The sequence below is a fragment of the Streptomyces sulphureus DSM 40104 genome, assembly GCF_000381025.1.
GTDB classification, from domain to species: Bacteria; Actinomycetota; Actinomycetes; order Streptomycetales; family Streptomycetaceae; genus Streptomyces; species Streptomyces sulphureus.
Window position 1 is genome coordinate 57,672 of the sequence record NZ_KB905817.1, and the last position, 56,745, is coordinate 114,416.

Sequence of the window (56,745 nt, forward strand, 5' to 3'; positions counted from 1 at the left end):
CGGGTGTGCGGCCGTACGCCTCGGCGCAGGCGGCGTTCTCGGCCGGCTGCTCGGACAGGTGCACGTGGAGCGGGGCCGAGGAGCGGTGCGCCCACTCGGCGACCGTCGCCAACTCCCGTGCGGGCACGGCCCGCACGGAGTGCACGGCGGCGCCGCAGCGGACCGTGGCGGAGGTCGCGAGAGCCCCGGCCATCGCCTCGGCGCGCTCGGCCCACGCGGCGGCCGAACCGTCGGAGAACCGGAGTTGGACGCCCTCGGGCGGGATGCCCGCGCCGTCGGGCGACGGGCCCGACGAGAGGTAGGCCGTGTCGAGCAGCGTGAGCCGGACCCCGGCCTCCGCCGCCGCCTCGACGAGCGCGGCGCCCATGGCGTTCGGGTCCGAGTAGCGGCGCCCCTCGGGAGCGTGGTGGAGATAGTGGAACTCGCCGACGCAGGTGACGCCAGCGAGGGCCATCTCGGCGTAGGCGGCGCGGGCGAGCGCCAGGTAGGTGTCGGGGTCGAGCGCCGCCGCGACCTCGTACATCGTCTCGCGCCACGTCCAGAAGGTGCCGCGGTCGCGCTGGACGGTGCCGCGCAAAGCCCGGTGGAAGGCGTGCGAGTGGGCGTCGGCGAATCCGGGGAGGGTGAGCCCGCCGAGGACCTCGGCGCCCCGCGGCGGCGAGGGGGCACGGGCCACGGAGGTGAGGACGCCGCCCTCGCACTCCAGCAGGACGCCCGTGGCGACTGCCCCGCCGATCCAGGCGTGTTGGCACCAGTACCTCAGCACGCCAGCTCCTCCAGGACGTCGGCGAGTGCGGTGACGCCGGCGAGGCAGTCCTCCTCCGTGGCGTACTCCGCCGGCGCGTGGGAGACGCCGGTGGGGTTGCGCACATAGAGCATCGCGGTGGGGACGGACCCGGCGAGGATGCCGGCGTCGTGGCCGGCCCCGGTGGGGAGGACGGGGACGGGGCCCGCGCGGTCGGCGAGGCGCCGGGCGAGGCGGTCGCGGAGCGCGTCGGCGAAGACCACGCGCGAGGTGAACGACTCGCGGACCACGGCGACTTGGACACCGTCCCGGCCGCCCCGCTCCACCGCGGCACGCTCGATACCGGCGACGACGCGGTCGAGGGTCTCCTCGTCCGCAGCGCGCGAGTCGAGCCAGCCGCTGACGCGGGACGCGATCGCGTTGACGGCCCCCGGCTCGACGTCGACTCTGCCGAAGGTGGCGAGGGCTTCGGCGAGGCGCGCCTCCTCGCGGGCGGCGAGGACGGTTCCCGCGTAGGTGAGCATGGGGTCGCGGCGGTCGGCGAGACGCGTCGTGCCCGCGTGGTTGCCCTCTCCCGAGAAGTCGAACCGCCACCGGCCGTGCGGCCAGATCGCGGAGGCGACGCCGACGGGGTGCGCGGTGTCGGCGAGGGCCCTGCCCTGCTCGACGTGGAGCTCGACGAACGCGCTGAGCGCCGCGAGGCGTTCGGGGTCGGGCCCCACGAACTCAGGGTCGTGGCCCGCGCGTTCCATCGCGTGCAGGAGCCCGGTGCCCTTCGCGTCGCGGAGTTCGGCGGCCTGTGCCCGGTCGAGCAGCCCTGTGGCGAGGCGGGAGCCGACGCAGGAGAGGCCGAAGCGGGCGCCCTCCTCGTCGGTGAAGTTGACGACGACCAGCGGGTGTTGAGGCCGTGCGCCGCGCCGGTGGAGCTCGTCGAGGGCGGCGAAGGCCGAGACGACGCCGAGGGGGCCGTCGAAGGCGCCGCCGTCGGGAACGGAGTCGAGGTGGGAGCCGGTGGCGACGGCGCCGCCCGCGCTGCGGTCCCCCAGCCACGCCCACTGGTTGCCGTTGCCGTCGATCTCGTGGTGCAGCCCCCTCGCCACGGCCTGGGCGCGGAACCAGGCGCGGCAGTCGGCGTCCTGGGGCGTCCAGGCGAAGCGCCGGTAGCCGCTCGTCTCCCGGCAGCGGCCGAGCGGCTCCAACTCCCGCCACATGGCGTTGAATCCGGGGCCCTCCGCGTATCCGGCCCCGGCGAAGGTGGGGTCGCTCATGCGCCGTGCTCCCCCGCCCGCTCCTCGGCCGACATCGGGACGTGGACGCCGCGCTCGGAGGCGACCTCGGCGGCCCGCCCGTACCCCGCGTCGACGTGCCGGACGACGCCCATGCCGGGGTCGTTGGTGAGGACGCGGAGGAGCTTCTCGCCGGCGAGCGTGGTGCCGTCGGCGACGGTGACCTGGCCGGCGTGGAGCGAGCGGCCCATGCCGACACCGCCGCCGTGGTGGAAGGAGACCCAGGAGGCGCCGGAGGCAACGTTGACCATCGCGTTGAGGAGCGGCCAGTCCGCGATCGCGTCGGAGCCGTCGAGCATGCCCTCCGTCTCCCGGTAGGGGGAGGCGACCGAGCCGCAGTCGAGATGGTCCCTGCCGAGGACGACGGGGGCATGCAACTCGCCGTTGGAGACCATGTCGTTGAAGCGTTCCCCGGCCTCGGCGCGCTCCCCGTACCCGAGCCAGCAGATGCGCGCCGGAAGCCCCTGGAAGCGGACGCGTTCGCCGGCGAGCTTCAGCCAGCGGGCCAACGAGGCGTTCTCCGGGAAGAGTTCGAGAAGGGCGCGGTCGGTCGCCGCGATGTCGGCGGGGTCGCCGGAGAGCGCCGCCCAGCGGAACGGGCCCTTGCCCTCGCAGAAGAGCGGGCGGATGTACGCGGGCACGAAGCCGGGGTAGGCGAAGGCGCGGTCGTAACCGGCGAGTTGGGCCTCACCGCGCAGGGAGTTGCCGTAGTCGAAGACTTCGGCCCCCGCGTCCTGGAAGCCGACCATCGCCTCGACGTGGCGTGCCATGGACTCGCGCGCCCGCCGCGTGAAGCCCTCGGGGTCGGCCGCCGCGTACTCCTCCCTTTCCGCCTGCTCGACGCCGAGCGGCAGGTAGCTGAGCGGGTCGTGCGCCGACGTCTGGTCGGTGACGATGTCCACGGGGGCGCCCTCGGCGAGGTACCGCGGCACCAACTCTGCCGCGTTGCCGAGGACTCCGACGGAAAGCGGCCGGCGCTCCCGCCGCGCCTCCTCGGCGAGGCGGAGTGCGTGCGCCGGGTCGTCGGCCGAGACGTCGAGGTAGCCGTGGGCGATGCGGCGGTCGATGGCGCGCTGGTCGCAGTCGACGCAGAGGGCCACGCCGTCGTTCATGGTGACGGCGAGCGGCTGGGCCCCGCCCATGCCGCCGAGCCCCGCGGTGAGGGTGAGGGTGCCCGCGAGGGTTCCGCCGAACCGCTTCGCCGCGACGGCGGCGAAGGTCTCGTAGGTGCCCTGGAGGATGCCCTGCGTCCCGATGTAGATCCACGAACCGGCCGTCATCTGCCCGTACATGGTGAGCCCGAGGTGCTCCAGCCGGCGGAACTCCTCCCAATTGGCCCAATCACCCACGAGGTTGGAGTTGGCGATCAGCACCCTCGGCGCCCACTCGTGCGTCTGCATCACGCCGACGGGTCGGCCCGACTGGACCAACATCGTCTCGTCGCCCTTGAGTTCGGTGAGGGTGCGCACCATGGCGTCGTAGGAACGCCAGTCGCGCGCCGCCTTTCCCGTGCCGCCGTAGACGACGAGCTGGTCGGGGTGCTCGGCCACCTCGGGATCGAGGTTGTTCTGGAGCATCCGCAGGGCGGCCTCCTGCGGCCAGCCGTGCGCACTCAACCGTGTGCCGCGCGGCGCCCGTACGGTCCGCGGTGCTGCCATGGCGCCCTGCCTCTCTGAGAACGACGAGGGGTATTCAGTAACTGTATGGGCTGAATAGGTTCAGTCAACAGCCCCCGCGGCGCGGCACTCGGGCGGTGTCGGCCCGCTCGATCCCGGGTGCCGGAGCCGTAGCAACGCCGGTGCTGTACACGGGATTTGGCCGCTCACTTCGGTGGAAAGCGGCCGCCTTCCGCAGGTCAAACCCTCGGTGATGTCCCCGATACCGGACTGATACGTGCCCCTGCCAACGTTGCGGCGTTCGCGGGCGCGAGGGTGCCGTCTGGAGAGAAGGCAGGCGGTGAGCTCCCCTTCCGCCCCGAGCGACCGCTCGCCCCGCCCCGTCCGCCAGGGACCGGTGCGTGCGGTGTGTCGGGCCCGCCGTTGAGCGGCGGTCGGGCCCCGCAGCCGCGGCGGCCCACGCCCCCCGCCCCATAGGGCCGCCGCGGCATACCAAGGGTGATGGAGCGCGTCCGTACGACTCTCGGGGCAAAGAGCGCCGGAGGACGGTTCCGGCCGGAGACGGTCCTCAAGCGCCGCGTCCCACCCTCGGTTGCGGACAACTGCGCGTATGCGGCAGAAGCGGGCAACACCGATTCTTGAACGCTGTCCGCAAGTCGGTACTCGTGACGGGTGTTGGCGATCCGACAGGAGCCGAAGTGGTCGCTCGTGTTGCAGAGGAGCCGATCGGCTCCGGCTGGTGCGTCGAACGTGTCGGTCCGGCTCGGCTCGACTGCGCCGAGCCGGCACCCGAGGCGCCAACGCTCAGTCCCCGGCTGCGCCAGAGAAATGATCAGCCGCGGTCACGCGGGACCGGACCCGCAAACCGCTCGGCGCCGGACGGCGCATGCTGGACGCCTCAACGCCCGTGCCCCCCAACGGCGGTTCACCGCTTCCGCGCCACCGCCCCGTACAGCGACACCTCCGCGTCGCTCAGTTCCACGGCCTCCTCTGGACGCCATTGGTGGGCGAGCACGAGTCCCGGGTCGAGGACCTCCAGCCCGTCGAGGAAGCGCGCGATCTCCGCGTGCGAACGGGTGCGGGCCGAGGTGCCGCTCCTGCGGTAGACCTCCTCGCTGCGGCGCGACTCCTCGGGGAGGAAGTCGGAGGTGCCGTGGCTGAGCACCAGGTGGCTGCCGGAGGGGAGCCGGTCGAGGAGGCCGCCGAGGAGCCCTGCGGGGTCGGCGTCGTCGGGGACGAAGTGCAGGATGGCGACGAGGGAGAGGGCCACGGGCTGCTTGAGGTCGAGGACCTCGTGGACGCGGGGGTCGTCGAGGACGGCGTCCGTCAGCACGTCGGCCTCTATGTACGCGGTGCGCCCCGCGGGGTCGCCGTTGAGCAGGACGTCGGCGTACTCCAGCACCATCGGGTCGTTGTCGACGTAGACGACGCGGCAGGCCGGGTCGACCTCCTGCACCACCTGGTGCAGGTTCGGCTCCGTCGGGATGCCCGTGCCGATGTCGAGGAACTGGCGCAGCCCCGCGTCGCGCGCGAGGGTGCGTACGGCGCGGTGCATGAAGGCGCGGTTCTGGCGGGCCACGGTCCGCATGAAGGGGAAGGAGGCGAGCACCTGTTCCGCCGCTTCCCGGTCGGCGGCGAACCAGTCCTTGCCGCCCAGGTAGTAGTCGTACATCCGGGCCGAGTGCGGACGGCTGGTGTCGATCCCGTCGGCGGGGCGGGGAGCGGGGGGTGCCAAGTTTCTCCTCCTCGTACGTACGGGTGTCGGGCGCAGGCGCCTCAGGGCGTGCGCGCCGCCCCGGCGTAGACGGCGACCTCGAAGTCGGAGCGTTCCGACGGGACTTCGGGGGCACGGCCCTCCGGTCGTCGTGGCCGGGTGCGGGTCAAGCCTCGTATTCCTTGCGTAGCTGGTGGAGGTAGGAGTGGAGGTCCGGGATCTGGCGGTGGGCGAGGCGCGAGATGCGCATGTGCGCCTCGAGGTGCGTGGTGACGTCGCCGTGCTGGTCGAGGTAGGCGGCCCCGGTGAGGCCCTCGGTGTAGACGATGTCCTGGAGCTCGGGGGCCTCGAAGCGGAAGTAGGTGAAGTGGCCGCCCGCGCCCGGGTGCGGCCCGGCGGAGAACGGGAGGACACGGAGCGTGAGGTCGGGGCGGTCGAGGGAGTCCAGCAGGTGGTCGATCTGGCCGCGCATCACCTCGGGCCCGCCGACGAGACGGCGCAGGGACGCCTCCTCCAGCACCACCCAGATCGACGGCGCCTCCTCCTTCTCCATTATCGCCTGGCGCCGCAACCGCACCTCGACGCGCTCCTCCAGCTCGTCGTCGCTGTCCCCGGGGAAGCCGGCGCGCATGACGGCGCGGGCGTACTCGCGGGTCTGCAACAGCCCGGTGACGTAGTGGGGTTCGTAGAGGCGGATGAGCGCCGCGCCCGTCTCCAGGCTGACGTACGCGGCCCGTCTCCAGGCTGACGTACGCGCCGAACCAGGAGGGCAGCGCGTGGCGGAAGGGATGCCACCAGCCGGGCTTGCGGGCCGTCTCGGCGAGCGAGAGGAACTCCTCGACCTCCGGCTGCGGGACTTCGTAGAGCCGCAGCAACTCCCTTACGTAGAGCGCCTTGAGGCCGACCTGCGCGTTCTCGATCCGCCGCACGGTCAGCTCGGAGGTGCCGAGCGCCCTCGCGGCCTGCTTCAGCGTGACCTTGCGCTGCGTGCGGATCTCCTGTAGCCGCCTGGCCAGGATGATCCGCAGAACCGTGGGCGTGCTGGGCCCGCCCGACAGCTCGCTCACTTCGGAACCTCCCACCCAGGGGTACCTGAACTACGGCGCATCGTCGGAGAGTTGGCCGGACGGTGCGGCGTGACGGCGGTGAAATTATCAGACGTACACGCTCGGCGCTAACCCATCACCGAGAGTGACCACGGCGTGCGTCCTGTCCGCGCCCCGCATCGTTACGCACCGTACCTCGGTTCCGCCGCTCCGTTGCGCTCCGCGACCGCAGGCGGTCCTCCCGGCCGCCTCCCTCGGGACCAACGGCCCCCGTACGGGGCAGTGCACGACCCGGCGGTAACAGATAACGCCCCACTTCAGCCACGGAGTTGACCCCGGCCGGCCCCGTGCCTTTCGGGCACACCTGCCCGCCGCGGGCCGAGGCAGGGAATGCTCAGGGCTAAGATTTCCACAGCGCGCAGACTCGACCGAGCCGCAGGAAGAACACGGAGGGGGAGGCCCTCGATGGCGCAGAGGAAGCCCGCCCACGAGCAGGACGCCGTGGCGTCCGTCGTGGAGGACTGGAACCGGGAACGCCCCGAGCTGGACACCGCGCCGCTGGAGGTCTTCGCCCGCCTGCACCGCGTCTTCCTCCGGTACCAGTCGCAGATCTCGAAACCCATGGAGGGGCACGGCATCTCGATGGCCGGTTTCGACGTGCTCACGGCGCTCCGCCGCGCAGGCGCCCCGTACAGCCGCACCGCGGGCGAGCTGGCGCGCTCGGGGCTGATCAGCTCCGCAGGCGTCACACTCCGTATCGACCGCCTGGAGAAGGACGGCCTCATCGTCCGGGAGCGCGATCCGGAGGACCGCCGCGTCGTCCACTCCCGGCTGAGCGAGCAGGGGATCGAGCAGATCGACACGCTCTTCAACGAGCACCTGGAGAACGAGCGCCGCATGCTCGCCGGCATGACGCCCGCGGAGTGCCGCCAACTGGCCAAGCTCCTCGGCAAGTTGGAGCGCTCGGTGACGGCGGCGCAGGAGGCCGACGAGGAGGAGGACGCGGAGGCGGCCGGGGAGTGACGCGCACAGGGGCGCACTCCGGGCCGCGCCCGCGGTGCGGTACGCGGGCGCGGCCCGGTGTGCGGACGGCCGGGGCCGTGCGCCGCCCACCCCTCGTTCACCCTCGTCACGGTGTGCGGTGCCCGTCCCCGGCCGCGGCGGCTCATCCCGCGTGGAGCGCGGCCGCCTGCTTCTCGGCCTCGGCACGGTACAGCCTCCGCAGCCGTACGACGCCGAGGTCGTGCTGGTAGAGGTTCTCGCGCTGATCGGCGTCGGCCGGCATGTCCTCCAGCATGAGGCGGTCCTGCTCCAGGACGTCCCAGTGGCGCTCCTCGATGAGCTGCTTGTAGAGGAACCTCCAGCTATCGCGCTCCCAGCCCTGCACCCGCCGGTACCGCCAGAAGAAGACGCTGCTGCGCTCCGCGTCGACGGGGCAGACCATGCCGATGATCCCGAACGGGCCGCCGGGGCCCGCGGAGGGCGGGTAGGGGATGGAGAGGTCGACCCAGTCGACGCCGGTGCGGCAGAGCTCGACCCAGTCGAAGTTGACGCCGGTCTGGTCGGTCTTCTCGAAGAAGTAGCCCCGGTCGGTCTCGCGGATGCGGAACTTCGCCGTGGTGTCCCCGTCGAACATGGAGTGGGACTCGCGGTGCAGGAACGAGCCGTGCATCGGGTCGAGGAGGTTCTCCAGGTCGAACCGCCAGGTGGAGTTCCACTCGGCGTAGGAGAGGAACCGGTCGATCTCCGCGTCCTCCAACTGCTCGGGGAGCGTCAACTCGCAGGGTTCCGGGTGCTGTTCGTCGCCGAAGTAGGCGAGGATCGCGCCGGCGACCTCGCGGACGGGCGGGTTCGGTACGAGCTGCTTTCCCTCCAGGTTGCAGCCGGGCAGCCCGGGCACGGAGGTGACGGTGCCCGTGCCGTCCACCTCGACCCCGTGGTACCAGCAGGAGATGCGGTCGCCGAGGTGCTTCCCGAGGGAGAGCCGGGCGCCGCGGTGCGGGCAGCGGTCGGCGAGCATGTGCAGGGTGCCGTCGCCGCGCCTGAAGAGCAGCCACTGCTCGCCGAGGACGGTCACGCGGCGCATCCCGCCGGGACGCACGAAGTGCGAGGGCACGACGGGGTGCCACTGGTTGCGCAGGCCGGTCGCGTAGATGTGGTCCGCGGTCGCCTGCTCGCTTCCGTGTTTGGTGCCGATCACGCGTCTCACGCTCCCAGTCGGTGGATCTCGGTACGGAACGACTCCTCGGTCCACGGCAGCCCGTCGGGCGCGTGGACGAGGCGGCTGTTGAGGCCGTCGACGACGGTGGCGAGGTCGTGCCCGTCCTGGGTGTAGACCTCCTCGAGAGTGGCGGCGAGCTTCAGTTCGTACGGCGTCGGATCGGCGTCGCGCGTCTGGTGCGGCTCCAGGTAGGGCCAGGCCCGATGCTGCGGGTTGTTGCTCACGGATTCCTCCAACTGCGAGTAAGCACGAGGACGTTGGCGCCGGCCGGACGGGCCGGCGCGGTCTTGCTAGAGGTCGAGGACGAGCCGTTGCGAAACGCACCGCGAGACGCAGATCATCATGGTCCGGCTCTCGGCGTGCTCGGCGTCGCTGAGCAGCCAGTCCCGGTGTTCCGGGGCGCCTTCGAGCACGCGCGTCTCGCAGGTGCCGCAGATGCCGTCGCGGCAGGAGCTCGGCACGTCGACGCCCGCCTGCTCGACGGCCTGGAGGATGCTGGTTCCCTCGTCGACGGCGACGGTGAGCCCGGAGCGGCCGCACTCCACCTCGAACGCCGAGCCTGCCTCGGCGGGTTGAGGCTCGGGCGCCGCGAACCGCTCGATCCGCAGCTTGTCTTCGCAGCCGCGCGCGGCGCACTTCTCCCGGATCGCCGAGAGGAGCGGTTCGGGGCCGCAGCAGTAGACAAGAGCGTCCGCGGGCAGGTCGGCGAGGGCCGCGTCGAGGTCGATGTGGCCCAGTTCGTCCTGCGGGGTGAACGTCACCCTGCCGCTGCCCGACTGCCCTGCGAGCGCCTGCAGTTCGGCGCCGAACGCCATCGAGGTGCGGGTGCGTCCGCCGTGCACGAGGCTCCAGCGCCTACCGGTGCGGACCGCCTCGCGCACCATGGCGACGAGCGGCGTGACGCCGATGCCGCCGGCGACGAAGCGGTACTCGCCGGCCTCCTCCAGCGCGAAGTTGTTCCTCGGCCCCGCCGTCCGCACCGTGTCGCCGGGCCGCAGCCTGGTGTGGACGTAGCGCGAACCGCCGCGCGAGGACGCCTCGTTGAGGACGCCGACGCGGTAGTGCGAGGCGTCCTGCGCGTCGGAGCAGAGCGAGTACTGCCGCAGGTGGCCGCCGAGGTGCAGATCGAGGTGGGCGCCCGGCTGCCAGGCAGGCAGCGGCTTGCCTTCCGGGTGCACCAGCTCCACGGAAAGGACACCCTCGGCCTCCCAGGTCAACCGGTGTACGAGCAGTTCGAGTTCGGGGTCGTTCACGGTTCGCTTCCTTACCTGGTCGGCAGCTTGACCGGCGGGGTGAAGGGGTTCTTCATCGGGCCGAGCGCGGCGAGGTCCACCTCGACGAGGGAGGGGCCGCCGGCCGCGGTCGCCTCCGCGAGGACGCCTGCCGCCTCGTCCTCCGCTGCGATCCGCGCGTACGGCAGACCGCATGCCTCGGCGAGCCGGTGGAAGTCGGGGGTCGCGAGGTCGACGCCCGAGCGGCGGTCGAAGTACCGGTCCTGCATGTTGCGCAGCACGCCGTAGCCGCCGTCGTTGAAGACGAGGACGGTGAGCCGGGCGCCCGTCTGCGCGAGGGTGAGCAGTTCGCCCAGGTGCACGGCGAGTCCGCCGTCCCCGACGAGCGCCACCGCGGGCTCCTCCGGCCGCGAGAGCGCCGCGCCGATCGCCATGCCGAGGCCCTGGCCGATTCCTCCCCCGCGGGGGAAGACGTTGGCGCGCGGGTCGTGGATCGGCAGCAGCCGGTTGCCCCAGCTCGACGAGGGGATGGTGACGTCACGCGCGACGACGGCGCCGCGCGGCAGCGCGGCGGCGAGCGCGTCGCAGACGGCGGCCTGCGGCCCGATGCCTTCGCGCAGCTCGGCGCGGACGCGCTCGCGCACGGCGGTCACGCGCGCGGGCCACTCGGCCTCGGTGGCCGAACCGACCGCGCCGAGCCGCGCGTTGAGGGCGGCGAGGACGTCCGCCGCGTGCCCGTGGAGCGGGTGCCGCGTCGGGTAGGCGCGGCCGAGCGCCTCGGCGTCGGCGTCGATCTGCAGGTGCTGCGCGGGGAGGGGGAGGCTGTAGTCGGCCGTCTCGTTGGAGCGGAAGTGCGTGCCGACGCTGAGCAACACGTCGCATTCGGCGAGGAGTTCGCGTCCCCCTGCGGAGGTGGCGAAGTTGCCGACGACGCGCGCGTCGTCCTCGGGTACGGCGCCGCGGCCGGAGTTGGAGGTGAGGAGGCCCGCACCCGTGGCGTCGAGGAGGGCGGCGAGTTCGTCCCGCGCACGCGTGGCCCCGCCTCCCGCCCACACCAGCGGGCGTCGCGCCGCGGCCAACACGGCGGCAGCGGCGTCGATTCGGTCGCTCTTCGGCATCGGGTACGCATGCGCGGACGGGGCGGTGCCGTCGTCGGTCTGCTCGGCGTACTGGAGGTCGATCGGCCACTCGACGCTCGCGGGGCCGCCCGGTGCGGCGAGCGCCCGGTGGGCCGCCGCCCGCAGGATGCGGCCGGCCGACGCCGTGTCCGGCACCGTCTCCGCGTACGCGGAGACGGCGTGGAGCATGCCGAGTTGGTCCTTGGTCTCGTGGATGTAGCCGCGCCCGCGGCCGAGGTGCTCGCTGTCGATCTGCCCGGTGACGTGGAGCACCGCCGTGCCCGCGCTGAGGGCCTCGACGAGCGCGCCCGCCGCGTTCCCCGCACCGGTGCCGGTCGAGGTGAGCGCGCAGCCGAGGGTGCCGCGCGCCCGCCCGTACGCGTCGGCGGCGTTGACGGCGCTCGCCTCGTGGCGCACGGGGACGAACCGGAGCTCCCTGTCCACCGCCTCGACGAGCGGCAGGTTGTGGACGCTGACGATGCCGAAGACGGTGTCGACGCCGAGCGCGCGCAGCGTCGCCACGAGCAGGTCGCCGCCGTTCCTGTGGTTGAACACTTCTTCTCCGAAGGGGGAGTTCGAGGGAGTGGGCGCGTCGCTCAGCCGACGGAGCGGCCCACCCCGCCGCAGACGTCGAGGCTGGTGCCCGTGGTGTAGGAGGCGCGCGGGGAGAGGAGGGAGACGACGGCGTAGGCGACCTCCTCGGCACGGCCGAGCCGCCCGAGGGCGACGCCGCGGTCGGCGGCGAGCTCGGCCTGCCACTCGTCGTAGCTCAACGGGCTTCCGGAGTCCGCGTAGCGGCGCGTCCACTGGCCGGTGTCGATCAGACCGAGGCAGACGGAGTTGACCCGCACGCCGTCCGAAGCGAGCTCCCTGGAGAGCGACTTGGAGAGGTTGAGGATGCCGGCCCGCGCCGCCGAGGTGGTGATGAGCCGCGTCTCCGGCTGCTTGGCGAGGACGGCGTTGATGTTGACGACGGCGGCCGCGTCGGAGCAACGCAGCAGCGGCAGCGCGGCGTTGAGCGGGTTGAGGACGCCGGAGAACTTCAGGTCGAGTTCGTCGCGCCAGTCCTCGGGGGTGGCCTCGGCGAACGGCTTCATCCGCGACGAGCCCGCGTTGTTGACGAGCCCGTCGAGCCCGCCGAACTCCTCGGCCGCACGCTGCGTGAACTGCTGCACCGCGGCCTCGTCACGCACGTCGCACACTTCCGTGTACAACCGCCCGCCCTCGTCCGCGAGTTGACGCGCCGCCCGGGTGAGCCGCTCGGCGTCGCGCCCGCAGGTGGCGACGTCGGCACCCTCGGCGAGCAGGGCGCGCACCGTGGCGAGGCCGACGCCCGAACTGCCGCCGGTCACGAGGTAGCGGCGCCCGGAGAGGCCGAGGTCCATATCGAACTCCTGTGGTCGTCGACGCGTCGGCCGTGCCGGGCGACGCGTCAGTGCATGGTGAACCCGCCGTTGACGGCGAGGACTTGGCCCGTGAGGTAGCCGGACTCCGGTCCGAGGAGGAAGGCGATGAGGCCGACGAGGTCCTCCGGCTGCTGCGGACGGGAGATGGCCCGGTTGAGGCGGTACAGCTCGTGCCGCTCCGCCGGGACGGTCTCCGTGGCCTCGCACTCGGTGAGGCCAGGCGCGACGGCGTTGACCGCGATGCCCGCGTCCCCCGTCTCGCGTGCCATCGCACGGGTGAGGGAGATGACGGCGCCCTTGGCCGCGACGTAGTGCGCGAGCCGCGGGGAGCCGTAAAGGGCCGCGTCGGAGGCGAGGTTGACGATCCTGCCGCCGCCGGCCGCCCTCAACTGCGCCAGCAGCGCCCGTGATACGAGCCAGGGGCCGCGCGCGTTCACGGCCATCAGCCGGTCCCACTCGGCGACGTCGATCTCGTGGAACGCCTTGCCGCCCACCCCGTTGGCGAGCGCCGCGTTGTTCACGACGGCGTGCAGCGGACCGAACCGGTCGACGGCGGCGGCGAGTTCGGCCACCGACTCCGGGTCCGCGACGTCGCACCGCACGAAGTGCGCCTCGGCGCCCCGCTCACGGAGCCGCACCGCCGCCGACTCGCCTCGCTCGGCGTCGAGTTCGGCGAGGACGACGCGGTAACCGTCGTCACCGGCGCGCTCCGCCACGGCGTAACCGAGGCCGCGTCCCGCGCCGGTGACGACGACCGTCCGTGGTGTGCGCTCCATCAGTCGCGGGTGACGCCGTGCATCGGCGAGTGCTCGGGGTACGTCGGCACCTGGGGCTTCTGGGTGCCGATGACGACGCAGAAGAGCGCGTCGGTGTCGCCCTCGTTCTTCAGGCTGCGCGCCACCCCGGCCGGAACGACGATCATGTCGCGGTAGCCGAGCGTGCGGTACTCCGCCTCCTGAGAGCCGCGGTGGATGCCCACCCGCACCTTGCCCTCCAGGACGAAGAACGCCTCCTCGACGTCGTGGTGGGTGTGCTCGGGGCCCTCGGCGCCGGGCGGCAGCAGCATGTTGGAGAAGGTGAAGCCGCCCGAGGGCAGGATGTGGTTGTCGCCGTCGTGGTTGCCGGTGGCGCCGGAGCCGACGTAGCGGATCTGGGCGCGGCGGTACTGCTCACCGGCCTTCGCCTGGAAGGCGAGGGTGTCCCAGTCGGGTTCGCGGGAGTCCTTGGTGGCGATGAGCCCGTCGGTGTACTTGGCGAGGTCGCCGCCGTTCTCGTACTCGGTGGTGGTGATGGGCACGTGATGCTCCTTCTCTTGGTGGTCGGTTGCTCGGGCGCGGCCTTCTCAGGGACCGGTTCCGGGCTTCGGCATGCCGCTGAACTCGGGGATGAGCGCCGCGATCCGCAGGTGGGAGAGGACCCAGTCGTTGAAGGCTCCGGGCCGCTCCTGGTTGGCGAGGTGCCCTGCGCCGTTGACGACGACGTACGCGGACTTGTGGACGGAGCCCGCGATCCGCTGGCTCGCCCCGGGCCCCGTGACCCGGTCCTCGGAGCCGCACAGCACCAGCACGGGCACGGTGAGGGCGCCGATCTCGCCGCTGAGGTCGGTCGCCGCCATCGACTCCGCCGCGTACGCGTAGCCAGGCAGCCGGACCGACTCGGCCATGGTGTCGACGACGTGCTGCACCAGCTCGGCCGGAGCCCCGTCGGAGAGCAGCCGGGGCGCGCGCTGCTCCGCGAACGCCCTCGGCCCCAACTCTTCCAGCTGCGCGACTCGTTGACGCATCCCCTCGGTCTGCGCCGGCTCCGCACCGGAGCCGACGGAGCTGTCCGCGACGACCAGTCCGTCGACCAACTCCGGGTGACGCAGGGCGAGTCGCTGGGCCACGACGCCGCCCCAGGAGACCCCGAGGACGTGTGCAGAGGCCGCGCGTGAGGCGATGAGCGCCGCCGCGGTGTCGGCGAACCCGTCGAGGTCCAGGGGGACTTGCGGATCGGCGGAGCGCGCGTAGCCGGGAGCGTCCCAGGCGACGACGCGCATCCGGTCGCCGAACGCCTCCGACTGCGGGGCGAACGAGGCCGAGGAGGAGCCGATGCCGTGCAGGCAGAGCAGCAGCGGGCCTTCGTCTCCCGACTCCTCCAGATGGAGCCGCGCGATGTCGTAGGGCGCGCTGCTCCGCACCGCCGAACCGTCCAACGTGCCGTCCTCCTCCGCGTTCACAGGACCCTCCCCCCGCCGCCCGCGAGCACCCCGAGGCTGCGCAGCACGGCGTACGGGACGACGCTGCTCGTCGCGGGGTTGTCGCGGTCGGGTTCGTGCTCCACTTCGAAGCGGTAGCGGCCCATCGGGCCCGCCGCCTCGATGACGTGTCTCGTGCGCACGGCGCCCGGGTCGGCGACGACGCGCACCCGCACCTGCTCCGGGTCGCCCACGGCGACGGCGACGGTCGCGGCCACGTTGGTCGACTTGGGGAACTTCGCCGGCACGTCGAGCGCCGTGCCGCGCATCAACTCGACGGGGCCCGTCGCGTCGGCGAGCCGTGCGGTCAACTCCGCGTCCATCCAGGGCTGTCGAAGAGTTTCGGGGAGCTTCGTCGTGGTCAGCTCGAGGTGCTCCAGCGGGCCGAGCGCCGTCACCGCCTGAAGCAGGTCGAGTCCGCCGACGGCGCCCGCGGTGAAGTGCACGCGTCCGGGCCCGGCCCGCCGCAGCCGCTCGGTGAGCGCGCGGTCCGTCAGCGCACCCGTGGAGACGACGAGCAGGTCGGCGCCCGAGCGCAGGATGCGTTCCCCCCACTCGCGGACCACGGCCTGCCCCGCCGCCTCGACGAGGAGATCGCACTCCTCCAAAGCCTCGGCGAAGGGGAGTTGGGGCACCGGGAGCGTCTCGCCGCGCGGCCTGTTGTCGACGACGCAGGCCAACTCCGCGCCGGGCACCTTCCCTTCGGAGAGCGCCCGGCCCACCACCCGTCCGATGGCTCCCCAGCCGATGAGCCCCACGCGCCGCACGTGCCGCACACCGGCCCGCCCGGCGCCCTCGGCGGCCTCCAGGACACTCATGCCCGCACCCCCGAACGCCCGCCGAGCGCCGACGAATCGACGCCGTCCGCGAGCGGCCCCGGGTCGGGAGAGCCCGCCATGTGCGAGCGGATCTCGGGCGACGGTGGCCCCGCCGTGCCCCACAGGTCGGAGAGCTCGGGCGTGCGCCGCCAGACGCGGCAGATCCAGGTGTCCTCGACGATCTGCGCAACGTCCGAGGTGTATTCGCAGACGAGCCCCGACGGATCGGTGAAGTACGAGAAGGTGTTGTTGCCCGGACCGTGCCGCCCCGGGCCCCACTTCGGCACCACGCCGTGGTGGCGGAGGCGTCCGAGGCCGCGCATGAAGTGGTCGACCGAACTCATCTCGTACGCCACGTGGTTGAGCGACGCCCACTCCGCCTGGTTGAAGGCGATGGAGTGGTGGTCGGCGTTGCACCTCAGGAACGCCATCTGGTGCTCGGACCAGTCCGAGACGCGCATCCCCAGGACATCGCGGTAGAAGGCGACGGAGGCGTCGATGTCGGCCGTGTTGAGGACGGTGTGCGTGACGCCGACGGGCAGCGCCTCCTCGCGCCCGCGCGGCGGAACGGCCCAGGTCTCGGCGCTCAGTTCGATGAGCCGGCCCTCCGGGTCGGCGAACCGCAGTCCGTACCCGCCGCCCACCTGGTCGAGCGGTCCGGGCCCGGTCACCGGGACGATGCCGCGCGAGAGGAGGCGCCGCGCGGCCTCGTCCACCTCGGCGGGGGTGGCGACGGCGAAGCTGATCCGGCCGAGCGCGGTGCGGTCGGCCTCGGTGAGCTGGAGGATGTGGTGCTGCTCGTTGGTGCCGCGCAGCCAGCTCGCCCCCCGCTCGGTCTCGACGACCTCCAGGCCCCACACTTCCGAGTAGAAGTCGGCGGCGGCGCCGAACTGCGTGGTGCGCAGTTCGACGGAGCGCAGGGCGCGCAGCCGGGCCACCGGTGCGCTGGGTGCGGCGGGTTGCTCCATTGCTCTCTCCCACTTCACGTGTCTCACGGGCTCTTGGCTCGGCGGTTTCCGGCTACCGCGCCCAGGGGAGCGGTGAGTCGTCGGTGCCCCAATAGAGGGCCTTCTGGCGCTGGTAGGCCCGGACGGCGTCGCGGCCCTTGTCCCTGCCGAGGCCGCTCTCCTTCATGCCGCCGAACGGCGTGGCGATGCTGAACTGCTTGTAGGTGTTGATCCACACCGTCCCCGCCTCCATCCGGCGGGCCACCCGCCACGCCCTCCGCGCGTCCCGCGTCCACAGGCCGCAGGCGAGGCCGTACACGGTGTCGTTGGCCTGGGCGACGAGATCGTCCTCGTCGTCGAAGGGGAGGGCGACGAGGACGGGCCCGAAGATCTCCTCCTGGCAGGTGCGGGCCGAGTTGGGGAGGCCGTCGAGGACGGTCGGCAGGTAGTACGCGCCGTCCTCGTACCGCGGCCCCTCCGGGACGCCGCCGCCGCAGAGCACCCTGGCCCCCTCCGAGCGCGCGAGGTCGACGTACGCGGCGACGGCGTCCCGGTGCCTGCGGTGCACGAGCGGGGCGACCTGCGTCGCGGGGTCGGTGCCCGGGCCGATCCGCAACTTCCGGGTGCGCTCGACGAGTTCGCCGAGGAACTCGTCGTAGAGCGACCGCGCGACGAAGAGCCGCGAACCGGCCACGCACGCCTGCCCGGACGAGGAGAAGATGCCGTACTCCACGCCGGCGAGGGCCTGTTCCACGTCGGCGTCGTCGAAGACGACGGTCGGCGACTTGCCGCCGAGCTCCAGCGTCACCGGCATGACCTTCTCCGCTGCCGCGTGCCCGATGGCCCGCCCGGTGCGGGTGCCGCCGGTGAACGACACCTTCCCCACCCTGGGGTGCCGCACGAGCGCGTCGCCGATGACGCGGCCGGGCCCGGGGAGGACCGAGAGCAACCCGGCCGGGAGGCCCTGCTCGGCGAGCGCGGTGGTGATCAGGCGCCCCAGCGCGAGCGAGACGAGCGGCGTCCACTCGGCGGGCTTGAGGACGACGGCGTTCCCCGCCGCGAGCGCCGGCGCGATCTTCTGCGCGTCGCTGGCGATCGGCGAGTTCCACGGGGTGACGGCGCCGACGACGCCGTAGGGCTCGTAGACGTTCAGCGTCACGTAGGCCCCGCGGGAGGGCGTCACCTCGGCCTCGGCGGTCTCGACCGCCGCGCCCATGTAGCGGAAGGTGCCCGCCGCGCTGTGCACGAGGGCGCCGGTCTCGGCGAGGGTCTTGCCCGTGTCGGCGGTCTGGAGCGCGGCGAGGTGCGCCGCGTTCTCCTCGACCAGGTCGCCGATGCGGCGGAGCAACGCGGCCCGGTGGTGCGGGAGTTGGTCGCGCCACACGGGTTCGGCCGCGGCGCGGGCGCCGCCCTCGGCGGCCTCCTCGATCTGCGCGGCGGTCGCGGCGTGGACGGTGGTGAGGACTCGGCCGTCCGACGGGTCGACCGTCTCGATCGGCGCTCCTGCTCCGCGCCGCCACTCCCCCGCGATGAGCACTTCGTCCGCGGGGAGTTGCACCATCGTTGGCCTCCTGCCGGCCGGTCGCCGGGCCGCGTGCGGCCCGTTTTCGAGCAAGTGCCAAAAATCTAAGGGCTTAGATAGTTCCCGTGCAAGCCCCCTAGGAGGAAAACTGCCGCAGCTCGCCAGTGGCGCGTCCGGGGCGGGAGCCCCGTCGTCGGGCACGCGAAACGCCTGCCGCCGGGCGGTGGCCCGTGGCCGAGGGGCTGGGACGCCCTGGGCGTGGCCCGGCGGTCCGTTCGCCGGCGGGTGGGCGGTTCGGGCGAGGAGGCGGCGCCGAGCATGCGCCCTCGTCGGCCAGTCCGGGGAGCGGAGGTCAGGCGTATCGGACGGCGCTCGGTGTCGAGCTGATCGCGGCGGCCGATCCGTTCGCGCGCAAGCGCGGCCGGTGCCGGAGTGCCGTTGCGAGGGGTGGCCCATGGAGAGGCCGGGCGCAACCCGGGCGTCGAGTCGTTGACTGTCGGACCCGGGCGCGAGAGCAGCGGTCAACCAGACCGGACCGCAACGGAGTTCGCCGCGCACCGACCTCGCCGCTCACGGCTGCCGGCAATCGACCGGAGCCGAGGCACCGCCCAACCGACGTAGCGCTCACCGCAGTTCACCTCAGGCCCGCCCGAGTGGGATCACCGAAGACGACGCGGTGCGCAGCAGTCGCGCAGAATCATCGACGACAACCGGGGGCGGCCGGCACGCGCACCCGCGTCACTCCGCGAAGAGCCCCCGCTCCGCCGCGCTCGCGTCGAACTCTTCCAACCGCGCCTGCGCGTCGGGAAGTTCGTCGCACATCGCCTCCAGCAGCACCCGGCCGAGAAGCATCGGCCCGCACGCGGTGTCGAAGGAGAGGCCCGTGCCGACGTCCGCGGGGAGCAGCAGGTCGTCCGGGTGCGCGACCGGCGCGAAGGCGCTGTCCGCGACCGTGACGATCCGCAGCCCCGCGCTCCGTGCGTGCTCCAACGCGCCCACCACCTCCACCGGATGGCGCGGCAGCGCGAAGCACAGCAGCGCCTCGGCACCGGCCCGGACGCTCGCGTCGAGCCGGTCGCGGAGCATCGAGCCGCCCTCGGTGAGCGGGCGGACGTCGGGGTGGACCTTGGCCGCGAAGTACGAGAAGCCGCTCGCCTGCGCGGCGGCGGCACGCAGCCCGAGCACGGGCAGCGGCCGTGAACCGGCGAGGAGCCGCGCCGCACGCACCACGGGCGCCGGCTCCGCGAGGAGTGCGGCGAGACGGCGGAGGTTGGCGATCTCGGCCTGCACCGCCTGCTGGTACTCGCCGAGCGGAGCCCCCTCGTCCGTCTCGGCCCCGTCCGGCGCCGACTCGCGGAGGTACCGGCGGAGCGCCGGGTAGCCGTCGAAGCCTAGCGCCACGGCGAAGCGGGTCACCGACGGCTGGCTGACACCGGCGAGTTCGGCGAGCTCGACGCTGGAGAGGAACGGCGCCTCGGCCGCGCGCCGCACCAGGCTGTGCGCGATGCGGCGCTGCGTCGGGGTCAGCCTGCGCCCCTCGAAGAGCCGCTGAAGCCGCGCACTGGGGCTCGCCATCCCGTCTCTCCTCCCGTGCCTCGGCGGCCCGCGCCGCAGGCCCGTTCCGCCGACTCTACGGGCGCCGGCGCGCGCCGTCTCCAGCCAGCCCCGATCCGGGGGCTAGCCCCACTGCGCCCCCGGGGCCGGCGCCGTACCGTACCCGGCATGAACGCTGGCGATTCCGACCTGAAGCGCGACATCGACGCCGCCATCGGGACCCGCAAGGAACTGGGCCCCGAGTACGAGACGGCCCTCGTCGAGTCCTTCCTGGAAAAGATGGAGGAGCGGTTCGACTCCGTCGTCGACAAGCGCGTGCGGCGGCAGTTGGCCGAGCAACAGATGGTCGTCGCACGCGGGGACACGCGCCCGCGCCGCACCCAGCAGCACTCCTCCGGGCTCCCCGACGGCCTCGGCGCACGGCTCGGCCTCGCCGTCGTCTCCCTCGTCCTCGCCGTACCGCTCTCCGCGATCGCGGTGGCCAACGCGGGGCTCGCCGGGCTCCTCACCTGCTGGGGCGGCATCGTCGCCGTCAACGCGGTACAGGCGAGCCGCTCGTGGTTCCCACCACCGAAGGACCGACGCAAGGACCTTGGCGACGACGGCAGTTGAATCTTCGCCGGCGGAACGTCCCGCGGAGCCCGGCGGTCGACGTGACAAGGCGGGGACCGCCGCACCCCGGTACGCGTACCAGGGGCGGGACGACGACGGCCCCCGCCGGACGCGCACCGGGTCAGGACCGGCCGCGCCTGGGCGTCGGTGGAGGTCCGGGAGCCGCTCCGGAGGTCCGCTGACGCCGATGGACTCCACTCTGGGGTATGCGTGTTAACCGGGGTTTTCGGCGTGGTGACAGTTGGATCGAGACCTGGCGCCCCGGCGCGGCGGACGCCGTCCCGCCGGCTGCGAGGGTCCCTAGCGCAGGGCCCCGTGCTGCTCGCGAGCTGTAGGGCGTGCGGTGTCCTCCCCGTCAGAGCGCCGACAGGATCTGGACGGTCGTCAGCCCGGTGAACGTACCGATGAAGGAACCGATGAGGGCGAACAGCACCCCGACCGGCACCAGTTGACGGTTGAACGCACTGGCCACCACGGGGGCCGAGGCGATGCCACCGACGTTGGCGGTACTGGCCACGGCCAGGCTGAACAGCTCGACGCGGGCGAGCCTCGCGTACACCGCCAGGATGCCGAGGTGCACCAGCAGAACCACCGCACCCGCCGCCAGATAGAGCGGCGCCTCGGCGAGCGAACTGAAGTCGGACTCGGAGGCGATGATGCCGACGATGACGTACAGCATCACCACTGCGAGCTCGGAGGAGCCGGCGGTCCTGCCGAGCGGCGTGGAGGCGATGACCAGCCCGAGCACGCTGACGAAGAGGATCGCCCAAGTGGTGCTGTTGACGACCGCCCCGAGTTCGGGCAGTTGGCCGCCGAGCCAGGTGGCCAGGGCGGAGACGAAGAGGCTGCCACCGATCAGAGCCATGAGCGACGCCAGGTCGATCGGGGCCTTCTGCGCCCCGTCCTTCTCCGCGTCGGCACCGGTCCGGGCGTCGAGGTAGGTGGTGTCGGCCCGCGTCCAGCGGTTGAAGCGATCGGAGAAGCTGACGGAGCCGAACATCAGCAGCAGCCACAGCGAGTACAGCACGGTGTCCACGATGAGCACGTAGCCGAAGATGCGTTCCGGCGCGTGCACGATCCCCTGCACCGCCACCATGTTCGCGGACCCGCCCGTCCACGACCCGGCGAGCGCGCCCAGCGCCTTGTGCGCCTCGGGGTGCAGCCAGACCTGGAAGATCAGGTAGGTGACGACGAACCCGACGACGATGCCGAGCGACGCGACGAAGAACGTCAGCAGCAACTTGGGGCCCAGCTTGATGATCTGCCGCAGGTCGCACTGGAAGAGGAGCAGCAGGATCATCGCCGGCAGAAGGGCGTCCTGGACGGCGGTGCCGGTCGCCTCCACCGACTCGGAGTCGCCGAAGACGCCGACGGTGTTCAGCAGCGCCGCGCCCAGGTACAGCAGCACGAAGCCCGGTACGTACCTGAAGACGCGGTAGCTGCGCCGCTGCGTCAGATAGACGATGCACGCGGCCAGGGCCAGCAGAACGCCGAGGTAGAGAAAACCGTCGGTGATCATATGCGCGTCGCCGCGACCGGGGCGGTTCTGGCTGCGTCCGGAGTGTGCGAAGTCAGGTAAATCATCGGAGCATTGTGCACGCCTTGATCGCCTGTGTCAGCGGTCGCGCGGGTCGCCTCCGCCTCGACACAGCAGCCCAGGGCCGCCGGCCGGCACGGACGCCTCCGCCGTCACCACGCCATCCGGAAGCGGCCTTGAACCAGCCTCGCGGACGGGGCCGTTCGTCTCGTCGGACGGCTCCCGCGCCTCGGGGCGTGGATCAGCACCGTTGCGTCCACGGGCGCTAGTAGCAGCTGCCGGTCGGCATCACCGCCGAGGAACGGTCCGGCGGCGGCATCCCCTCCTCACACCCCGCTGCCGGCTCCTGAGTCCCCCAGAGGTAGAGCGCACGACCGCGGTCAGCGAGGAGGAAAGTCCGTTCCCTTCGGTGCGCGATAGCACCGCGAATCGACATCGACGCTGATGAGTTCCGAGACTTTCCCGGTGAGACCTCTTCGCCACTGGACGGTGAGGAAGTGATGCGTCCTCGGTTCGACGGCGACGATTTCGGGGTCCCCCGCTTTACTGTTCATCTTGCCGTCCTTGGTGATCTTCCAGCCATGTCGGGGCAGCCTTTCCCGTAGGTTCTGCATCGCTTGTGCAAGGCTCCCCTCTTCAACATTGTGCACACTCCACGGATGGTTGACCACAAAGTACTTGGTGTAATCCGGGTCCACCGCCTCACAGGAACCGGCGGCCGCCTCCATATCAGTCACCTTGCTCTTCAGGTCCATCCAACCCCGCACCCGGTCGGAGATTCGGTTCACCTCCTCCTCGGCGGACAGCGGGTTCCGCACCTCGGGCCGATACCCAAGCCTCGACTCGGCATCGGACTGCTCGTCTTCCGACCCCTTGCCCTTTCCTGTGACCCCGCTGTCCGACACCGAGCATCCCACCACTCCGACCAGTAGAAACCCCGCCACCACAGCACTCGTTCCCAAAAGGGGAAACAGGCGCCTTCGCTGTTTTCTCATGGTCAATCCAGTTCCACTTGCTCACCTTGGCCTACCACAACGCTCGCCATGTTCAAAAGGCTCGTCGACGGCTTGTTTCCCTCCTCGTCCCAGAAACCGCCGTGCCCCGAGAACCCGCGGTACTCGCCATAGTCCATGACGTTCGCACCGAACCCATCGTCCGTGGGAATCATGGAATCTTCACCGAGCCCCATCATCCGACCGCCATGCCGTACTATCGCGTCGTCCCAGGTCCAATCTGCGCCCAGCGCCCATACGTGGTCGGCCCCGACGCCAAGGTCGCGGGCGTGCTCCACTTGCATTCCCGGACTGCCCTCCACCATCACGTCGTCGGCCGGAAGCTCGTGGTGCTTGGCGGCTTCGCCGACGACGGTGCTGCCGTAGCTGTGCCCGGAAACAGTGGTGTGGCTGGAGTGGGGCCCTCCCTGTGCCGCCTCGGTACCTTCAAGAAAGCGTTGAAGCCTCGGCCCACCGTCTTCGGCCCAACCGCTCTGAGTGGCCTGGGGAATGCTGTCGGGAGCGTCGTAGTCGAACCAGGTTATCGTGGAGACGGATTCCCCGGGCGCCAGTCTGGCGCTGTTGCGCCATAGCTTGTCATTCTGATCGAGGTTTCCGTCTATCCCGCCGAGGCTCGTTCCCGTCCCCGGAACGTGAACGGCAGTGTGCGCCGCCCCGTCCGGGTCACCATTGGCGAGGATTATTTTCCCGTCACCTTCGCCCTTCGGGGCGAAGCCCAACAGACACGCTTCGGGCAGTCCTCTGTCACCAGTGCGGTCGAAGCGGTCCTGCACTGCTTCGATGCCGTTCAGAGTGGAATCAAGGTGCTTCTTACGCTCACCGTACTCAGCGTTCCAGGCTATCCACTCCTTGCTCGGGACTTTCACTTTCCCTTCATAAGTGTTGATCCAGGTGTACTTCTTCGGCTCCGCTGGCATGGCGGCTCGCTCCAGCTCGTAACCGGCCTTCGTCTCGGTCATCACCGTTCGGTTGGCCTCGTCACGAGCGTCGGCCGGAAGGCCGTCCATGGCGCCGATGCTGGCGGGGTGGAGGGAGATGTAGTCGTCTTGCTCGTCCTCGGAAAGGTTTTTCCACCAGCGGGCGTTCGCAGCGGGAGAACGGTCCTCGGGCGGCTTCAGGTAGTCGCCGGCGCCCTTCCTGATGCCGCGCATGTCGTCCCGGACACCGAGCCAGTCCTTACGCGAGACGTGCAGATCGTCGTCGGCCTTGAGACCGCGGAGCTTGCGCGCCCACTTTTCGTCGGCTTCCGTCGCCTCCTGCAGCGCTTCCGCGATGCGGTCGGCGATGTCAACTGCCGCGCCATAGTGCGGGTTGGGGCTGGCATTGTCGGCCTGTCTTCTGATCGCGTCCGCAGCCGAATCGGCGTCGGTCGCCGGATCAATGAGACGGCCGCTCGGTGCGCCCCGAGAATTCCCGGTGACCGTACCTCCGTCGGGCTGTTTACCGTCGACCTTCTCACCCGCCGCAGGGTAGGTGACGGAACCGTCCAGGTGGACTGTGAACCCGGCGGTTTCGGCTTCCTCCTGCGCAGTGTCGAACTTCTTCTTGGCGGCTCGCAGTTCGGCGGTCAGGGCGTTGAGTGCGGCGTGTGCGAGCCCGCACTCCGTCTGCATGTAGTGGAAGTTCGCAGTAAGGCCCCGCAGCGATGTGGCCGCGGCGGTGGCCGCTTCGCCCCGCAGGTCCGCGTCCATCTTCGGCACGATGCCTTCACCGACCCGGCTCTTCGCCTCGTCGGCCATGCTGCGCACCGAGTGGTATCCGTCACCGGCCTGACTGAACTGTTCCGGATCGAGCTCACGCATCGTTGCGACATCGACCATCAGGACTCACCGGCCTCTTGACCGGGCGCCGCTTTTGTCCTGGCATCGCCGTCATCGGGAACGTCGACGGTGGTGTCCGTGCGGCGGAAGGAGCTCGCTTTGGCGGCGTCGTTCGTATGGTGCTGCTCGTCCGCAGTGCTGAGCTTCCCGGCGAGTTCGCCGCAGCGACGGTCGACCGCGTCGACATAGGCCTCCCAGGTCCTGTAGAGCTCACGCTGAGCCGCGGCGCTCTGCAGACCGCCGACCGCGCCCTTGGGACCGGCGCCGCGCTGACTCGTTTCGAGCTCACCGAGTGCCTTTTTGACCCCCTTCCGAAGGCCACGCACAGCCTTACTCGCAGCGGCCCACCCACTCTGCGAGGACTTCACGTCCGGCGCGGCTCCACTCCCCCCACCACCTTCCGAGCCGGCATTGGCCAGCTGCAACCGTTGGGTGGCACGGTCCTTGAGGTCGACCCACTCGTCATCGAAGGTTGACATGCGTTCCCGATTCTCTTCGCCCTCTGTCCCGGAGAGAACGGAGTCGGCGTCGGCACGCCGGACTGCCGTCACCCTCGGCAGTACGCCTCGTGACCTGAAAGCCCAACTACACTGGCACCAAGGAAATTTGCTGAGAATATCGCCGGGCGCGGAGACCCGACAAGAGCCGACGGCATGCATGAGCCCGGTACGCTGCCCTTCTCCGCTCAGCGGCGGAAAGAGTGCCGAGGAACTCGCAAGCGGTGAGAGGGGGATGCCCTCTGACGAGCCGACATGCGGGCCGGTACCCCACACCGCGGTCGGTCTCGGAGGAAACGGCCCCGCCTCCCGACGGGGCCTCCCCTCAGCCCGTGACCGTCTCCCCCGCAAGGAACGCCAGCAGGTCCTGGCGGCTCACCACGCCGACGGGCTTGCCGCCGTCGAGGACGACGGCGGCGTCGGCGCGCTCCAGGACCGTCATCAGTTCGGCGACCGCCTCGCCCGAGCCGACGTGCGGCAGGGGGGCGCTCATGTGCTTCTCCAGGCGGTCGTCGAGGGACGCCCGCTGGGCGAACAGGCCGTCGAGGAGCTCGCGTTCGACGACGGAGCCGATCACCTCGGCCGCCATCACGTCGGGGTGTCCGGCGCCGGGCTTGACCACCGGCATCTGCGAGACGCCGTACTCGCGCAGCACCTCGATGGCCTCGCCGACCGTCTCGTCGGGGTGCATGTGGACGAGCGAGGGCATCGGTCCCTCCTTGTGGCGGAGCACGTCGCCGACGCGGGCCGCGTGCTGGCCGCCGTCGAGGAAGCCGTAGTCGTTCATCCACTCGTCGTTGAAGATCTTGCTCAGGTAGCCGCGCCCGCCGTCGGGGAGGAGCACCACCACCACGTCGTCGGGGCCGAGGCCGCGTGCCACCTCCAGCGCGCCCATGACGGCCATCCCGCAGGAGCCGCCGACGAGGAGGCCCTCCTCCTTGGCGAGGCGGCGGGTCATCTGGAAGGAGTCCCGGTCCGAGACGGCGACGATGTCGTCGCAGACCTTGCGGTCGTAGGTGTCGGGCCAGAAGTCCTCGCCGACGCCCTCGACGAGGTAGGGGCGTCCCGATCCGCCGGAGTAGACGGAGCCTTCGGGGTCGGCGCCGACGATCCGCACCGCGCCCTCGCTCGCCTCCTTGAGGTACCGGCCGGTCCCGCTGATCGTCCCGCCGGTGCCGATGCCGGCGACGAAGTGGGTGATCCGCCCCTCGGTCTGCTTCCACACCTCGGGGCCCGTCGTCTCGTAGTGGGAGCGGGGGTTGTCCGGGTTGCTGTACTGGTCGGGCTTCCAGGCGCCGGGCGTCTCGCGGACCAGGCGGTCGGAGACGTTGTAGTAGGAGTCCGGGTGGCTGGGGTCGACCGCCGTCGGGCAGACGACCACCTCGGCACCGTAGGCGCGGAGCACGTTGATCTTGTCGGTCGAGACCTTGTCGGGGCAGACGAAGAGGCACCTGTACCCCTTGCGTTGGGCGACGATCGCCAGGCCGACCCCGGTGTTCCCCGAGGTCGGCTCGACGATCGTGCCGCCCGGCTGCAACTTCCCCGATGCCTCCGCCTCCTCGATCATCCGGACCGCGATGCGGTCCTTGACCGACCCTCCGGGGTTGAAGTACTCGATCTTGGCGAGGACGGTCGCCTCGATCCCTTCCGTGACTGAGTTCAGCTTGAGCAGCGGGGTGTTGCCGACAAGCTCGATCATCGAGTCGTGATACTGCACCGTGGTCTCCGTGCGTCTCGGGGCGGCACCGTCGCTCGCCCGTGGCGACACCGTATGAGAGGTGTTCGCTCCTTGGGTACTCGGCGCCGATCTTCTACGCCCGGCACACAGCGGAGCCCGGACGCCGCACGCGCACGCCGGCGCACCCGGACGCCGGGGGCACCGCGCCGGGAGACGGGGCTTTCGCACGGATGTCCGGCGGATGCGGCGCACGGTCGAGCGGAGGTGACGCACGGGGCGAGCAACACGCGCACGGCTGAAGGGCGTTGCAGGATCGGCCTCACGGGGCAACACAGTCAGTGAGGGGCACGCGCGGAGCACCGCGCCCCCGCCCCGCAACCCAGGCTCCCCCACGAGAGCCGCGCCCGGGCTCCCTCACACGAGAGAGTCGACCCCACACGCACACGCGGGAGGCGGACCAGCAAAATGCCGATGTCGAAGGCGGCGAGTGCCAGAGTGGCCCGGCGGATCGCAACCGCCGCTGCCTACGGAAGCGGCGGCCTCGGGCTGCTCGGAGGAGCCGCCGTGGGCCTGCTCTTCACCGAGGTGCAGCTCGCCAAACGAAAGGTCGGCGGCACCGTCGGTGAACCACCACCGTCCGACGGACGGTACGGAGCCGCCTTCACCGAACGCTCAACGCCCTTGCAGCCGCTGCAACTTGCCTTCCTCGGCGACTCGACGGCCGCGGGCCTCGGCGTCCACCACGCACGGCACACGCCCGGTGGGCGGCTCGCCTCGGCGCTCGCCGCCGTCGCGGAGCGCCCCGTCGAGCTCCAGAACGTCGCGCTCTCCGGCGCCCAGTCCGACGACCTCGAACGGCAGGTCACCATGGTGCTCGGCGCCCGCGAGGCAGGCGGCGCGCCCGACGTGTGCGTCGTCATCATCGGCGCCAACGACGTCACCCACCGGATGCCGCCCGCCCGTTCGGTGCGGCACCTCTCCGACGCGGTGGCAAGACTCCGCACCGCCGGGTGCGAAGTGATCGTCGGCACCTGCCCCGACCTCGGCACCATCGAGCCGGTCGGACAGCCGCTGCGCTGGATCGCGCGGCGGCTGTCGCGTCAGTTGGCGGCGGCGCAGACGATCGCGGTCGTCGAGGAGGGCGGCCGCACCGTCTCGCTGAGCGACCTGCTCGGCCCGGAGTTCGCCGCCAACCCCGACGAGCTCTTCGGCCCCGACAACTACCATCCCTCGACGGAGGGTTACGCCACCGCGGCCATGGCGGTGCTCCCGACGCTCTGCGCCGCGCTCGGCCTCTGGCCGACGGAGGACGAGCACCCGGTCGCGTCCCGGCGCGAGGGCATCCTGCCCGTCGCGCGTGCTGCGGCCGAGGCGGCGGCCGAAGGCGGCACGGAGGTCGCCGGCGTGCGCGGACCCTGGGCGCTCCTCAAGCACAGGCGGCGTCGGCGGCTGCCCCCGCCGGAGGACGTCGGCGTGGAGCACACCCGCGCGCCGGAGGCCGCCGAGCCTCCCGCGCGCGGCGGGACCCCTGCCTCGCGCCGCACCCCCGGCGAGTCCAGAGCGACCGGAACCCCGGAGCGGACGGAGGAGCTGGGGGACGCCAACTCCCGCTCGGGCGGCACGGGTTGACGCTCCGCACCGGACGTCCGGTCGGCCGCGCGCCGGCCGCCCCGAGCGCCCGCTACCCACAGAGCGCTTGCTCAGAAAGAGGCGGGCATCACACGCCTCCGGCCGTGACCGGCACGCTACGTACGGGTAGCTTCCCGCTTGAGACCGCCGTCCCCGCGCGCCGAACCGCGTACCCACAGGAGCCGTGATGCCCGAAGCCGTCATCGTGTCCGCCGCCCGCTCGCCGATCGGCCGGGCCTTCAAGGGGTCGCTGAAGGACGTGCGCCCCGACGACCTCACCGCGGAGATCGTCCGCACCGCGCTCGCCAAGGTCCCCGAACTCGACCCGCGGCAGATCGACGACCTGATGCTCGGCTGCGGCCTTCCCGGCGGCGAGCAGGGGCACAACCTCGGCCGCGTCGTCGCCGTCCAGCTCGGCATGGACCACCTGCCCGGGTGCACGATCACCCGCTACTGCTCCTCCTCGCTCCAGACGAGCCGCATGGCGATGCACGCGATCAAGGCGGGCGAGGGCGACGTCTTTGTCTCGGCCGGCGTCGAGACCGTCTCGCGGCAGGTCAACGGCAGCTCCGACGGGATGCCCGGCACCCATAACCCGCTCTTCGCCGAGGCCGAGGCCCGCACCGCGGCCGTCGCCGAGCAGGGCGCGGAGAGCTGGACGGACCCGCGCGAGGACGGCAAGGTCCCCGACGTCTACCTCGCGATGGGCCAGACCGCGGAGAACCTCGCCCGGCACAAGGGCGTCAGTCGCCGGGAGATGGACGAGTTCGGCGTCCGCTCGCAGAACCTCGCGGAGAAGGCGCTCGCCGACGGCTTCTGGGAGCGCGAGATCACCCCGGTCACCACCCCGGACGGCACGGTGGTGAGCAAGGACGACGGGCCCCGCGCCGGGGTCACGCTGGAAGGGGTCGAGGGCCTGAAGCCGGTCTTCCGTCCCGACGGCCGCGTTACGGCGGGCAACTGCTGCCCGCTCAACGACGGCGCGGCGGCGCTGGTGATCATGTCGGACACCAAGGCACGCGAGTTGGGGCTCACGCCGCTCGCGCGGATCGTCTCCACGGGCGTCTCGGGGCTCTCCCCCGAGATCATGGGCTACGGTCCCGTCGAGGCGAGCAGGCAGGCGCTCTCCCGCGCCGGGATGTCGGTCTCCGACATCGACCTGGTGGAGATCAACGAGGCGTTCGCGGCGCAGGTGATCCCCTCCTACCAGGACCTCGGCATCGACCTCGACAAGCTCAACGTCAACGGTGGCGCCATCGCCGTCGGCCATCCCTTCGGCATGACGGGCGCACGGATCACGACGACGCTCCTCAACTCCCTCCAGTGGCACGACAAGCAGTTCGGCCTGGAGACGATGTGCGTCGGCGGTGGCCAGGGCATGGCGATGGTGCTGGAGCGCCTTGGCTGAACGGCTCGGGCACCGGAGGCTTCGGTGCCGCGTCACCGCGCCCGCCCGCCGTCCCGCGGGCGGGCGCGGTGTGTGTCCACGGCGTCACGCGGCGATACTCGGGCGAGACCGAAGCGGCCCCAGGATGTGACATATCCCCGAAGCGCCCCGTGTTTCACCAGGTCACAGCGGTGCCCCTGGCACGGCCGACAACCGCCACCTGTCCCTTTGGCTCCGGTTTGCTCTACGGTCGAAGAGCTTTGAGGAGACAGCTTGTTGTAGGAATTCAGGGGGAGTAGGACCGGAACCGGGAGTACGTCAGTGAGCGCCATATCCCTCAGCCTGCTGTGCGCCGCGGCTGGAGCCACGGCCCTGGGCTGTGCCACCGTCTACACGGCCTACGCGGTCCGCGACCTGCGCCGGCAGGTGGCGTCGCTCCACACCCGCCTCGACGAGGCGCTGCGGACCGAGCCCTCCGTACCGGAGGCCCGCGACGGCCATGCACACCAGATCCGCGCCGCCGTCAGCGAGGCCCTCGCCCAGGAGCGGGAACGCGAGCTCGCCGAGGCCCGTGCCTTCTGGGCCGCGCGCGAGGCCCGCTGCGTCGACGAGGGGGAGACCCTCGAAGGCCACGGCACCGAGTACGTCGTCGCACCCGGCGTTCCCGAGTACGACGGCCTGCGGGACGACGAAGAGCCGTTCGACGGCGAGCTGTTCATCCCCCGCCAGTCGGGCCCCGAGGGTCCGTGCCCCGCCGACGACCTCCCGTCCCTCGACGGCCTCTGGTCCCCGCTCCCCGACGAAGACGCCCGTGCCGACGGGACCACCGTCTTCGGCGCCTCGGAGCCCCTGCCGTCCGAGGAGGCCGCAGCCCCCCGCGACGACGCCGGCGCGCAGACCCCGTCGGAGCCCGACGAGCAGTCCGCGGCCGACCCGGCGCTCGCCTCGGCGGAGTCCGAGGAAGCCCTCGATGCGGAGCCGCCCGAGCTCGCCGCGGCCCGCCGCAGGCACCCGTCCAACCGCGACTACGACCTGCGCGGCGACGCCGTGCGCGCGGAGCCGGCGCCGCACGCGCCCGCGCCAGCCGTCGGGGAGCACCAGCGGACCGTCGAGCGGCTCGCCGAACTCGCCTGCGCCCGGACGCCGTTGACCGACGTGCGCCCGGGGCCGCTGGGCACCCTCGACGTCTACGTCTTCGAGGACGGCACGACGGTCTGCCTCTCGCCCGGCCACCGCGAGACGAGCGAGCGTCTCGCCGCGGCGCTGGACCGCGGCGAGGAGCCGTACCTGCTCGGCGGCTCCAGCATCTCCGGCGCCTACGCGCTCACCTTCGCCTTCGGCGAGGACGGGACCGCGTATCTGCTCGCCGACCGCGTCATCGCCTCCCTCTGAGCCCCAGCCCCGCCGCTCAACGCACCCGCTGCGCCGCCTCCTCGACGAGCCGCAGCGCTTCGTCCAGCTCCCGCTCCCGCTCGGCGGGGGGCGCATGCCCCATGCCCGGGGCGTGCGCGGCGGCGAGCGCGACCACCAAGTCGGCGCCAGCGACGGCGAGTTGGTCGCCGACGGGGAAGACACCGGCGTCCGGCATGCGCGCGGGCTCGGCACCGGGGAACTCGATCCGCTGCGCACGCAGCGCCAACTCCTCCGCCAGCGCCCGGCCTTCGGCAGCGGCCCCCCGCTCCAGTCTGCTCTGCGGCATGGCGCGCAGCCGGTCGGCGAGGCGCTCCACGGCGGTGGTCAGTTCAGCGGTGTCGAACACGGCTCAAGCGTACGAGGGACTCGCGGACTGTTGCCAACGTCTCCGGGCTCAGGCAACGTGTCCGCAAGGACTCACCGGAAAGCGTCCGGAGGCGCCGATGTCCCAGATCATCTCCGAAGAGACCCACCAGAACCTCCTCTCCCGCATCCCCCACTGCACCGGCCGCGAGGTCTCGGAGTGGCTCCGCACCGTCGACGAAGGCCCCGCCCTCTTCCGCTTCGAGGAGAAGGTGAGTTGGCTCCGCGGTGAGCATAACCTCGCCTACGGGCATGCAAAAGCGATCATCCACGAACACGACCTGCGCCGCGCCGCACGCAACCTCCGACTGACCTGAGACGGGCCGCCGGCGCCGAGCCGGCCGGAGCAGGCGCTCCACGGGCCGGCAACGGAAGCCGAGCGCACAACAAGCCCCCGAGGCATCGCCTCGGGGGCTCTTCCGTGCTCGCGATGCACACGTCGTCGCCGCCGTTCCCCTGCGGAGGGGAACGGCGGCGACGTCGTATGCATCGCAACAACGCGGACGGTCCCAAGGTCCGCCGTGTCGCCCGCCGTCCCCGGCGGTGCGGCACGGCGGCCGGTCAGTCGCCGCCTTGGAGGATCGCGATCAGGCGGAGGAACTCCATGTAGATCCAGACGAGGGTCATCGTCAGACCGAAGGCCGCCAGCCAGGACTCCTCACGCGGAGCGCCGTACGCGACGCCGTCCTCGACCTGCTTGAAGTCGAGCGCGAGGAAGAGCGCGCCGAGGCAGATGCCGATGATCCCGAAGAGGATGCCGAGGCCGCCGCTGCGGAAGCCGAGCCCGTCACCGCCGCCGAAGACGGCGAAGAGCAGGTTCACGCCCATCAGGAGCACGAAGCCGATCGCTGCCGCCATGACGAAGCGGTAGAAGCGCTGCGTGACGCGGATGATGCGCGTCTTGTACATGATGAGCACGGCGGTGAAGACCGCCATGGTGCCCAACACCGCCTGCATCGCGGCGCCGTTGGCGATCTGGCTGTCGATGAAGCTGCTGATCGCACCGAGGAAGAGGCCCTCGAACGCGGCGTAGGCCAGAATCAGCGGGGGCGACGCCTTGCGCTTGAACGCCTGGACGAAGCCGAGGACCATCGCCACGAGCCCGGCGCCGATGGCGAGGCCGAGGGAGAGGTCCGTGATCCAGGCGACGGCCGCCATCACGACGACGAGGCCGACGGTGATACCCGTCCGCGTCACGACGTCGTCGATGGTCATGCGGCCGGTCTGCTGCGGGGCCTGCGGGACGCCGTACGGCTGGCCTGCGGTCTGCGGCTGGGCGTAGGGGTTGTTCGCGTACGGGTTGCCGGGGACGGGCTGCTGCTGCGCGCCCTGGAATCCGGCGTAGCCGTTTTCGCGGCTGAACCCCCGTCGCGAGAAGACCGGGTTGCTGCTCCTCATCTCACTCCTCCATGGCCGTACCGCACGGCCTTGCGTCCAGCGTAATGCGTTGGCAAAAACAGCACGCTACTGCAGAGTCAAGAACGAAGAAAAGGGACGCGATGGTTCCCCGCGTGCCAATGCTCCTCCGGGCCCGGGATCTTCCGGACAGATCGCCGCGGTGATTCCCGTCACGCGGGGGCCCTTGCCGCCCGGGTCGCTCCGTCGTGTCCCTCGTCCGGCGGCCGCGCACATGGACGCATCTGTCAGGCGCGGGCGAGGACGAGGGCGGCGTTCTGCCCGCCGAAGCCGAAGGAGTTGCTCAGTGCGACCTCCACGCGCTGCTCCCTCGCGACCTTGGTCACGAGGTCGATCTCCAGCTCCGGGTCGGCCGCGTCCACGTTGGCCGTCGGGGGGACGAGGCCGTACTGGAGGGTGAGGACCGTGAGGGCGGCTTCGACGGCGCCGGCCGCGCCGAGCGGGTGTCCGAGCGAGCCCTTCGCCGAGGTCGTGCTCGGCAGTTGGGGGAAGACGCGGGCGAGCAGCGCCGCCTCGGTGGCGTCACCGACGGGGGTGGAGGTGCCGTGCGCATTGACGTGGTCGACGTCGGCCGCGGTGACGCCGGCCGAGGCGAGGGCCTCGCGCACCGCCGCCTCGGCCACGCGGCCCTCGGGGCTCGGGGTCGTCGGATGGTGCGCGTCGGTGCTCGTGCCTGCGCCCGCAAGAAGAGCGCGCGGGGCCGCGCCGCGGGCGCGGGCGTGCTCCAGGCGCTCCAGCACGAGGACGCCCGCGCCCTCGCCGAGCACGAAGCCGTCCCGGTCGGCGGCGAACGGGCGGGAGGCGGCGGCCGGTTCGGAGGTGCGGCGGGAGAGCGCGCCGACGCGTTGGAACCCGGCGGCGACGAGCGGCGTGACGGCCGCCTCGGCCCCGCCCGCGAGGACGACGTCGCAGGCATCGGCGAGGAGCCACTCGCGTGCCGTGGCGAGAGCCGTGCCCCCCGAGGCGCACGCCGTGCAGACGGCCATGCTCGGGCCGCGTGCGTCGAGCGCCATCGCCACTTCGCCCGACGGCATGTTCGGCATCACCATCGGCAGCAGCGCGGCGCTCACCGCGCGCGGCCCGTCGCTGAGGAACTTGCGGTGCTGCGCTTCCCAGGTCTGCGCGCCGCCGAGGCTGGTGCCGAGGACGACGCCGACGCGCGTCGCGTCCCAACCTCCCGGTTCCAGACCGGCGTCGGCGGCTGCCGCCTCGGCCGCCGAGATCGCGAGCTGACTGCTTCGGTCGAGGCGCCAGCGCTTGCGGCGGCCGTAACCCGTTGTGAGGGGAAGGTCCGGGACACGGGAGCTGAAGCCGGCGGGCAGCTCGGCGAGGAGCGGGTCGGTGACCGCCGTCTGCTCCCCGGCGCAGACGCCGCGCCAGGTCTCCTCCACGTCGATGCCCGCGGGGCTGAGCACACCCAGGCCCGTCACCGCGACCGCGCCGGCCGTCATCCGCGCACCCCTGCGCGGACCCGCCCGACGCGCTCCGCGCTCGAGACCGCGGGAGAACCTTCTTCCGTGCTCAATCGACCCAACTCCTCGACGGACTACGCCTGTACCCGGCGCTGCACCGTGCCGGAACTCCCCATCCTGGTAGCGGTGCGTGAGCAGCCACAAACCGAGAGCGAGCAATTCACCCGTACGCGTAAGGGAGTTGCGGGCTCCCGACCCGGGGCGCGCCCCATGCGGGAAGAGGCGGGACTACGATCCGGGGCATGCCTGACAACTCCGCACCGTCCGTCCACGAAGTCGAACTGAACGCGCTCACCGGCGGCAGCGCCGACCTCGCCCAGTACGAGGGCAAGGCGCTGCTGATCGTCAACGTCGCCTCCAAGTGCGGCCTCACACCGCAATACACGGGCCTGGAGCAGCTCCAGCAGCGGTACGCCGACCGCGGCTTCTCCGTGCTCGGCGTCCCCTGCAACCAGTTCATGGGCCAGGAGCCCGGCGGCCACGAGGAGATCGCGGAGTTCTGCTCCGCCACGTACGGCGTCACCTTCCCGATGACGGAGAAGGTCGACGTCAACGGCGAGACCCGCCACCCGCTCTACGAGCGCCTCACCCCGTTCGCCGACGCGGAGGGGCACTCCGGAGACATTCGTTGGAACTTCGAAAAGTTCGTGATCTCCCCCGAGGGAACGGTGGTGGCCCGCTTCTCACCGAAGACCGAACCGGAGTCGGCCGAGGTGACGGCTGCTATCGAGGGGCAGTTGCCGGGCTAGGTGGCCGAACTCCTCCGCGGGCGAGTGGTTGCGTGGACGGACCGGATGGCGTGCGCACTCCCGCACCCGGTCGACACCGCGCTCATCGAGCTCCGGAGCGCCACACCCTCACCGGCCTCATACCGTGGCGATGTCGTGCTCGGCAGAAGACGCGTCGGCGTGCGCGGGCCAAGTCCTGCGGAAATCTCCGGCAGTTGCAAGTTGCCTACGTAGCCCCCGTCCCAGCTGACGGGGGCTACGTCGTACCCGGGGGAATTCGGTCACCGCGAGCACGGAAGCGGCCTTGCCTCATACTCTGTGGCATGTCGAGTCTCCGCAGAGAGATAGGGGCAAGGTCGTGTCGGAACCCACCCCGGAACCCGTCGCGTTCGGCGAGCGTGTGCGCGTCCTACGCACTCGGCGCGGTATGAGTCAGGTGATCCTGGCCGGACTGCTCGGTAAGTCTCCCTCGTGGGTCAAGGCGATCGAGGGCGGTCGCCTGAAGACTCCCGGTCTTCCGATGGTGCTGCGCCTGGCCGAAGTCCTGAGAGTGCGCAACCTGTCGGAACTGACCGGCGATGTCAGCACGCCCGCCGATCTGTTCGTCGGCCCCGGACATCCCCGTCTGCCGGAGGTGCGCGCCGCTGTGGACGCGTTCCCCATGACCGGCAGCGACCGCGAGGCACCGGCGCCGGAGCATCTCCGCGCTCGCCTCGCGAGGGCGTGGGCGGCCCGGCACTCCGCGCCGAACCACCGAGAAGTCGTCGGCCAGTTGCTCCCCGGGCTGATCCGGGACGCGCAGGCAGCCGCGCGGCAGGCGCCGACCGCTCCGGACCGGCGCAGGGCACAGGCCGTCCTTGCCGAGGTGTACTCCCTCAGTCAGTTCTTCCTCGCCTACCAACCCGACTCCGCGCTGCTGTGGCGCGTCGCCGAGCGCGGCATGGTGGCCGCCCAGGAGTCCGAGGACCCGCACGCGTTCGGGACGGCCGCGTGGCTCACGGCCGAGGCGCACCGGGACGCCGCCCACTACGACGGCGCCGACGGCGTCACCAGGGCAGCTCTGGCCTATCTTGAGCCGCAACTCGCGGACGCGGACAACAACGTGCGGGCGATCGCCGGGTCGCTCCAGGTCGCGGCCGGCTTCACGGCGGCCCGACGCGGCGACACGGGAACAGCGTGGGGCTGGTGGGACAAGGCCGATCGCACGGCCGGGCAACTGCCCAAGAGCTACTACCACCCCGTCACCAGCTTCTCCCGCGCCATCATGGGTGCCCACGCCGTCACGTTCGCGGTCGAACTCCACGCCGGTGGCGAGTCCGTACGGCAGGCCACCAAGGCCGACGCACAGGGCATCCCGTCGCGACCGCGCCGAGCGCGACACCGCATCGAAGAGGCGCGCGCCTACCACCTGGACGGCAAGTCCGAGGCAGCACTGGAGACCCTGGCCAAGGCACACGAGAACGCCCCGGAAACCCTCGCTTACAACGGCTATGCCCGGCGCATCCTCCTCGAGGAAACCGAGGCGAAGGCTCCCGAGCGCCGCCGCCGCGCTTCGGAACTCGCGGTGAGGATGGGGGTACTCGGCGCCTGACAGGGCCTTCCTGACGGAGGGGCACTATTTGTGACCGCCGCCACCTTCGGCGCTTCTACGGTCAGTGAGCAGCCAATCACTGACAATGTGCCGGGGGTTCCGTGCCGAACACCGACAGACCACGCACCTACCGTCTCCGCGAGTACACCGTGACCCGCGACCAGGAGCCCGACGCCGAACCGCACGCGTACGCGATGCAGTGCGCCGTCTGCTTCGAGACGGGACCACCCGATGCCGACCCCGACACGGCGCACGGCTGGGTCCCCGCCCATCTCCGCGCACATCCCGCGCACTTGACGTACCGCGAGCACGTCACCCGGCCGTACCGCGCCATCCCCGGACGGTGGCTGTGAACCGGCCGCACATGCCGCGCACCGCCGACTCGGGGCGTGCGCAGATCCCCTACTCGACTTCCTCTGCTGCGTACTGCATGGCGCGTGGTTCCCCCGCTCGGGAGCCTGACGTACCCAACTCCCCCGAGCCGCCGCCGAATCCGGAAGGCCCACCGTGTCGCCACGACGGCGCGCTCACGCCCGACGGGAAACGGTGCGCCACCTGCAACCGGCAGATCTACCTCTAGGAACCCCGCCATGATCCGCACCGGCTGGTACGAACTCCCCGACGGCCTCGGCCCGTTCGACCTCAAACGCGGCGACCGCGTCCTGCACGGCGGACGCTGGGCCACCATCGTCGACCTCTACTCCCCCGGCAGCTCAGGCCGAGGCCGCGTCCTCCATCTCGACAACGGCCGCCTCCAACTCCTCCGCCCACCCGAACGCATCCGCGTCCACCGCCGCACACCCCGCGGCTGAGACCCCGCTCGGACCCGGTACCGCCCCGTCCCCGGGCCCGAGCGGCCGACGAAACCGCAATGCACCGCCGCCGTCACGAGCCGGGCCCCCGCGGCGCACAACTGCGCGTGGCCCGCGAAGAGTCACCCGCAACCCCGGCAGGTGTACCCCCTCACACCGTCTCCGGCGGCCCCAGCACGCTCAGTTCGGGCACGGGACCCCGCCACGGCTCCGCCTCGACGAGGGCGTGGGCGCCCGTGGTGGCCTGCGAGAGGGTGGAGGCGGGCCGGTCGGTGGTGAGGACGTTGGGGTTGCCGTGGCGGCAGAAGGACGGGTCGTCCGGGTCGGGGTCGTACCAGGCTCCCGTGGCGAGTTGGACGACGCCGCGGCGCACGTCCTCGCTGAGGCGGACGCCTGCGAGGCAGCGTCCGCGGCCGTTGCGGAGCAGGACGAGGGCGCCGTCCTCGATGCCGCGCGCCGCTGCGTCCTCGGGGTGCATCCGGGCCGGCTCCCGCCCGTGGATCTTGCTCGCTTGGCTGTGCGCGCCGACGTCGAGCTGGCTGTGGAGGCGCGTGCGGGGCTGGTTGGCGACGAGGTGCAGCGGGTGGCGGACGGCGGTGGGGCTGCCGAGCCACTCGGCGGGCTCGCGCCAGACGGGGTGCCCGGGGCAGTCGTGGTAGCCGAAGCCCTCGACGGTCTCCGAGTGGATCTCGATGCGGCCGCTCGGTGTGGGGAGCGGGTGGCGCTCGGGGTCGGCGCGGAAGTCGGCGAGGAGGATCTGGCCGGGTTCGGGGACGGGGATGGTGAGTTGCCCCTCGGCCCAGAAGGCGTCGAAGTCGGGGAGCGGGTGGCCGTCTGCGGTGAGGCGCGCGCGCCAGTCGTCGTAAAGGCTGCGCAGCCACTCGCGGCTGGTGCGTCCCCGGGTGAACTCCTCGCCGCGGCCGAGGAGTCGGGAGAGGTCGGCGAAGACGTCGTAGTCGTCCCTCGCCTCGGCGTGCGGCTTGGTGAGCGCCGGCATGGCGAGCATCGTGGGGTCGTTGCTGCCGGAGCCGAAGTCGTCGCGCTCCACGGACATCGTCGAGGGGAGGACGATGTCGGCGTGGCGCGCGGTCGCGGTCCAGAACGGGTCGTGGACGACGACGGTCTCCGGGCGGCGGAAGGCGCGGCGCAGGCGTGCGAGGTCCTGGTGGTGGTGGAAGGGGTTGCCGCCGCACCAGTAGACGAGGCGGACCTCCGGGTAGCGCAGGTGCCGCCCGTCGAACTCGTAGGCGGCGCCCGGGTTGAGGAGCATGTCGGCGATGCGGGCCACCGGTATGTATGCGGACGTGCCGCGCGCCTGGGCGCCGAAGTGCTGCGGGAGCGAGGGCGCGGACGCGACGCGGCGGGGGCGCCCGATGTCGGCGGCGGAGCCGTAGCCGTGGCCGAAGCCCCCGCCGGGCAGGCCGATCTGCCCGAGCATCGCGGCGAGGACGACGCCGAGCCAGACCGGCTGCTCCCCGTGGTGGGTGCGCTGGAGCGACCAACTCACCGTGATCATGGTGCGCGTCCGGGCCATCTCGCGGGCGAGCTCCCGAATCCGCACCGCGTCGAGGCCGGTGAGCTGCGCCGCCCACTCGGGGGACTTGGCGACGCCGTCCGCGCTGCCGCGGAGGTAGTGGGCGAACCGCTGGTAACCGGTGGTGCAGCGGGAGAGGAAGGCGCGGTCGGCGAGGTCCTCTGCGTCGAGGACGTGTGCGAGTGCGAGCATCAGCGCCGTGTCGGTACCCGGCGCAGGGGCGAGCCACTCGGCGCCGGCCTCTTCGGGGGTGTCGTCGCGGAGCGGGCTCACCGAGACGGTGCGGCAGCCGCGCTCGTGAGTGCGGCGGAGCGTGCCCCGGAGCGTGTGGCGGGTGACACCGCCCGGGCCCGCCTGCGAGTTCTTCCCCGAGATGCCGCCGAACGCGAGGAGGAGCCCGGTGTGTTCGGCGATCACCTCCCAGGCGGTAGAGCCCCGCATCGTCCACTCCGCACTGGTGCCGAGGACGTACGGAAGGATCGCGGAGGAGGCGCCGTAGCTGTAGCTGTGCACCGACTGGACGTAGCCGCCGAGCGCGTTGAGGAACCGGTGGACCTGGCTCTGCGCGTGGTGGAACCGGCCCGCGCTGCCCCACCCGTACGAGCCGCCGTAGACCGCGCCTGCGCCGTACTCGCCGTAGACGCGGGCGAGTTCGCCGGAGAGCGCCTCCAGCGCCGTCTCCCAGCTCACCGGGACGAAGGGGTCGTCGCCGCGCGGCCCGGGGCCCGGCCCGTTCTCCAGCCAGCCGCGCCTGATGTGCGGGCGGTCGATGCGGGTCGGGTGGTGCTGTGCGTCGGCGAGGTTCTCCAGTACGGGGGTGGGTTCGGGGTCGTCCGGACTCGGGCGTACGGAGGTGAGGCGGTGGCCGTCGCTGGTGATCTCGGCCGCTCCCCAGTGGGTGAGGTGGGTGGCGCTGCGGTCTCGCTGGCTCGTGTACTGCACGTGCCGAGCATCCCCCGGGCGGGGTGTGCGGTGCACGTCGAGGTGGTGGACCTCACAACGGATGTCCCTTTTGTGGTGTTCTTAGGCGAGTGGGAGCCTATGGTGGCGGCATGCCAGATTCCGCCCCTCGCAGGTCCGCGCTCCCGTCGACGCTCCCCCGGCGCACGCCCTGATGTGGCACGACCTGCTCACCACCGGCGTCCCCTACGGCGAGAAGGCGCTCCGCACGGTCCTCGTCTACGCCGCCATCGTCTTCCTGCTGCGCGCCGTGGGGCGGCGGGACCTCGCGCAGCTCAACACATTGGACCTGGTGGTGATGCTGCTCCTCTCCAACGTCGTGCAGAACGCGGTGATCGGACAGGACGACTCGCTCGCCGGCGGGCTCTTCGGGGCCGCGGTGCTCCTCGCGGCCAACTCCGCGGTCGTGCACGCCGCGTCCCGGTTCCAGCGGGTGCGGCAACTCCTGGAGGGGCATCCGCTCGTGCTCGTCGAGGACGGACGCCCGCGCCGGCGCACGATCGCCCGGCTCGGCCTGCGCACCTCGGACGTGCGCGCCGCCGTGCGCCGGCAGGGCGGCGACGACGTCAGCGAGTCGTCCCTCGTCACGCTGGAGCCCGGCGGCACGCTCCTCGTCAAGCTCAAAGCGGCCGACCAGAGCGCCGACAAGGCCGACATCGACGAACTCCGCGCCGCCCTCCGGCGGATCGAACGCCGCCTCGACGCGGCCGGGACCGACGGCCCCTGACCACTACCGCGCGCGGACGGCCAACTTCCGCAGGCATAGGGCTGCTTCGTCGGGCGTGCACCACGGCCCGCTGCCGCTCCCCCTCACCTCGACAGCGCGGAAGCGGCGATCGCCCGCGGTGGCGACACGGGCGGGCGGGGCGCTCGCCTGCGAGGCCGCGTCGCCCAACTGGCGTGCGTCCAGGCGGAATCGGCGCGGAGGCCATGGCGCCCGCCCCCTCGCCGCGCCCGAGGGCCGTCCGGCAAGGGGGCGGGGGTTCACTTGGGAGTCCGGTAGATGAGGCTGTTGCACTTCGTGCAGTACTTGCCGTCCTCCCGCTGCTCCAGCGTCGGGTGCGGGCAGCCGAACGACCCCGCAGGGACGAGCGCTTCGGGTTTGCACCCCCTCTCGACGCCTCCCGCGAGCGGGCGCACGAACGCCGTGCGGACCGGTCGAGCGGTACCCGGCAGCGCGGCCGGGTCCACGAAATCGAGTACGTCCTGGAGGACGCCCACGACACCCGATTCACCGTCGCGGACGAGCGTTCCGATCAGTGGTTCCGGCATGTCGGCTCCTTCCGGAGGGCGTTCGCCAGCGCTCGGGCGGTCTCCGCCGTGCAGCGCCCGAGTGTGATCGCGGGGTACTGGGGAGCGGGTGGAGGGAGGAGCAAGTCGACGCCCAGGAACGGCAGTTGGATGCCGACGCCGACGAGGGCCGTGCGAAGCTCGCCAACGGCCCGATCGGATGCGGTGATTGCGTGCTGCTGCATACGCTGTCCTTTCACTGACTGTGTCGAGGGCAACACGCAGCGGCGTAGGATGTGGCGGTGTGCTCGGCTCTGTTCACACGACGAGCCGACCCATGACCTTGCTCAAAAACTGTTGGGACTGGTCAGACATGCCGAAGCGACAACCAAGATCAACTGTTGTGAACGCATCGGGGGACACATTCGGCGACGACGTACGCAGAGTGCGGATCGCGCGGGGGATGTCCCAAACGGGGCTCACGATGGCGACCGGCTACAGCCGCACCTACGTGAGCAAGGTGGAGACCGGGACGGTGATCCCGACTCTCCGTTTCGCTGAAGGGTGCGACAAAGCGTTCAACACGGGCGACCTCTTCGTTCGACAGCTTCGACGCATCACGGAGGGAGAGCACCCGGCGTGGTTCGCTCCATACATCGATGCCGAGCGCGAGGCGTCGGCGATTCGCGACTTCTCCACCATGTTCGTCATGGGGCTGCTTCAGACTCCGGAGTATGCTCGCGCGTCGCTGAGCGGCGCACGTCCACGCCCTCCCCAGGACATCGACGCCAAGGTGACCAGCCGACTCCGCAGGCACGAGGTACTCGAAGCGGTAACTCCTCCCACTGTGTGGGTAGTTCTGTGCGAACCGGCCCTGTGGAACATCGTCGGATCGTCACGGACCATGGCGGATCAGATGAGTCACATACTCGCGATGATGAGGCGTCACCCCACGCTCACCGTGCAGGTGCTCCCGTTCTCTTCCGCTGACGTGGCGATCAGCGCGGCGTACGTAGTGCTGGACATCCCCGGCAGCGGACCGCAGGTCTACGTGGAGGGGCCGCAGGGTGGGCGCCCTTATCAAGCAACTGACAGCGTGAACAACGCGGTCAGGATCTACGATCTCGTCCGGGCGGGTTCCCTGAGCGCCCGGGACTCGGCCGCGTACATCGATAGCGTGAGGTCGGAACATGAGCGAAATGCAATGGATCAAGTCCAGCCACAGCGACCACCAAGGGGGCAACTGCGTCGAGTGGGCCCCGGGGCACGCGTCCGCCGGCAGCATCCCCGTCCGCGACAGTAAGGACACCCGGCGCGCGCACCTCCACTTCTCCCCCTCAACCTGGACCGCCTTCGTCACGGACGTCCAGGAGCACGCACGCTGAGCAACTCACCGCCCCTGCCCGCAGTGTGACCAGGGCAGGGGCTCGTCCCCCTCGGGCGGCCCCCGCACCGCGACCAACCGGTGCCCCACGGAGGGAAGTTGACGCCCTACTGCGCCAACCCCCACCGCCCGGTAGCCTCGTCACGCACCGCGACAGGCCGACACACGGGGAGGGACCGGATGACCGATCCGCACGAGCGCATCGACACGTCCAAACCGCACTCGGCCCGGATGTACGACTACTACCTGGGCGGCAAGGACTGGTTCGAGGTCGACCGGCACGCGGCCAACGCCGTCATCGCCACCTACCCGACGGTGCTCACCGCGGCCCGCGCCAACCGCGCGTTCATGCACCGCGCGGTGCGCACCCTCGCGGCCGAGTACGGGGTGCGGCAGTTCCTCGACGTCGGCACGGGCATCCCGACCAAGCCCAACCTCCACCAGGTCGCGCAGGCGGTCGCGCCGGAGTGCCGCGTCGTCTACGCCGACAACGATCCGCTCGTCCTGGAGTACGCCGACGCGCTCCTCCGCAGCAGCCCCGAGGGCCGCACCGTCTACGTCGACGCCGACGTGCGCGACGACGCCCTCATCGACGCTCCCGAGGTGCGCGAGGTGCTCGACCTCGACGCGCCCGTCGCGCTCTCCCTCGTCGCCCTGATGCACTTCGTCCCGGACGACGCCGACCCGTACGGCCTCGTGCGGCGTCTCATGGAGCCGCTGCCCTCGGGGAGCTTCCTCGTCCTCTCGCACGTCACCAACGACTTCGCCTCGCCCGAGGACACCAGCACCGCCGAGTCCCTCTACAACCGCGGCGGCACGTCGCTGCGGATGCGCTCGCGCAAGGAGATCGGCTCCTTCTTCGACGGGCTCGACCTCCTCCCGCCCGGCCTCGTCACCACGCATCGCTGGCGCGCCGACGCCCCGCCCGAGATGGAGGACACCGACGTCGGCTTCTTCGCGGGCGTCGCCCGCAAACCGTGAGCCCCCTCAACCCCTCTGCACCGCGGTTCAGTTCGCCTGGCCTACGCCGTTCCCGTGCAGGCGGCCGCCCCCGCGGTACGTGCCGCACGCGACGGGCCACACCCCCTCCGAGCCGGCGGCAGGCACCGCCGGCAACGGGAGGAGGCTTCGCCTCCGACGTCCGCCCCCTCTTCACGGACGTGGACGTCGAGCACATGGCCGCGCGACGTCCACCTCGACGACTGCACGTCGATGCCGGTACCGGAGAACGCCAAGCACGTCTTCCAGGCGGTGGCCAACAGCACCGTGCCGCCTCCCGAGGACGGCGGTCCGTGGCCGCAGGAGAAGACCGACACCCTGCGCGGCTGGATCGAGGGCGGCCTGCATCTCCGAACCCGTTCAGCGCGCCTCGTGCACCGACAGCCGCAGCGAAGCCGTCACCTCGAACCGGTCGCCGAGCGCCTCCACGCGCCTGCGCAGCTCCGCGGGCGCGACGTGGTGTCCCGTCGGCCCCATCGCGGCGAGGCGGTGGAGGTCGTCGGGGGCGAGGACGAGTTCGAACTCCACCTGCTCTTCGCCGACTTGGGTGAAGTCCTCCCCCAACGCACGCTGGAGGCGCTCCTCTTTGGCACCGTCGACCGAGAGCATCCCGGTCTGCCGGCGCAGCTCGGCGAGGTGCCGGGGCGTGGGCGTGACGACGAGGACGGCGCCGCCGGGGCGCAGCGCACGGTGGAACTCGGGGCCGTTGCGCGGTGCGAAGACGTCGAGCACGAGGTCGAAGGCGCCGGTGCGGACGGGCAGCGGGCGCCAGACGTCACCGCTCGCCGCCGCCGCGCGCGGGTGGGCCCGCGCGGCGCGGCGGAGGGCGAACTTCGAGGTGTCGAGGCCGAGTCCGACGGCGTCCGGCAGCGCGTCGAGGACGGCGGCGAGGTAGTGCCCCGTGCCGGTGCCCGCGTCGAGGACGGCCGCGTTCTGCGGCGCCCGAGCGGCCGCGGCACCTGCGAGTGCGGCCGCCAGGGGCCCGTAGTGTCCTGCGGTGAGGAACTCCTCGCGCGCCTGCACCATCGCCGAAGTGTCGGCGGCCTGCTGCGTGTTGCCGACGGGGAGGCTCAGATACCCCTGCCGCGCGCGGTTGAAGGTGTGCCGCCGCGCGCACTGGGCCGCGCCCTCCACCGGTTCGAGCCGCCCACCGCAGACGGGGCAGACGAGCAGGTCGAGGAGGTGCCGCTGCGGATCGGTTCGGTACTCGCTGTGCATCTCTTCCTCGGCGGCTCGCTCCTCGGCGCCCCGGCCCCGCCTCTGGGGCTCGGTCCGGCTCGTCGGACTCCGGCCGAAGCCCCGCCGTACGCCGCCGGCCAGGCTACACGCGCGCCCCGGACAGGCGGACGCGGGCGAAAAGGCGCACGTCGGGGGCGCACCCACAAGCCTGTCGCTCCGTCCGACGCAGACTCGACCGACCGCGCCGCTGGGCGCTTCCGCCTGAACCAACTGGTCGACGACGCGCGCCCGTTAGCCTCAAGGAGCGGTGAGCGCGAACCGATCCGTTCCAGACCGGTGTCAGGGCGCGGCGCACTCAGCACGCGGGCGTGCTCGGCGACGTACGGAGCCCGGCCGCGGCCCTGGCGAGTGCGGCGACGGCCGGTGAGCGGCGGCCGGGCGGCCAGGCGAGCACCGTGGTGATCTCCCGGGCGTCCGTGACGGGCACCGCGACGTGCTCGGGCCACTGCCAAGCCCGACTGGAGGCCGGGATGACGAGCAGCGTCTTGCCGAGCGCGACGAGCTGAGCGAGCTGTGACTGGGTGTGCACCTCCGGCCCGGGGCCGTCGGGGTAGGACCCGTCGAGCCGGGGCCAGCGGGCCATGGGCAGGTCCGGCACGTCGCGGACGTCCGCGAGGGTGAGCCAGGGGCGCTCGGCGAGCGGGTGCCCCGAGGGGAGGAGGGCGACCTGGCCTTCGGTGCAGAGGTCCTCGGTGTCGAAGCCGGCGAGGTCGTCCACCGGCCGGTGCATGAGTGCCACGTCCGCGCGCCCGCTGCGGAGGAACCGTGCCTGCTCGCCGACCTCGCACAGCACCACCTCCACCGGTGCCGCCTCCGCGTCGGCCGCCGAGGCTGCGAGGAGCCGTTGCAGCAGCTCGTGCGACGCCCCTGCTTTCGTCACGAGCCTGACGGGGTGCTGGGGATCGGCTGCCCGCCGGGTCCTGCGGGCCGCGGCGGCGGCCGCGTCGAGGACGGTCCGGGCCTCCCGCAGCAGCACACTGCCGGCTTCGGTGAGGGCCACGCTCCGTCGGTCCCGTTGCAGGAGTTGGACGCCGAGTCGACGTTCCAGTTGTCGGACGGCGCGCGACAGCGGTGGCTGCGCGATCCCGAGCCGCTGAGCCGCACGCCCGAAGTGCAGTTCCTCGGCGACCGCGACGAAGTACCGCAGCTCACGGGTCTCAAGATCGTCCATCGGGGGCAGCCTCTCTCTGATACCCCAGAAGTATCACGGCTTATTCAGCCCATATTGGACGAAGCGGGCAGGGAGCGCAGAGCATGAACGGCGTGAAGGACACCAAGACCGCGCTCATCACCGGCGCGAACAAGGGAATCGGCTTCGCCGCAGCACAGGGCCTCGGAGCCCTCGGCTACACCGTCGCCGTGGGAGCGCGCGACGACACCAGGCGCCAGGAGGCCGTGGAGCAGCTCCGCGCCTCGGGCATCGACGCGTTCGGGGTCGCCCTGGACGTCACCTCCGACGACAGCGCGGCCGCAGCGGCGACGAGCATCGAGAAGACGGCCGGGCGCCTCGACGTGCTCGTCAACAACGCAGGAATCTCCGGCCGGTTCGACGACGGCGCGCAGGACCCGACCACCCTCGACCTCGACGTGCTGCGCACCGTCCTGGAAACGAACGTGTTCGGGGTCGTGCGGGTCACCAACGCAATGCTCCCCCTGCTCAGCCGTGCCGACTCGCCCCGGATCGTCAACATGTCCAGCAGCATGGGCTCGTTGACGCTCCAGAGCGGCCGGATCATGGCCGCCTACGCACCGTCGAAGACGATGCTCAACAGCATCACCGCCCAGTACGCCCGCCGGTTCGCCGACACGAACATCATCGTGAACACGGGTTGCCCCGGATATGTCGCAACCGAGTTCACCGGATTCGCCGGCGAACGCGCACCGGAGCAGGGCGCCGCCATCGCCGTCCGCCTCGCCACCCTGCCCGACGACGGGCCCCGCGGCGGCTTCTTCGACGACGAAGGAGTCGTCGCCTGGTGAGCCGCAGGCGTGTGCCCCGCGGTGGCCTCACGGAGTCTCGCGGACGGCGCCCACGGCGTCATGACGTGCGGCACGCGGCTGCCGCCTCCCGGAGTCGGGGCAGCGATCCGGCGTCGTAAGGCGCGCGCCAGGAGGGCCTTCCGACTCGGCACGGGCTGCAAGGTCCGCACCCGGCTGCCGGAAGGCCCTCGTCGGCACAGGCCGCCGGACAGCACCCCGGCCGGCATCACCCCTCGGCGAACCTCGTCAGCACCTTCTCGACCCGCACCTTCGGCAGCGCGCGCCGGAAGGCCCGGTAGTAGGCGAGCTCCTCCTTGGAGCGGAGCGGGACGCCGGACTCCCGCCGTGCGGCGGTGAGTTCGTCGTCGTCGAGCTGTTCCTCCCAGTACGGCGTCAGCAGGCTTCCCGCGCCGCTGCCGGTGCCGAACTGCACCTTGCGCCGCCACAGCAGGCGGTCGGGGAGGTATCCCGCGAAGGCGCGGCGCAGGTGTGCCTTCTCCATGACGTCGTCGGGGTCCTCGCCCACCTGCTCCAGGGACTTCGTCGCGAGCGGCAGCGACATCGCGTGGGCGATCACGTCGGAGTCGAGGAAGGGGACGCGCGCCTCCAGGCCGTGCGCCATCGTGACGCGGTCGCACCGTTGCAGGTTGAGGCCGTGCAACAGGCCGACGGTGCGCCGGAGTTCGACGTCGAGCGCCTCGGGGTCCGCGTGCTCGCGGTGGTAGTAGCCGTAGCCGGCGAAGAGTTCGTCGGCGCCCTCGCCCGTGAGGACCGCCTTGACGTGCCGGGCGGCGAGCTGCGAGAGGAACCAGTTGGGCACGGCGCTGCGGATCAGCCCGGCGTCGAAGTTCTCCACGCCGGCCACCACCTCGTCGAGCGCGGCCGTCGCGGACTCCGCGTCGAGGAGCGCCTCGTGGTGCTCGGTACCGAGGTGGGCGGCGGCTTCGCGGGCCGCGAGGAGGTCGGGCGAGTCGGGGGTGCCGACGGCGAACGTCTTCAACGTGCGGCCCTGCGCCGCGTACTCCTCGGCAGCGACGGCCGCGACGAGGCTGGAGTCGAGCCCGCCGGAGAGGAAGACGCCGACCTCCACGTCGGCCCGCAGGTGCCGCCGCACGGAGTCGGCGACCACCTCGTGCGTCGCCTTCTCCTGTACTCGCGCGCTCACCCCGTCCCAGACGTCGGCCGCCGCGCGCTCGGGCACGGGCTCCGCGAACCGGTGGAGACCGTCCTCGGGCGTCCACCAGTGCCCGGGCGGGAACATCTCGGCGTACGGCTGGACGTCGGCGTCGAACGCGCGGAGTTCGGAGGCGAAGTGGACGGCGTCGGGGGTGCGTGCCCAGAAGAGCGGCTTGATCCCGATCCGGTCGCGGGCCGCGAGGAACCGCCCGTCCGGGGTCGCGGCGCAGAGCGCCCACATGCCGCCGAGCCGGGCGAGTCCTGCGGCGCCCTCGGTGCGCAGGGCGACGAGCGCCGACTCGGAGTCGGAGGTGGTCAGGTAGTGGTCGTCGCCGTAGCGGGCGCGGAGTTCGGGATCGTTGTAGATCTCGCCGTTGCAGACGAGCGTCCAGGCGGTCTCCGGCGCTTCCGGCCCGGTGAGCGGCTGGCGGCCGCCTTCGAGGTCGAGGAGGGAGAGCCGGCGGTGGCCGAGCCAGGAGGCGCCGACCCGACGCGCGTCGACGTCGTCGGGCCCGCGGTGCGCGAGCCGGTCGAGCATCCGGGCACCGCGCTCCTGCACGGCGCCCTGACCAGGACAGGGCTCGGCGTCGGAGGCTTCGGCGCTCCGCCGGGGATGGATTGCTGCGATGCCACACATGTCTGCGACCGTACGAAGCGCGGGTGCCCATCGACCAACGCGAGTTGCTCCATACGCACGCCGCCTGCACCCTTGGGGCACCGAGGAAAGGCGGTCGGGACGATGGCGGCTGAGTCGCTGAGCAGCGTGCAGCGGGCGCTCGACGTCCTGCGGGTCCTGGGCTCGGGACCCCAGGGCGTACAGGGCGTGGCGTCGGCGCTCGGTCGGGAGAAGACGCAGGTGTCGCGGACGCTGAAGGTGCTCGCCGACGCCGGTTTCGTCGAGCGGGACCCTTCGAGCCTGGAGTACCGGATCGGCTGGCAGGTCTTCGCGCTCGCCGGAGCCGCCGGCGGGGAGCGTCTCCGCCAGGAAGCCCCCGGCGTGCTGCGGCAGCTCGTGCAGAGCCTCCGCGAGCCCGCCTATCTGACGGTGCTCAGCGGCGCCAGCGCCGTGACCGTCCTCACCGAGCGGCCGGTGCGCGGCCTCCAGGCACACGAATGGATCGGCCGCGCGACACCGGTCAATTGCACCTCCTCGGGACGCGCGCTCCTGCTCGGCCTCGGCGACGACGAGGTGCGCGGCCTCCTCGGCGACGCCGCCCAGGCGGGCTCCGACGGCCGACTCCCCGGCACCGAGCAGGCCCCGCGCACGCTCCCCGCGCTGCTGGAGCGGCTGAGCGCGGAGCGCGCCGCCGGGTACGTCCTCGCAGCGGAGGAGTACGAACCGGGGCTCGTCGCCGTTGCCGCGCCAGTGCGCGACCACCGGGGCACGGTGACCGCGGCGCTCAACGTCTCCGCGCCCGTCTTCCGCCTCCCGCCCGAGGCCGTGCCCGGCGTGATCGACGAAGTCACGGGCGCGGCGCGGCAGTTGACGTCCGCCCTCGGCGGCCCTGCCTGACGTACGCGCATACGAGGAGAGTCCGCGCCCGTCCCTCATCTCGGCCTGGCGTCCGAGCCCGTGTCAACGCGACCTCCCCGAGGCTCACCCCTGGCGGCGGTTTGGCCGACGTTCCGTAGCGGCCCCCGCGCCTCGGCCCCACAGTGTTCTCGGGCCGCCCGGCATCCCGGGCCCCCGACCCGGTCGAGGCGATCCGGCCGCTCGATTCCGCTTCGACCCCCCTCCCGCTCCCAGGCTCATGTCCTGCGCGGTCGCCCGGGTCCAGTGCACGTAGTTCACCGATCACTGTTCGCAGCAAGGGAGTTCGCGTGTTCCACAACGCCAGGAAGTTCACCGTCCCCGCCGCTCTCGCGGCCGCAGCCATCGCGTTCACCGCCGTACCGGCCACCGCGGGTGCGCAGACAGCCCCTAGCAGGACCCAGGCGACGACCCAGCAGGAGCAGGCCGCCCCGGCAGCGCAGCGGACCGACCGCTGCGCACCGCGGTACGTCTGCCTCTACCGCGACCGGCACTTCACCCACAAGACGGCGCAGTTCAACCGTGTCACCGGGCGCTGGCAGCGGATCACGCCGCGCCAGTACTGGGTGCAGAACAACACCCGCCGCAACGCGGTCGAGTTCCTGCTCATCAACAACCAGCGCCGGTGCATCCCGCCGCACTTCAAGGGCAAGCTGGAGGTCAGGCACCACCCGAAGGCCCTGCGCATCAGCCGCACCGCCCACTGCCCGCGCTAGCACAACAGACCCACCGGTACATCCCTCGGGCCCGCGCTCAGCGGGCCCGAGGCTCGTGCCTGGTCACCGCCGCCCCGACGACGCAGACCAGGACGCCGCCGCGTCGCAGCGGCCGGGCCGGTCCTCGCGGCGTCAACTGCCCTGCCTCTCAGACTGGTTGGTTTCGATCCACGTTCGGGCGCGAAGGCCGGTGCGCCGGGAAGCTCATGCCCGCTGCGGCTCCGTAGCCACCCGAGGCCACGACTCGCGCACACCGGCCCCGGAGGGCCGGAACCCGCAACCCCCACCGTCGACGGCCCCCGCCACTTCCGCCTCCCGACGACGCGAACTGCGCCGTCGTGCAACCCGGTTGCTGCGACGCGCCTCCCAACGTGAAGGCGGCCGCCACGGCGCCGGACAACGCAACCTCAGTGGTCCACCGCGCACCCGGCAGCCGCCCCTTCCGCGCGGACGCGCACCTCCCGGCGGGCGCACCGTACCGAACGGCTGACACACCGGACGGGACTACGGGCGCCATGGTCGACGGCCCCACCCACGAGCCTCGACGGGCGGCGCGAACCGCCCGTCACGCGGGGCTGGTTGCTGGAGCTACGCGCGACCCGAGCACCCCAACGTCAGTGCTCCCGGGCGCTACCCGACCCCCCGGGCGACGTCGCATGCGCGCCGTGCCCCGCGTCGGACGGCGCCCCGCCGGGGCCGTCGACGGTGCGCAGCAGGTGCGTCATCTCGTCGATCTCCGCCTTCTGCGCGTCGAGCATGCCCTGGGCGAGACGGCGCACCACCGGCTCCCCGGCGCGCTCGACGGCTCCCTCCGCCATGTGCACGCCCCCGCGGTGGTGGCTGATCATGCGCTTGAGGAAGAGGGTGTCGGCCTTCTCCCCCTCGGCGTCGAGGAGTTGGGCGAGTTCGGTGCGGCTGAGCATGCCGGGCATGAGGCGGCCGTCGCGGCGGTCGGCGTCGCTCGGTGGCGGCATGTCCATCCACGCCATGGGGTTCTTCGGGGAGGCGCTCCGCCCCCACAGGTCGAGCCAGCCGAGCATCATGCCGCGCTGCGTCGCCTGCGCCTGCGCGATGTCGTACGCGAGCGTGCGGAGGCGCTCGGAGGAGCCGTGGCGGTAGAGGTGGAACGACATCTCCACCGCCTGCTGGTGGTGGACGGACATGTCGCGTGCGAACCCCACGTCGGCCGAGTCCTCCGCGGGCACCGCGGCGCGCGCCGGTTCGCGCTCTGCCGCGGGTGCGCCGGCGGTGAGGAGCAGCGCGCCGAGGAGTGCGGCGAGGACGAGGCAGGGGCCCGCGGTGCGGAGGTTGCCCGCGGTCACGGCGTCTTCCGTCCGCCGGTCGCCGGCGCTCCGGCCTCGGGCGTCTGCGGCCCCTGCGTGTACGCCTCGAGGAACTGCGCGGCCCGCTTGTCCGTGCCGCTGCGCAGGCTCAACTGGTGCCCCCAGGCGGTCAGTTTGAACGGGGCGCCCTGCTTCGGCACGGGGCTCATCATCCGGTAGGGCACGCCCTCCACCTGCTTGCGCAGGGCCCGGACACCGGAAGCCGGCGCGTCGGGCGCGTAGGTGACCCACACGGTGCCGTGCTCCAGCGAGTGGACGGCGTGCTCGTTGCGGAGCGGCCGGTCGTAGACGGCGCCGTCGGCGTTCTGCCACACGGGGTTGTGGGGGCCGCCGACGGGAGGCACGGGCCGGGCCGGATAGGCGATCCGCCCGCTGCGGTGCTCGCGACCGAGGCCCCGATAGACCTTCTCGCCGCGGATGTTGGCCGCGTCCGGGTCGATCCGCTCCGGTGCGGTGTCGGCGCCCCGCACCTGGTCGGCGGCGCTCGTCGTGGAGGCGACGGCGCCCGCCGCGAGGGCGACCACCACTGCGGGCACCGCGAGCCACGCCGCGCGCCGGCGCGTCCCCGGTGCGTATACGCCGGTGTGCTGGGGGTGTTGCGGGTCGCCTGCGCGCCTGCGCACTCGGAACATGCCGGAACCTTTCCGTCCGCCGTACGTGTGCCCGCGCTCGGAGACCGGCGAGCAGCGGGCGGCACACGCTAGCGGAGAACCGTCCTGATTCGGCACAGAGAACACCCTTGCCACTCTTCCGGGCATATCTCGTCAACACCGCCATGACGGACGGGTGTTCACACCGAGAACCGCGGACCACCGGGCACCGCGCCAACGGTTGCGCTACGACCTCCGAACCCACCGCGCCCACGGAATAACGGGAAAAACCAGGACACACACATAAGATCCCAGCCAGTTGCGCGCGCATCCGTCCAGCGCGGACCCGTGCCGCGCGCCTCTTCCGCCCCCCACTGAGAAGGGAGCCGAGCGTGGCCGCGCACCCCACGGGGAACCCGCCCGATCAACCCGCCGGCGAGACGGAGGCCGAGGAGGAGTCGGAGGGCCCCACGAGTTCGGTGGCGCACCGGGTCTTCTGGCCCTCCGCCGTGGTCATCCTGCTCTTCGTCCTCTATGCGGTGCTCTTCCCGAAGTCGGCCGCCTCGGCCGTGACGACGGTGCAGGACCACATCATCGGCTACCTCGGCTGGTACTACCAGGCGATCGTCTCGCTCTTCGTGATCTTCTCGATCTGGGTCGGCGTCAGCCGCTTCGGCGACATCAAGCTCGGCAGGGACGAGGACGAGCCGGAGTTCGGCCTCCTCTCCTGGCTCTCGATGCTCTTCGCGGCGGGCATGGGCATCGGCCTCGTCTTCTGGGGCGTCGCCGAACCGCTCACCTTCTACGACGACCCCAAGCCCGGCATCGGCGAAAGCTCCGCAGCACGCTCGGAGTTCGCGATGCGGCAGACGTTCCTGCACTGGGGCGTCCACCCCTGGGCGATCTACGCCGTCGTCGGCCTCGCCGTCGCCTACGCGGTCCACCGCAGGGGGCGCCCCGTCTCGATCCGGTGGACGCTGGAGCCGCTCATCGGGAACCGGGTCAAGAGCGGCTGGGGCGACCTCATCGACGTCATCGCCATCATCGGCACCCTCTTCGGCGTCGCCACCTCGCTCGGCCTCGGCGTGATGCAGATCTCCGCGGGGATGCAGTACAGCGGCTGGGTGGACAGCACGGGCGAGGGCCTGCAGGTGATCCTCATCATCGTGATCACGTTGATCGCGATCGGCTCCGTGGTCTCGGGGCTAGGACGCGGCATCAAGCTGCTCTCCAACCTCAACATCGCCATCGCTGCACTACTCATGATCTTCGTGCTGGTGACGGGGCCCACGGAGTTCATCTTCAACACCCTCGTCCAGAGCATCGGCAACTACCTTCAGAACTTCCTCCAGATGAGCTTCGACACCGGCGTCAACCACGGGAGCGAAGGCACGGGGTGGGTGCGCCAGTGGACGCTCTTCTACTGGGGCTGGTGGATCTCCTGGTCCCCGTTCGTCGGCATCTTCATCGCACGCATCTCACGCGGCCGTACCGTGCGGGAGTTCATCGCGGGCGTGCTGCTGGTGCCGACCGTCGTCACCTTCGTCTGGTACTCCGCGCTCGGCGGCTCCGCGCTCTGGGAGGAGATCTTCGGGAGCGGCAACCTCACCGAGGGAGGCGTCAACACCGACACGGCGCTCTTCCAGCTCCTCCACAACCTTCCGTGGACCGGCTTCGTCTCGGGGGTCACGATCCTGCTGATCGTCCTCTTCTTCGTCACCTCCTCGGACTCCGGCTCGTTCGTCGTCGACATGCTTGCCTCGGGCGGCGAACAGAACCCACCGATCTGGAGCCGGGTCTTCTGGTCGGTCGCGGAGGGCGCCGTCGCCATCGCGCTCCTCCTCGCCGGAGGCGCCGGCTCCGACTCGCTCACCACGCTCCAGACGACAGCGATCATCACGGCGCTGCCCTTCAGCGTCATCATGCTGATCACCTGCGTCGCGACGCTGCGCTGCCTGCGCGCCGAGCACCGCGCCTACGAGGCGGCCCGGCGCAGGGAGATGGCGCAGCGGCTCGTGCACCACACCGTCAACGCGCTGGAGGAGAACCGCCAGGACGAGGCCGCGGGTCGGACGCGGGCGTGGGGCGAGTACCCGCGCGGCTCCAGAAGGCTTCCCTGGCGCAGGCGTTGACCGCACGGCTGCCGCATACACCTGCTCGAACCCGAGTACTACCGAGCGGCGGCAAAGACTACGTTTTCTCTTCGTTATGCATACGGGGCTGAGGCGCGGGCACGCGCCTCGCCCGGGCCGTCCACGGGCCCGGGTGATGACCACAGCCCCAAACGCGAAGGGAACGAGTGTGGCTGCGCAACAGACGGGGAAGACGCGGGAGGCCCCGCCGGAGGCCGATGAGAACCGACCATCCGGCGGTCCGAAGAAACGGGAGTCGTCGGTGGCCCCGTGGGTCTTCTGGCCCTCCGCGATCATCATCGTGGCCTTCGTGCTCTACGCGGTGATCTTCCAGGAGTCGGCCGCGAACCTGGTGACGTCGATCCAGGACAACATCGTGGGCGGGCTCAGTTGGTACTACATGGCCATCGTCTCGCTCTTCGTGATCTTCTCGCTCTGGGTGGGGATAGGCCGCTTCGGCGACATCAAGCTCGGCAAGGACCACGAGAAGGCCGAGTACAGCCTCCTCTCCTGGCTCTCGATGCTCTTCGCCGCCGGCATGGGCATCGGCCTCGTCTTCTGGGGCGTCGCCGAACCGCTCAACTTCTACGACGCACCCAAACCGGGCGTCGGTGAAAGCCCGGCCGACAGGGCCGAGTTCTCCATGGTGCAGACGTTCCTGCACTGGGGCATCCACCCGTGGGCGATCTACGTCGTCGTCGGCCTCGCCGTCGCCTACGCGATCCACCGCAAGGGCCGCCCCGTCTCGATCCGCTGGGCGCTGGAGCCGGTCCTCGGCAACCGCGTCAAGGGCTGGCTCGGCAACGTCATCGACGTCATCGCCGTCGTCGGCACGCTCTTCGGCGTCGCCACCTCGCTCGGCTTCGGCGTGATGCAGATCTCCGCAGGACTCGACTTCTCCGGCTGGGTGGAGAACCCGGGCCAGGGCCTTCAAGTCGCCCTGATCATCGGCATCACGGTGCTCGCGACGATCTCCGTCGTCACGGGCATCGGCAAGGGCATCAAGTGGCTCTCCAACATCAACATGGGCCTCGCCGCCGCCCTGATGCTCTTCATCCTCGTCGCGGGGCCGACGCTCTTCATCTTCAGCGGCTTCATCCAGAACATCGGAGGCTACCTCCAGACCGTGCTCCAGATGAGCTTCGACACCGGCGCGAGCCAGGGCAGCGCCGGCACCGACTGGACCAAGGACTGGACGATCTTCTACTGGGGCTGGTGGATCTCCTGGTCCCCGTTCGTCGGCATCTTCATCGCACGCATCTCGCGCGGGCGCACCGTCCGCGAGTTCGTCTGCGGTGTGCTGCTCGTCCCGACGCTGCTCACCTTCTTCTGGTACAGCGTCCTGGGCGGTTCCGGCATCCACACCGAAGTGTTCGGCGAGGGCGGCCTCATCGGGGACGGCGTCAACGACGACACGGCGCTCTTCCAACTGCTGGAGACCCTGCCGGCCGCCGGGATCGTCATCGGCCTGACGATCCTGCTGATCGTCCTCTTCTTCGTCACCTCCTCGGACTCCGGCTCCTACGTCGTCGACATGCTCACCTCCGGCGGCGATCCCGATCCGCCGAGGTGGAGCCGCGTCTTCTGGTCGTGCGCCGAGGGCGCCGTGGCCATCGCGCTCCTCGTCGCGGGCGGCAAGGGGACCGATTCGCTCACCACGCTCCAGACGACGGCGATCATCATCGCCCTGCCGTTCAGCGTCGTGATGCTCTTCATGTGCGCGGCGACGATCAAGTCGCTGCGCCATGAGCGCCAGGCGTACCTCAAGGCACGCCAGGAGGCCGAGCAGGACCTCATGATCGACAAGGCGGTCTCCGCCATCGAGGAGAGCCTCGAGAACGGCACCCTGGAGACGCCGATCCCGGCGCAGCAGGACGGCGAGCAGGCGAACACCTCGCCCTCGACATCGCGTTCGCGCCAGGAGGACTCCCGGTAACCGACCGCGGCAGCGGAAGCGGGGCGGGCTGCGTGCCCGCCCCGCTGTATGTGCGCTCCCGTCGTGCGCCCTCAGCTCCTGGCCGCCAGACCCAGCAGCGTCAGCACGCCCGACGCCGCCGCCGTCGCCGCGAGGAAGAGCGCGGTGCAGCGCGCCTTGAGCCGGTCGTAGCGGTGCTGGTACTCGAGGCGCAGTTCGCCGGCGCGCCGGGTCGTCGCCTGGAGGGAGCGGCGGGTGTGGTCGAGATGGTCGCCGGCGTAGAGCGTCTCCACCTCGCGGCGCTGCTCCCCGGTGAGCCACGGGAGACGGCGGGTGAAGGAGGCGGCCTGCACACGGGCCTCGTCGATCGCCGAGTGCGCGAGGAGGTACCCCTCCAAGTCGACGAGTCCTTCTGCGACTTCACCGGACGCGCTGTCCACGGGCGCGGGACGCTCGGGCGCCTGTCTCGCTGCGCGCCGGGGGCGCTTGCGGGTCGCCATACGCCTCACACCTGGCCTTCCCCGCCGTCCGCCCCGTGCTGACCGTCCGGGCGCGCCGTGCCGGAACCCCCGGCCGCCGTGCCGGAC

The 56,745-nt window shown here is 71.6% G+C and carries 52 protein-coding genes and 2 pseudogenes (2 of these 54 running past the window's edge); 19 read left to right on the forward strand and 35 right to left on the reverse strand.

The genetic code is table 11. The features are described from left to right. The 5 genes and pseudogenes from F603_RS0115620 to F603_RS32260 all read right to left on the reverse strand — a co-directional run. On the reverse strand, positions 1-766 hold the 5' portion of the coding sequence (locus F603_RS0115620; protein WP_019546943.1) for a formimidoylglutamate deiminase. It extends 590 nt beyond the left edge of the window; 766 of the gene's 1,356 nt are visible here — the first part of the coding sequence; the start codon lies at positions 764-766; the stop codon falls past the left edge of the window. Continuing rightward, positions 760-2,013 (reverse strand): allantoate amidohydrolase, encoded by a 1,254-nt coding sequence (locus tag F603_RS0115625; protein ID WP_019546944.1) that lies wholly within the window; start codon positions 2,011-2,013, stop codon positions 760-762. The genes F603_RS0115620 and F603_RS0115625 overlap by 7 nt, the downstream gene beginning before the upstream one ends. Continuing rightward, positions 2,010-3,689, reverse strand: a complete 1,680-nt coding sequence (gene hutU / locus F603_RS0115630; RefSeq protein ID WP_026328451.1) for a urocanate hydratase — start codon at positions 3,687-3,689, stop codon at positions 2,010-2,012. Before hutU ends, F603_RS0115625 begins: the two co-directional genes overlap by 4 nt. 883 nt (positions 3,690-4,572) lie before the next feature. Beyond that, on the reverse strand, positions 4,573-5,382 hold the full coding sequence (locus tag F603_RS0115635; RefSeq protein ID WP_019546946.1) for an SAM-dependent methyltransferase: 810 nt from the start codon (positions 5,380-5,382) through the stop codon (positions 4,573-4,575). A 145-nt stretch (positions 5,383-5,527) separates the two neighbouring features. Further along, positions 5,528-6,428, reverse strand: a pseudogene (locus F603_RS32260) (helix-turn-helix domain-containing protein). Positions 6,429-6,872: 444 nt separating this feature from the next. On the opposite strand from F603_RS32260, the gene F603_RS0115645 reads away from it, so the two are divergent. Continuing rightward, entirely contained in the window at positions 6,873-7,430 is a 558-nt protein-coding gene (locus F603_RS0115645) for a MarR family winged helix-turn-helix transcriptional regulator (protein WP_019546949.1), read from the forward strand. A gap of 142 nt (positions 7,431-7,572) precedes the next feature. Here the strand turns inward: F603_RS0115645 and F603_RS0115650 are convergent, their stop codons facing one another. The 12 genes from F603_RS0115650 to F603_RS0115705 form a co-directional block, all read right to left on the reverse strand. Further along, positions 7,573-8,616 (reverse strand): aromatic ring-hydroxylating oxygenase subunit alpha, encoded by a 1,044-nt coding sequence (locus tag F603_RS0115650; protein ID WP_019546950.1) that lies wholly within the window; start codon positions 8,614-8,616, stop codon positions 7,573-7,575. Continuing rightward, the gene (locus tag F603_RS0115655) at positions 8,613-8,852 is read right to left on the reverse strand and encodes a recombinase-like helix-turn-helix domain-containing protein (RefSeq protein ID WP_019546951.1); all 240 of its coding nucleotides are present in this window, start codon (positions 8,850-8,852) and stop codon (positions 8,613-8,615) included. Before F603_RS0115655 ends, F603_RS0115650 begins: the two co-directional genes overlap by 4 nt. Positions 8,853-8,918: 66 nt before the next feature. Next, positions 8,919-9,881: a PDR/VanB family oxidoreductase gene (locus tag F603_RS0115660; protein WP_019546952.1), complete on the reverse strand. Its 963-nt coding sequence runs from the start codon at positions 9,879-9,881 to the stop codon at positions 8,919-8,921. Positions 9,882-9,892: 11 nt separating this feature from the next. Further along, positions 9,893-11,533, reverse strand: coding sequence for a thiamine pyrophosphate-binding protein (locus F603_RS0115665; RefSeq protein ID WP_019546953.1), 1,641 nt, complete (start codon positions 11,531-11,533; stop codon positions 9,893-9,895). A gap of 41 nt (positions 11,534-11,574) precedes the next feature. Further along, on the reverse strand, positions 11,575-12,363 hold the full coding sequence (locus F603_RS0115670) for an SDR family oxidoreductase (RefSeq protein ID WP_019546954.1): 789 nt from the start codon (positions 12,361-12,363) through the stop codon (positions 11,575-11,577). Positions 12,364-12,410: 47 nt separating this feature from the next. Further along, positions 12,411-13,160 (reverse strand): SDR family oxidoreductase, encoded by a 750-nt coding sequence (locus tag F603_RS0115675; RefSeq protein WP_019546955.1) that lies wholly within the window; start codon positions 13,158-13,160, stop codon positions 12,411-12,413. Then, positions 13,160-13,681 (reverse strand): cupin domain-containing protein, encoded by a 522-nt coding sequence (locus tag F603_RS0115680; protein WP_019546956.1) that lies wholly within the window; start codon positions 13,679-13,681, stop codon positions 13,160-13,162. Before F603_RS0115680 ends, F603_RS0115675 begins: the two co-directional genes overlap by 1 nt. A 45-nt stretch (positions 13,682-13,726) precedes the next feature. Continuing rightward, on the reverse strand, positions 13,727-14,602 hold the full coding sequence (locus F603_RS0115685) for an alpha/beta fold hydrolase (protein ID WP_019546957.1): 876 nt from the start codon (positions 14,600-14,602) through the stop codon (positions 13,727-13,729). Continuing rightward, complete coding sequence (locus F603_RS0115690; RefSeq protein WP_019546958.1) at positions 14,599-15,438, reverse strand: aspartate dehydrogenase domain-containing protein; 840 nt, start codon at positions 15,436-15,438, stop codon at positions 14,599-14,601. The genes F603_RS0115685 and F603_RS0115690 overlap by 4 nt, the downstream gene beginning before the upstream one ends. Further along, the gene (locus tag F603_RS0115695) at positions 15,435-16,406 is read right to left on the reverse strand and encodes a VOC family protein (RefSeq protein WP_019546959.1); all 972 of its coding nucleotides are present in this window, start codon (positions 16,404-16,406) and stop codon (positions 15,435-15,437) included. Before F603_RS0115695 ends, F603_RS0115690 begins: the two co-directional genes overlap by 4 nt. Positions 16,407-16,458: 52 nt before the next feature. Further along, positions 16,459-17,946: an aldehyde dehydrogenase family protein gene (locus tag F603_RS0115700; protein ID WP_019546960.1), complete on the reverse strand. Its 1,488-nt coding sequence runs from the start codon at positions 17,944-17,946 to the stop codon at positions 16,459-16,461. Positions 17,947-18,645: 699 nt separating this feature from the next. Further along, positions 18,646-19,482, reverse strand: a complete 837-nt coding sequence (locus F603_RS0115705; protein WP_019546961.1) for a MurR/RpiR family transcriptional regulator — start codon at positions 19,480-19,482, stop codon at positions 18,646-18,648. 147 nt (positions 19,483-19,629) lie between these two features. Here F603_RS0115705 and F603_RS0115710 point away from each other — a divergent pair, with 147 nt between their 5' ends. Further along, complete coding sequence (locus F603_RS0115710) at positions 19,630-20,073, forward strand: hypothetical protein (protein ID WP_019546962.1); 444 nt, start codon at positions 19,630-19,632, stop codon at positions 20,071-20,073. 355 nt (positions 20,074-20,428) lie between these two features. Here F603_RS0115710 and F603_RS0115715 read toward each other — a convergent pair whose 3' ends face one another. From F603_RS0115715 to F603_RS0115735, 5 genes are all read right to left on the reverse strand, one after another. Further along, positions 20,429-21,592: a DUF819 family protein gene (locus F603_RS0115715; protein WP_019546963.1), complete on the reverse strand. Its 1,164-nt coding sequence runs from the start codon at positions 21,590-21,592 to the stop codon at positions 20,429-20,431. A gap of 398 nt (positions 21,593-21,990) precedes the next feature. Beyond that, entirely contained in the window at positions 21,991-22,515 is a 525-nt protein-coding gene (locus F603_RS0115720) for a hypothetical protein (RefSeq protein WP_158678646.1), read from the reverse strand. A 92-nt stretch (positions 22,516-22,607) separates the two neighbouring features. After that, positions 22,608-24,443, reverse strand: a complete 1,836-nt coding sequence (locus tag F603_RS0115725) for an alpha/beta hydrolase (protein ID WP_019546965.1) — start codon at positions 24,441-24,443, stop codon at positions 22,608-22,610. Next, on the reverse strand, positions 24,443-24,922 hold the full coding sequence (locus F603_RS32265) for a hypothetical protein (protein ID WP_019546966.1): 480 nt from the start codon (positions 24,920-24,922) through the stop codon (positions 24,443-24,445). The genes F603_RS0115725 and F603_RS32265 overlap by 1 nt, the downstream gene beginning before the upstream one ends. A gap of 343 nt (positions 24,923-25,265) precedes the next feature. Then, entirely contained in the window at positions 25,266-26,657 is a 1,392-nt protein-coding gene (locus tag F603_RS0115735; protein WP_019546967.1) for a cystathionine beta-synthase, read from the reverse strand. A 432-nt stretch (positions 26,658-27,089) separates the two neighbouring features. On the opposite strand from F603_RS0115735, the gene F603_RS32270 reads away from it, so the two are divergent. The 3 genes from F603_RS32270 to F603_RS0115750 all read left to right on the forward strand — a co-directional run bounded on the left by F603_RS32270 (position 27,090) and on the right by F603_RS0115750 (position 31,026). Continuing rightward, positions 27,090-28,247, forward strand: a complete 1,158-nt coding sequence (locus tag F603_RS32270; RefSeq protein ID WP_078503679.1) for an SGNH/GDSL hydrolase family protein — start codon at positions 27,090-27,092, stop codon at positions 28,245-28,247. A gap of 187 nt (positions 28,248-28,434) precedes the next feature. Then, complete coding sequence (locus F603_RS0115745; RefSeq protein ID WP_019546969.1) at positions 28,435-29,655, forward strand: acetyl-CoA C-acetyltransferase; 1,221 nt, start codon at positions 28,435-28,437, stop codon at positions 29,653-29,655. A gap of 300 nt (positions 29,656-29,955) precedes the next feature. Further along, the gene (locus F603_RS0115750) at positions 29,956-31,026 is read left to right on the forward strand and encodes a hypothetical protein (protein WP_019546970.1); all 1,071 of its coding nucleotides are present in this window, start codon (positions 29,956-29,958) and stop codon (positions 31,024-31,026) included. 16 nt (positions 31,027-31,042) lie between these two features. Here the strand turns inward: F603_RS0115750 and F603_RS0115755 are convergent, their stop codons facing one another. After that, positions 31,043-31,393 carry a hypothetical protein gene (locus tag F603_RS0115755; RefSeq protein WP_019546971.1) on the reverse strand — a complete coding sequence of 117 codons (351 nt, stop codon included), beginning with the start codon at positions 31,391-31,393 and terminating at the stop codon, positions 31,043-31,045. 97 nt (positions 31,394-31,490) lie between these two features. Here F603_RS0115755 and F603_RS0115760 point away from each other — a divergent pair, with 97 nt between their 5' ends. Beyond that, on the forward strand, positions 31,491-31,727 hold the full coding sequence (locus F603_RS0115760; protein ID WP_019546972.1) for a DUF4287 domain-containing protein: 237 nt from the start codon (positions 31,491-31,493) through the stop codon (positions 31,725-31,727). A 244-nt stretch (positions 31,728-31,971) separates the two neighbouring features. Here F603_RS0115760 and F603_RS0115765 read toward each other — a convergent pair whose 3' ends face one another. Together F603_RS0115765 and F603_RS0115770 are read right to left on the reverse strand one after the other, a co-directional pair. Next, entirely contained in the window at positions 31,972-32,808 is an 837-nt protein-coding gene (locus tag F603_RS0115765; protein WP_019546973.1) for a Bax inhibitor-1/YccA family protein, read from the reverse strand. Positions 32,809-33,053: 245 nt separating this feature from the next. Then, a complete protein-coding gene (locus F603_RS0115770; RefSeq protein WP_019546974.1) occupies positions 33,054-34,277 on the reverse strand; it encodes a beta-ketoacyl-[acyl-carrier-protein] synthase family protein in 1,224 nt (407 codons plus the stop codon). Between the two features lie 263 nt (positions 34,278-34,540). On the opposite strand from F603_RS0115770, the gene F603_RS0115775 reads away from it, so the two are divergent. The 4 genes from F603_RS0115775 (at position 34,541) to F603_RS0115790 (ending at position 37,429) form a co-directional block, all read left to right on the forward strand. Then, positions 34,541-35,047, forward strand: coding sequence for a glutathione peroxidase (locus F603_RS0115775; RefSeq protein WP_019546975.1), 507 nt, complete (start codon positions 34,541-34,543; stop codon positions 35,045-35,047). Between the two features lie 337 nt (positions 35,048-35,384). Next, complete coding sequence (locus F603_RS0115780; protein ID WP_026328457.1) at positions 35,385-36,617, forward strand: helix-turn-helix domain-containing protein; 1,233 nt, start codon at positions 35,385-35,387, stop codon at positions 36,615-36,617. A gap of 101 nt (positions 36,618-36,718) precedes the next feature. Next, positions 36,719-36,970 carry a DUF7848 domain-containing protein gene (locus F603_RS0115785; protein ID WP_019546977.1) on the forward strand — a complete coding sequence of 84 codons (252 nt, stop codon included), beginning with the start codon at positions 36,719-36,721 and terminating at the stop codon, positions 36,968-36,970. 237 nt (positions 36,971-37,207) lie between these two features. Then, positions 37,208-37,429, forward strand: a complete 222-nt coding sequence (locus F603_RS0115790; RefSeq protein ID WP_019546978.1) for a hypothetical protein — start codon at positions 37,208-37,210, stop codon at positions 37,427-37,429. Between the two features lie 151 nt (positions 37,430-37,580). Here F603_RS0115790 and F603_RS0115795 read toward each other — a convergent pair whose 3' ends face one another. Next, positions 37,581-39,905, reverse strand: coding sequence for a molybdopterin-dependent oxidoreductase (locus F603_RS0115795; protein ID WP_019546979.1), 2,325 nt, complete (start codon positions 39,903-39,905; stop codon positions 37,581-37,583). A 172-nt stretch (positions 39,906-40,077) separates the two neighbouring features. On the opposite strand from F603_RS0115795, the gene F603_RS0115800 reads away from it, so the two are divergent. Next, positions 40,078-40,650 carry a DUF421 domain-containing protein gene (locus tag F603_RS0115800; RefSeq protein ID WP_019546980.1) on the forward strand — a complete coding sequence of 191 codons (573 nt, stop codon included), beginning with the start codon at positions 40,078-40,080 and terminating at the stop codon, positions 40,648-40,650. Positions 40,651-40,907: 257 nt separating this feature from the next. On the opposite strand, the gene F603_RS0115805 is transcribed toward F603_RS0115800, so the two are convergent. Together F603_RS0115805 and F603_RS35590 are read right to left on the reverse strand one after the other, a co-directional pair. Next, a complete protein-coding gene (locus F603_RS0115805; protein ID WP_019546981.1) occupies positions 40,908-41,195 on the reverse strand; it encodes a hypothetical protein in 288 nt (95 codons plus the stop codon). Next, positions 41,180-41,398 (reverse strand): hypothetical protein, encoded by a 219-nt coding sequence (locus F603_RS35590; RefSeq protein ID WP_019546982.1) that lies wholly within the window; start codon positions 41,396-41,398, stop codon positions 41,180-41,182. Before F603_RS35590 ends, F603_RS0115805 begins: the two co-directional genes overlap by 16 nt. Positions 41,399-41,526: 128 nt before the next feature. Between F603_RS35590 and F603_RS0115815 the strand changes: the two are divergent. The 3 genes and pseudogenes from F603_RS0115815 to F603_RS0115820 form a co-directional block, all read left to right on the forward strand. Further along, a pseudogene (locus F603_RS0115815) lies at positions 41,527-42,315 on the forward strand (helix-turn-helix domain-containing protein); the annotation flags it as partial. 28 nt (positions 42,316-42,343) lie between these two features. Then, positions 42,344-42,538: a DUF397 domain-containing protein gene (locus F603_RS35890; RefSeq protein ID WP_078503681.1), complete on the forward strand. Its 195-nt coding sequence runs from the start codon at positions 42,344-42,346 to the stop codon at positions 42,536-42,538. A 179-nt stretch (positions 42,539-42,717) separates the two neighbouring features. Continuing rightward, complete coding sequence (locus F603_RS0115820; protein ID WP_019546984.1) at positions 42,718-43,518, forward strand: SAM-dependent methyltransferase; 801 nt, start codon at positions 42,718-42,720, stop codon at positions 43,516-43,518. A gap of 378 nt (positions 43,519-43,896) precedes the next feature. Here the strand turns inward: F603_RS0115820 and F603_RS0115825 are convergent, their stop codons facing one another. Continuing rightward, complete coding sequence (locus F603_RS0115825; RefSeq protein WP_019546985.1) at positions 43,897-44,754, reverse strand: methyltransferase domain-containing protein; 858 nt, start codon at positions 44,752-44,754, stop codon at positions 43,897-43,899. A gap of 316 nt (positions 44,755-45,070) precedes the next feature. Then, positions 45,071-45,946: a LysR family transcriptional regulator gene (locus F603_RS0115830; protein ID WP_019546986.1), complete on the reverse strand. Its 876-nt coding sequence runs from the start codon at positions 45,944-45,946 to the stop codon at positions 45,071-45,073. A gap of 83 nt (positions 45,947-46,029) precedes the next feature. Here F603_RS0115830 and F603_RS0115835 point away from each other — a divergent pair, with 83 nt between their 5' ends. Next, complete coding sequence (locus tag F603_RS0115835) at positions 46,030-46,755, forward strand: SDR family oxidoreductase (protein ID WP_019546987.1); 726 nt, start codon at positions 46,030-46,032, stop codon at positions 46,753-46,755. Positions 46,756-46,981: 226 nt separating this feature from the next. Here F603_RS0115835 and asnB read toward each other — a convergent pair whose 3' ends face one another. Further along, positions 46,982-48,568, reverse strand: coding sequence for an asparagine synthase (glutamine-hydrolyzing) (gene asnB / locus F603_RS0115840; RefSeq protein WP_245600792.1), 1,587 nt, complete (start codon positions 48,566-48,568; stop codon positions 46,982-46,984). A 102-nt stretch (positions 48,569-48,670) separates the two neighbouring features. Here asnB and F603_RS0115845 point away from each other — a divergent pair, with 102 nt between their 5' ends. Both F603_RS0115845 and F603_RS0115850 read left to right on the forward strand, forming a co-directional pair. Next, on the forward strand, positions 48,671-49,444 hold the full coding sequence (locus F603_RS0115845; protein ID WP_019546989.1) for an IclR family transcriptional regulator: 774 nt from the start codon (positions 48,671-48,673) through the stop codon (positions 49,442-49,444). Positions 49,445-49,752: 308 nt separating this feature from the next. After that, on the forward strand, positions 49,753-50,178 hold the full coding sequence (locus F603_RS0115850) for a hypothetical protein (protein ID WP_019546990.1): 426 nt from the start codon (positions 49,753-49,755) through the stop codon (positions 50,176-50,178). A 614-nt stretch (positions 50,179-50,792) separates the two neighbouring features. Here the strand turns inward: F603_RS0115850 and F603_RS0115855 are convergent. Both F603_RS0115855 and F603_RS0115860 read right to left on the reverse strand, forming a co-directional pair. After that, the gene (locus F603_RS0115855; RefSeq protein WP_019546991.1) at positions 50,793-51,500 is read right to left on the reverse strand and encodes a DUF305 domain-containing protein; all 708 of its coding nucleotides are present in this window, start codon (positions 51,498-51,500) and stop codon (positions 50,793-50,795) included. Next, positions 51,497-52,153, reverse strand: a complete 657-nt coding sequence (locus F603_RS0115860; protein ID WP_019546992.1) for a thioredoxin-like domain-containing protein — start codon at positions 52,151-52,153, stop codon at positions 51,497-51,499. Before F603_RS0115860 ends, F603_RS0115855 begins: the two co-directional genes overlap by 4 nt. Before the next feature lie 350 nt (positions 52,154-52,503). Between F603_RS0115860 and F603_RS0115865 the strand changes: the two genes are divergently transcribed. Beyond that, positions 52,504-54,243 carry a BCCT family transporter gene (locus tag F603_RS0115865; RefSeq protein ID WP_019546993.1) on the forward strand — a complete coding sequence of 580 codons (1,740 nt, stop codon included), beginning with the start codon at positions 52,504-52,506 and terminating at the stop codon, positions 54,241-54,243. A 169-nt stretch (positions 54,244-54,412) separates the two neighbouring features. Further along, on the forward strand, positions 54,413-56,179 hold the full coding sequence (locus F603_RS0115870) for a BCCT family transporter (RefSeq protein ID WP_245600793.1): 1,767 nt from the start codon (positions 54,413-54,415) through the stop codon (positions 56,177-56,179). Positions 56,180-56,250: 71 nt separating this feature from the next. Here the strand turns inward: F603_RS0115870 and F603_RS0115875 are convergent, their stop codons facing one another. Further along, complete coding sequence (locus tag F603_RS0115875) at positions 56,251-56,658, reverse strand: hypothetical protein (RefSeq protein WP_019546995.1); 408 nt, start codon at positions 56,656-56,658, stop codon at positions 56,251-56,253. Positions 56,659-56,663: 5 nt separating this feature from the next. Beyond that, a protein-coding gene (gene ctaD / locus F603_RS0115880; protein ID WP_019546996.1) for an aa3-type cytochrome oxidase subunit I crosses the window boundary here: on the reverse strand, positions 56,664-56,745 show its final stretch. The gene runs 1,718 nt beyond the window's last position; 82 of the gene's 1,800 nt are visible here — the last part of the coding sequence; its start codon lies beyond the right edge, outside the window; the stop codon is at positions 56,664-56,666.

Bases quoted from the DNA above. Each gene is read 5' to 3' on its own strand.
- F603_RS0115700 (WP_019546960.1), bottom strand. From the start codon at position 17,946: ATGGTGCAACTCCCCGCGGACGAAGTGCTCATCGCGGGGGAGTGGCGG.
- asnB (WP_245600792.1), bottom strand. From the start codon at position 48,568: ATGTGTGGCATCGCAGCAATCCATCCCCGGCGGAGCGCCGAAGCCTCC.
- F603_RS0115765 (WP_019546973.1), bottom strand. From the start codon at position 32,808: ATGAGGAGCAGCAACCCGGTCTTCTCGCGACGGGGGTTCAGCCGCGAA.
- F603_RS0115860 (WP_019546992.1), bottom strand. From the start codon at position 52,153: ATGTTCCGAGTGCGCAGGCGCGCAGGCGACCCGCAACACCCCCAGCAC.
- F603_RS0115705 (WP_019546961.1), bottom strand. From the start codon at position 19,482: ATGGCGAGCCCCAGTGCGCGGCTTCAGCGGCTCTTCGAGGGGCGCAGG.
- F603_RS0115825 (WP_019546985.1), bottom strand. From the start codon at position 44,754: ATGCACAGCGAGTACCGAACCGATCCGCAGCGGCACCTCCTCGACCTG.
- F603_RS0115805 (WP_019546981.1), bottom strand. From the start codon at position 41,195: ATGCCGGAACCACTGATCGGAACGCTCGTCCGCGACGGTGAATCGGGT.
- F603_RS0115845 (WP_019546989.1), top strand. From the start codon at position 48,671: ATGGCGGCTGAGTCGCTGAGCAGCGTGCAGCGGGCGCTCGACGTCCTG.
- F603_RS0115760 (WP_019546972.1), top strand. From the start codon at position 31,491: ATGTCCCAGATCATCTCCGAAGAGACCCACCAGAACCTCCTCTCCCGC.
- F603_RS0115715 (WP_019546963.1), bottom strand. From the start codon at position 21,592: ATGATCACCGACGGTTTTCTCTACCTCGGCGTTCTGCTGGCCCTGGCC.
- F603_RS0115745 (WP_019546969.1), top strand. From the start codon at position 28,435: ATGCCCGAAGCCGTCATCGTGTCCGCCGCCCGCTCGCCGATCGGCCGG.
- F603_RS0115775 (WP_019546975.1), top strand. From the start codon at position 34,541: ATGCCTGACAACTCCGCACCGTCCGTCCACGAAGTCGAACTGAACGCG.
- F603_RS0115875 (WP_019546995.1), bottom strand. From the start codon at position 56,658: ATGGCGACCCGCAAGCGCCCCCGGCGCGCAGCGAGACAGGCGCCCGAG.
- F603_RS0115675 (WP_019546955.1), bottom strand. From the start codon at position 13,160: ATGGAGCGCACACCACGGACGGTCGTCGTCACCGGCGCGGGACGCGGC.
- F603_RS0115800 (WP_019546980.1), top strand. From the start codon at position 40,078: ATGTGGCACGACCTGCTCACCACCGGCGTCCCCTACGGCGAGAAGGCG.
- F603_RS0115820 (WP_019546984.1), top strand. From the start codon at position 42,718: ATGACCGATCCGCACGAGCGCATCGACACGTCCAAACCGCACTCGGCC.
- F603_RS0115835 (WP_019546987.1), top strand. From the start codon at position 46,030: ATGAACGGCGTGAAGGACACCAAGACCGCGCTCATCACCGGCGCGAAC.
- F603_RS0115725 (WP_019546965.1), bottom strand. From the start codon at position 24,443: ATGGTCGATGTCGCAACGATGCGTGAGCTCGATCCGGAACAGTTCAGT.
- F603_RS0115710 (WP_019546962.1), top strand. From the start codon at position 19,630: ATGAACGCTGGCGATTCCGACCTGAAGCGCGACATCGACGCCGCCATC.
- hutU (WP_026328451.1), bottom strand. From the start codon at position 3,689: ATGGCAGCACCGCGGACCGTACGGGCGCCGCGCGGCACACGGTTGAGT.
- F603_RS0115625 (WP_019546944.1), bottom strand. From the start codon at position 2,013: ATGAGCGACCCCACCTTCGCCGGGGCCGGATACGCGGAGGGCCCCGGA.
- F603_RS32265 (WP_019546966.1), bottom strand. From the start codon at position 24,922: ATGTCAACCTTCGATGACGAGTGGGTCGACCTCAAGGACCGTGCCACC.
- F603_RS0115790 (WP_019546978.1), top strand. From the start codon at position 37,208: ATGATCCGCACCGGCTGGTACGAACTCCCCGACGGCCTCGGCCCGTTC.
- F603_RS0115770 (WP_019546974.1), bottom strand. From the start codon at position 34,277: ATGACGGCCGGCGCGGTCGCGGTGACGGGCCTGGGTGTGCTCAGCCCC.
- F603_RS35590 (WP_019546982.1), bottom strand. From the start codon at position 41,398: ATGCAGCAGCACGCAATCACCGCATCCGATCGGGCCGTTGGCGAGCTT.
- F603_RS0115645 (WP_019546949.1), top strand. From the start codon at position 6,873: ATGGCGCAGAGGAAGCCCGCCCACGAGCAGGACGCCGTGGCGTCCGTC.
- F603_RS35890 (WP_078503681.1), top strand. From the start codon at position 42,344: ATGAGCGAAATGCAATGGATCAAGTCCAGCCACAGCGACCACCAAGGG.
- F603_RS0115695 (WP_019546959.1), bottom strand. From the start codon at position 16,406: ATGGAGCAACCCGCCGCACCCAGCGCACCGGTGGCCCGGCTGCGCGCC.
- F603_RS0115830 (WP_019546986.1), bottom strand. From the start codon at position 45,946: ATGGACGATCTTGAGACCCGTGAGCTGCGGTACTTCGTCGCGGTCGCC.
- F603_RS32270 (WP_078503679.1), top strand. From the start codon at position 27,090: ATGTCGAAGGCGGCGAGTGCCAGAGTGGCCCGGCGGATCGCAACCGCC.
- F603_RS0115670 (WP_019546954.1), bottom strand. From the start codon at position 12,363: ATGGACCTCGGCCTCTCCGGGCGCCGCTACCTCGTGACCGGCGGCAGT.
- F603_RS0115690 (WP_019546958.1), bottom strand. From the start codon at position 15,438: ATGAGTGTCCTGGAGGCCGCCGAGGGCGCCGGGCGGGCCGGTGTGCGG.